This window comes from Pseudomonas cremoris (assembly GCF_014230465.1).
On record NZ_JAAXCY010000008.1, the window covers coordinates 227,209 to 284,195 of the forward strand.

Below are 56,987 nucleotides of genomic sequence, written 5' to 3' on the forward strand. Positions count from 1 at the left end.
ACCACACCGCCGGCAGCGCGGGCAAGGAAGACCTGCCTATCACCAACTACCAGATTCCGCTGTTCATCTATGCGCCCAAACTGATCGAAGCCCGGGAAACCGCGCAGTTGGCCAGCCAGATTGACCTTGCGCCGACGCTACTGGGCTTGATCAACCTGAGCTACGAATCGACGTTCTTCGGGCGCAACCTGCTGCAAGACAATCCATTGCCGCCGCGTGTGGTGGTGGGCAACTATCAGCACCTGGGTTTGTTTGACGGCAAGGATCTGGCGATTCTCAGCCCACGCCTGGGCTTGCGTCGCCACGACCAGGCCCTGGGTGAGAGCCAGGAGTTACGGGTGGGCAGTGATGATCCGTTGATTCAGCGGGCGATCACCTACTACCAGGCTGCCAGTTACGGGTTCAAGCAGCAGTTGTTGAGTTGGAAAGCGCCCAAGGACACACACCCACAACTGACCGAACGCTGATTGTAGTGAGCGGGCTTGTCCCGCGCTGGGGGGCGAAGCCGCCCTAATCCAATCACTGCATTCTTTCAGGCAAACCGAGTTGGCTGGGTTTAGGGCGGCTTCGCCCCCCAGCGCGGGACAAGCCCGCTCACTACAACCATAAAAAAGCCCCGCCTGCATCGCTGCAGGCGGGGCTTTTTCAGAGCGGGGTAAGGCTGGCTTACATCATGCCGCCCATGCCACCCATACCGCCCATGTCTGGCATACCACCACCGCCAGCACCTTCAGCCTTTGGCTTGTCAGCGATGGCTGCTTCGGTGGTCAGGACCAAGCCACCGATGGAGGAGGCTGCTTGCAGCGCCGAACGAGTCACCTTGGTAGGGTCCAGGATGCCCATTTCGATCATGTCGCCGTAGACGCCAGTCGCAGCGTTGTAACCGTAGTTACCTTTGCCGTTCTTGACTTCGTTGACCACAACGCTTGGCTCGTCGCCGGAGTTGGCAGCGATCTGACGCAGCGGCGCTTCAACAGCGCGACGCAGAACTGCGATACCAACGTCCTGATCGGCGTTGTCGCCTTTCAGGCCAGTCAGGGCTTCCAGAGCACGGATCAGCGCAACGCCACCGCCAGGTACCACGCCTTCTTCAACGGCTGCACGGGTTGCGTGCAGGGCGTCTTCAACGCGGGCTTTCTTCTCTTTCATTTCAACTTCGGAACCAGCGCCAACCTTGATCACTGCAACGCCGCCGGACAGTTTGGCCAGACGCTCTTGCAGTTTTTCACGGTCGTAGTCGGACGAAGTCTCGGCAACCTGGGCACGGATCTGGGAGATACGAGCCTGGATGTCCTGCTCAACGCCAGCACCGTCAACGATGATGGTGTTTTCTTTGGAGATGGTGACGCGCTTGGCGCTACCCAGGTTTTCCAGGGTGGCGCTTTCCAGGCTCAGGCCGATCTCTTCGGAGATAACGGTACCGCCGGTCAGAACAGCGATGTCCTGCAGCATTGCCTTGCGACGGTCGCCGAAGCCAGGAGCCTTGACGGCTGCGACTTTGACGATGCCACGCATGTTGTTCACAACCAGAGTCGCCAGGGCTTCGCCTTCAACGTCTTCGGAAACGATCAGCAGTGGGCGGCCAGCTTTGGCAACGGCTTCCAGTACTGGCAGCATTTCGCGGATGTTGGAGATCTTTTTGTCGACCAACAGGATCAGCGGGCTGTCCAGTTCGGCAACCATGGTTTCTGGCTTGTTGACGAAGTACGGGGACAGGTAGCCACGGTCGAACTGCATGCCTTCTACAACCGACAGTTCGTTTTCCAGGCCAGTGCCTTCTTCAACGGTGATCACGCCTTCTTTACCGACTTTTTCCATGGCTTCGGCAATGATGTCGCCGATGGAGCTGTCGGAGTTGGCGGAGATGGTGCCTACCTGAGCAATAGCCTTGGTGTCAGCGCATGGCTTGGACAGGTTTTTCAGCTCAGCGACGATGGCGATGGTTGCCTTGTCGATGCCGCGCTTCAAGTCCATTGGGTTCATGCCGGCAGCGACGGCTTTGTAGCCTTCGTTGACGATGGCTTGAGCCAGAACGGTCGCGGTGGTGGTGCCATCGCCTGCGTCATCGTTGGCACGGGAGGCAACGTCTTTGACCAGCTGCGCGCCCATGTTTTCGAAACGGTCTTCCAGTTCGATTTCTTTTGCTACGGAAACGCCGTCCTTGGTGATGGTCGGAGCGCCGAAGCTCTTCTCGATGATCACGTTACGGCCTTTCGGGCCCAGGGTCGCTTTTACAGCGTCAGCCAGGACGTTGACACCAACGAGCATTTTCTTGCGGGCGGAATCGCCGAATTTAACTTCTTTAGCAGCCATGATCGATATTCCTTAAATACTTTGTAGTAACGGGAAAATGAGCGGGGAAATCAGTCTTCCAGAACGGCGAGAATCTCGTTCTCAGCCATAACCAGCAGGTCTTCGCCGTCGACTTTCACAGTGTTGCTGCCGGAGTAAGGGCCGAATACAACCTTGTCACCGACTTTAACGGCCAGCGCACGTACATCACCGTTTTCCAGAGTCTTGCCTGGGCCTGCAGCGACGATCACACCGTGGTTGGCTTTTTCAGCAGCCGAACCTGGCAGGACGATACCGCCAGCGGTTTTCTTTTCTTCTTCGCTGCGACGGATTACGACGCGGTCGTGCAGAGGACGAAGCTTGCTCATTGTCGATCTCTCCTAATTGTGTTTTTCATCGGCCGGTGTCAATACCGGCAAGTTGTATTCCGGCTGTGCCGGTCGCGCCTCGCCAAGCAAGACGCTGAAGTCTGTCTGATGTCGCCACCAGAAACCTTGCGGTGACCGTTACATAAGGGCGCATAAGCTTATTACAAGGGGGCTCGACGGATTTTTTTTGCGTGTACCGATGGGCAAATGCAACACGGCACCCAAAGGTGCCGTGCCCGTGAAGCGGTTATTTGCTGTCGCGATGTTCGAATTCGCCTTCGATCACATCACCTTCACGCCCCAGCGGTTGGCGCGGAGCCGGGCCACCGCGCGGTTGCAGGTCGTCGGCGAACGCGCGTTGGCGAATCGCTGCCTCTTCAGCACGCTGGCGCATCTTGCCGGCCAGCAGCTTGCGGGTGAACGGCAGCAGCATGACCAGGCCGACCACATCGCTGATGAAACCCGGCAGGATCAGCAGGCCGCCCGCCAGGGCCATCATCAGGCCTTCGAGCATGGTCTGGGCCGGCAGCTCGCCGCGGTTCAGGCTTTCACGAGCACGCAGTGCCGTGGCCAGCCCGGCGACGCGCAGCACCAGCACGCCAAGCATCGAGCCAAGAATGATCAGCAACAGGGCCGGGAAAAACCCGATCGCACCGCTGACTTGAACGAATACGAACAGCTCCAACACCGGGAACAGCAGAAAGAGCAATAAAAAAGGGCGCATCAAATGGTTCCTCAACGCAAGAATGCCTTGCCAGTCCACCTTAGATGACGTCGCCGTTTCGTGAATTCAAGCGTTGGCAGGGGATTTTTTCGGCCAAACCTCAGCGTGGGCCAGTGAAACCAAGGCCTCACGCACTTGTGTCGGCGTGTTGCAGGACTCCGCAAAAGGCAACCAATGCAACGATTGGCCAATACGCAGGTGCATGCCTTCACTGTCGATGCCGGCCAGCTGTGCAGGCTCGGAGGTGGGCAAACCCGCGAGTTCGACGTAATGGGCTATGGCCTTGGTGTGATCGCTGTTCATGTGCTCGACCATGCTCAACTCGGCCTTGCCGGCGAACGGGTTCGCCAGCGTCAATTGGTCGACCCAGTGAATCGCACCAAACCCGCCGATATAACGGTGACGCACCGGCTTGAGTACCCAGAAGTCAAAATCGTGGGCCTTATGGTAGTTGGCCGAGTCGGGGAAGTAGCGGTAATAGCGCTCGGCGGCAGCCTCGATGGCAGCGCCCTCCTCCAGCTTTTCGGCTTCGGCCAGGTAAGTCAGGCGCCCGACCGCTTGCACGTCATCTGCCTCGCGCTCACCCACCAGCAGCGAGCACTTGGGGTCTTTCTGCAGGTTGTGGGTGTGTTGGGCAATGCGGCTGATCAGGATCAGCGGGCGACCCTGCTCATCCAGGCAGTAGGGCACAACCGAGCCAAACGGAAAGCCGGGCATGGCTTTGGACAATGTGGAGAGGGCCCCACGGTATTCCTTGAGCAACAGCTCTCGGGCGTTCTTGGCAACCTGTGTGCTCAACGTATGACTCCTCGGGTATTCAGCCGCCCACAGCATATGGGAATGGATCTCAACACAAGGTAATCAATATCGGCAGAGGTTGCCAAGCGGGTTTTGTTCGACCTTATTACCAGGCCACGCCAAAGCCTGCCGTGTAGCGGGTCTTGCTCAGGCTGCTCTCGGAATCGCCACTGATAATGTCGCGCTCGGCCTTGAGGTTAAGAGAGGCCCACTCAGTAACCTTGTAGCGCAGCCCCATTTCCGCATCCAACGAGTAATCGACCGGCCCGTCGATGGGGCGGCCCAGCTCGCCGTTGGTGAAGAACTCCACCGTCTTGCCCACCAGGTAGCGGTTGTAGTTCCACTTCATGGCGACCGAATAGAAGTTGTCTTTGCCGCCGTCGGCATATTCATAGTCGGTGCGGTTGACCAGCGAACCCAAGGAGAAAGCGCCCAGTTCATCGTCCCAGAACTGATAGCCCGGGCCGGTGCCCACGGTCCGCTGGCGAGACAGGTCTTCAACCTTGTCGCGCTTGTAGGTCAGACGCCCCTGCCAGAACCAATGCTCGGTGATAAACCGGTCCAGGTCGTATTCCAAGGCCCAGTTGTCGGTGGTGGTGACGTCATCCTGGAACTCGCGGTTGTACTCGCCTTGCCCGGTATGGCGCCACTGGCCGTGCCGTGCAGTGGTCTTGAAATCGATGTCGTAGTCGTTGGTGTCCTTCTCGGCGCGCTTGTAATCCAGCGCCAGGTCAACATTGCCTTTCCACACCAGGTCTTCAATCACCGGCTTGGGCTTGATGATCTGCTGGATGCTTGCTAACTCGACGGTCTTGGGCGCTTCGCCGTTGGCGAGGACGACCTTGCCGTCATCCGCGGCTTTCAGGGACTTGGCCTTCTCACCGGTATAGGCGTCCTGCTTGACCAGCAGCTCCTGGTCGCTTTCCAGGGTCTTCACCTGTTTCCAGTCGATGGGAATCGCGCCCGCGTAATCGGTCTGGATCAGCAACTTGCCGCCGTCAAAGACTTTGATCTTGCCGGTCAGACGGTCACCGTTCTTCAACCAGACGGTGTCGGCCAGCAAGGGCGTAGAGGCGCTGAAAACAGCAAGGCACAGCAGGGTTCTGGACAACATAAGCAGATTAGGGGCTCGGGCTTGGCGAAAAAACGGGCATTATCGTGTTAGATAACGTCTTAGCAAGGACTGACTCAAGGATTGGAGGTGAGTTCAATGCTCACCACCATGTTTACAGACGTTTCTTACAGAAGACCGACGATCTCAACGGATATCTCCACAGTGAATCAACCCGCCGAAACCCCGCAAAGCCCCGCCGAAATGCGCAGAACCGCGTTGTACCTGACCCTGGCGCAAGTGCCCGCAGGTTGTGTGGTGAGCTACGGTGAGCTGGCTCACCTGGCCGGGCTTGGGCGTGCGGCGCGCTGGGTGGGGCGCACCCTGAGCCAGTTGCCGGAGGACACCAAACTGCCTTGGCACCGCGTGCTAGGTGCCGGTGGTCGGATAAGTCTGCCGGTGGGCAGTGCTTCGGGGGATGAGCAACGTGCACGCCTGCGGGACGAGGGCATCACTGTCCGCAACAATCGCGTGGATATTCAGCGCCATGGCTGGCGCCCGGTAGAGCACAGCGGTTAGAGTGCGCGCTTTGTTTCCGCAAATCTGAGGCAGACTCCAGCCCATGCCCCGTAAAACCTGGCGCGCCGCGCTCGCCGCCTATGCCAGCCCCTCGACGTTGGTCCTGTTGTTGCTCGGCTTTGCCGCCGGCTTGCCTTACATGTTGGTGTTCTCGACGCTTTCGGTGTGGTTGCGTGAGGCCGGTGTGGCCCGCGAGACCATCGGCTATGCGAGCCTGATCGGCTTGGCGTATGCCTTCAAGTGGGTCTGGTCGCCGCTGCTCGACCAATGGCGCCTGCCACTGCTCGGCAAACTCGGGCGCCGTCGTTCCTGGCTAGTGCTTGCCCAATCGTTGGTGATCCTCGGATTGATCGGCATGGGGTTCTGCGACCCGCAAAAACACCTGTCCTGGCTGATCGCCATTGCCGTTATCGTTGCATTCGCGTCCGCGACCCAAGACATCGCGGTCGATGCCTATCGCCTGGAAATTGCCGACGACAGCCGCCAGGCCGCGCTGGCTGCCAGCTATATGTCGGGTTACCGCATTGCTGCGCTGCTCGCTACAGCAGGTGCATTGTTCTTTGCCGAGGGCTTCGGCTCCACCGGTTTCAACTATCAGCATTCGGCGTGGCTCGGCACCTACGTGCTGTTCGGCGTGCTGATGATTCCAGCTTTGCTGACCACCCTGTTCATGCGCGAACCCGATGTACCACTGCGCACGCAATTGCAGGCCGGTCGTTACAGTTTTGCGCATCAGCTGGTGTCAGTGTTTGTGCTGATCGTGTTGTTGGTGTCGGTTCCGGCCATGTTCACCCAGCTTTTCAATACTGATTTTGAGAGCGTCCTGTTCCACGGCATGAGCCTGTGGGACTTGCTGATGGACGACCGCGCGTTCCTGCGGGCCATCCTCTATATCACGCTGACCGCGCTGTGCCTGTCGGCCATGGGCCGCCGCGGCCTGGCGCCGGTGCTCACGCCGGTCAATGACTTTATCCTGCGCTACCGCTGGCAGGCGTTGCTGTTGCTCGGGCTGATTGCTACCTATCGCATGTCCGACACGGTGATGGGCGTGATGGCCAACGTGTTCTATATCGACCAGGGCTTCACCAAGGACCAGATCGCCGGGGTCAGCAAGATCTTCGGCCTGATCATGACCCTGCTCGGTGCCGGCATGGGCGGCCTGCTGATTGTGCGGTTCGGCATCCTGCCGATCCTGTTCATCGGTGGCGTAGCGTCGGCGGGCACCAACCTGTTGTTCGTGATGCTCGCCGATATGGGCCCGGATCTGCAGATGCTGATCTTCACGATCTCGCTGGACAACTTCAGCTCGGGCCTGGCCACGTCGGCGTTCGTGGCCTACTTGTCGAGCCTGACCAACCTCAAGTTTTCCGCCACCCAATATGCGTTGCTCAGCTCGATCATGCTGTTGCTACCGCGCCTGATCGGCGGGTATTCGGGGGTAATGGTCGAGAAGTTCGGTTACCACAACTTCTTCCTGATCACTTGCCTGCTGGGCGTGCCGACGCTGTTTCTGATTGCGTTGCATTGGTTTCAGGAAAATCGCCGGGCCAGGCTGAATCCGCCGGTAGAAGACTGACACCTATGCTTTTGTAGTGAGGGAGCTTGCTCCCGCTGGGATGCGAAGCAGCCCCGAAAGCCGGCTCCAGCTGCGCTGTCGAACGGGATCAAGCTCCCTCACTACAGACAGCCCTGTATTCTGATGCCTGTACGGCGGCAGCTTGCGCCCGTACAATCCCAAGTCATTTCAAGTCCAAGCAACCGACAACGGCCTACCATGCGTACCAGTCAATATTTGCTCGCCACACAGAAAGAAACGCCTTCCGACGCGGTTGTGATCAGCCATCAGCTGATGCTGCGCGCCGGCATGATCCGCAAACTGGCCTCCGGCCTGTACACCTGGCTGCCCATGGGCTTGAAGGTGATGCGCAAGGTCGAAGCCATCGTTCGCGAAGAAATGAACGCCGCCGGCTCTCTGGAAGTGTTGATGCCGAGCACCCAGCCGGCTGAACTGTGGCAGGAATCCGGACGTTGGGAAGAGTACGGCCCTGAGTTGCTGCGCTTCAAGGATCGTCACGGCCGCGACTTCTGCGCCGGCCCGACCCACGAAGAAGTGATCACCGACCTGATGCGCAACGAGCTGAGCAGCTACAAACAGCTGCCGCTGAACCTGTATCAGATCCAGACCAAATTCCGTGACGAAATCCGCCCACGCTTCGGTTTGATGCGCGGCCGCGAATTCATCATGAAGGACGCCTATTCGTTCCACGCTGACCAGGCGTCCCTGCAGGTCACCTACGACCGTATGCACCAGGCCTACTGCAACGTGTTCACCCGCCTGGGCCTCAAATTCCGTCCGGTTGAAGCGGACAACGGCTCCATCGGCGGTGCCGGCTCCCACGAGTTCCACGTACTGGCCGAGTCCGGCGAAGACGATATCGTGTTCAGCAACGGTTCCGACTACGCAGCGAACATCGAGAAAGCCGAAGCCGTGCCACGGGAAACCTCCCGCCCTGCACCGGCCGAAGAACTGCGCCTGGTAGACACCCCGGAAACCAAGACCATCGCGGCCCTGGTGGAGAAATTCAATCTGCCGATTGAAAAGACCATCAAGACCCTGATCGTTCGTGCCGAGGAAGAAGGCAAGCTGATCGCCCTGGTGATCCGTGGCGACCACGAACTCAACGAAATCAAGGCTGCCCAGCAACCTGGCGTGGCCAGCCCGCTGGTCATGGCCACCGATGCCGAACTGCGCGACGCCATTGGCGCTGGCGCCGGCTCCCTCGGCCCATTGAACCTGCCGCTGCCGATCATCATCGACCGTTCGGTCGAGCTGATGAGCGACTTCGGTATCGGTGCGAACATCGACGACAAGCACTACTTCGGCGTGAACTGGGAGCGCGACCTGCCGGTTCCAACTGTGGCCGACCTGCGTAACGTGGTCGCCGGTGACCCGAGCCCAGATGGCAAGGGCACGCTGGAAATCAAGCGTGGCATTGAAGTCGGGCATATCTTCCAGCTGGGCAATAAGTACAGCAAGGCGATGAAGTGCGAAGTGCTGGGCGAAAACGGTAAACCGATCACCCTGGACATGGGCTGCTACGGCATTGGTGTTTCCCGCGTAGTTGCCGCTGCCATCGAGCAGAACAACGACGAAAAAGGCATCATCTGGAGCGACACCCTGGCGCCGTTCCAGATCGCCCTGGTACCGCTGCGTTATGAAACCGAGCAAGTACGCGAAGCCACCGACAAACTGTATGCCGAACTCACGGCTGCCGGTTTTGAAGTGCTGCTGGATGACCGGGACAAGAAAACCAGCCCTGGCATCAAGTTCGCCGACATGGAACTGATTGGCATCCCTCACCGTATCGTGGTCAGTGACCGTGGCCTGGCCGATGGCAATCTGGAATACAAGAGCCGGACCGAAGCCGAAGCCCAACCGTTGCCGGTGGCTGACGTGCTGTCTTTCCTTCAGGCGCGTATTCGTCGCTGAAAACCAGATCAAGAGAAGTCATGTTCAAGCGAAACACCAGAGCCCTGGGGGGCGCCGCCTTGTGCGGCGCCCTGCTGGTCAGCGGCTGCGCCAACCAGATGTCGCAACGCAGTGAGCACGAGGAGCGGGTCGAGCGAAAGTTGCTCGACCACAGCCTGCAGATCGACGTAGGCGAACCCAAAGTGCTGGAACTGCCGCAACGCCGGGTTCGCATTCATGAGCAAAAGACCTTCGAGGTCACCGAATTCGAAGTTACCCGTCGTTACGACCGCTACACCCCCTACCAACCCTGGCGCAAACTCTACGAGATGCCTTTGGGTGCGGTAGCCCTGGTGGCGGGCGCAGGCGCCAACGTGGCGAATATCTTCGCCCTCGGCCACCTGCCTACCAGCATGACTCACGACTGGCTAACCTATGGCGTGGACGGCCTCAACCCGTTCATGAATGTGCAGTCCCACGGCCGTGCGCAACAGAACCTGGCGGGTATCGATGAAGTCCAGCGCGACAAGCGTGTGGAGTATTCGAGCCTGCCCTGGAGCGAGCGCCCGGTACAGGTCACCGCCGGCAAACAAGTCTTTGACCTGACCACCGACCGCAACGGCGTGCTGCGCCTGAACCTGTTGGACAGCCCGTTTTCCGAGCACGACTTGAACCGTGTCACGACCTTGAAGATCAGTGTGGAAGATGGCCAGGACGACGTGCATTCGGACTCGACCCTGGCCATCAGCAGCACCTTGCGCGGCAAGTTGCTGGAAGCCCACGGCCTGATCTATGACGATTTGGAAGATGACGAGGTGAACCAGTGGGTGCACCGGGTCAAACGCCTGTCTGAACTGGGCCTGGAAGAAGAAGCCAGTGAGCTGGAACAGAGCCTGATCGAACTGACCCGCAATGATCCCGAGTTGCAGCAGGAATTTTTGCAGGCGCTGACCAAGGATGCCGGACGGTTGGTGGCGGACCCTAGCGCTCGCTAGGACTTCAAGCCTGGTGTAGATCTAAATGTGGGAGTGGGTTTGTGTGGGAGCGGGCTTGCTCGCGAATGCGGTGGTTCAGTAACGAAATTAGTGACTGACACTCCGCTTTCGCGAGCAAGCCCGCTCCCACATTGGGTTCCCGGTTTCTACCAAGAGAACTCCAGCTGTTCATTGCCGGTACTGAGATCGAGCAACCTCACCCCAATCCCCAACAACCTTACCGGCTTACCGCCCCTATTGAACGCCTGCGTCAGCAGCTGTTGATAACTCTCCAGATCCCGCCCTGCCCCGGCCTGCTCTAAAGTCGTCTGGGTAAAATCATGGAACTTCACCTTAACGAACGGCTTACCCGCACGGTAACTGCTGTCGATGCGTGCCATGCGCCCGGCCAGGGTTTCCATCAATTCGGGGAGCTTCGCCAGGCAGCTTGAAAGGTCCGGCAAGTCCACGTCATAGGTATTTTCCACACTGATCGACTGCCGGCGGCTATCGTTCTGTACCGCACGGTCGTCAATGCCACGCGCCAGGCTCCACAACCGCTCGCCGAAACTGCCGAACTCACGCACCAGCGCCAGCTTGTCCCACTCACGCAGTTGCAAACAGTCTTCAATACCCAGGCGCGCCAGCTTATCGGCGGTGACCTTGCCCACCCCGTGAAGCTTGCTCACCCGCAACTGCGAGACAAAATCTTCGACCTGATCGGGGGTGATCACAAACAGGCCATTGGGCTTTTTCCAGTCGCTGGCGATCTTGGCCAGGAACTTGTTCGGCGCGACGCCGGCAGACACCGTGATATGCAACTGGTTGGACACGCGGCGGCGAATGTCCTGTGCGATACGTGTGGCGCTGCCACCAAAGTGCGGGCTGTCGGACACATCCAGATAGGCTTCATCCAGCGACAACGGCTCGATCAAGTCGGTGTAGTCGCGAAAGATCGTCTGGATTTCCTTCGATGCTTCTTTATAAGCCTCCATGCGCGGCTTGACGATGGTCAGGTCCGGACACAGCTTCAGAGCGTGCCGTGACGACATGGCCGAACGCACGCCATAGGCGCGCGCTTCGTAATTGCAGGTCGCGATCACCCCGCGCCGATCAGCCGAGCCCCCTACGGCCAGCGGCTTTTGCGCCAGGCTCGGGTCATCGCGCATCTCGATGGCGGCGTAGAAGCAATCACAGTCGACGTGGATGATTTTGCGTTGCGTCATATAAACAGAGGGTTGATTCAACGGATGACCAGTATCGCACTCACCCCTGTATATAGCACCAGTAGTTTGAATCTTCCTTTTGAGCGGTAGGAAGATTCCCAGGTGAATTTATTTTTTCAATCGAATCTGGCATCCCGATAGAGCTGAAACCCTCGGCCAGACTGGCCCCGAGGGGTCAAAAGCATCTTCTTGGAGAGCTAACCATTTGAACCACAAGCGCTTTTCTTCGATTCACAGGTTGACACACTCGCGTTCCTCTGTAGAATGCCGACACACAGACGCGGGATGGAGCAGTCTGGTAGCTCGTCGGGCTCATAACCCGAAGGTCGTCGGTTCAAATCCGGCTCCCGCAACCAAACATCAAAAAAGGCTACTCGAAAGAGTGGCCTTTTTTGTGCGCGCCTGTTTTAGCCTTGTATAAAAATTGTAAGACAAAAAAGCCCTTCACCATCACGGACTTACCGCGCATCGCGAGTACACGGCAACTATTTCACACTTATTTGACCCATCGCCCCATTAACGGTTGACACCTCGCCGTTGGGCTGTAGAATGCCGCCCACAGACGCGGGATGGAGCAGTCTGGTAGCTCGTCGGGCTCATAACCCGAAGGTCGTCGGTTCAAATCCGGCTCCCGCAACCAAACATCAAAAAAGGCTACTCGAAAGAGTGGCCTTTTTTGTATCCGGTGAAAAAGTTCTTCTGAAACAATGGCATGGCATATTTCATGAAACCCTACACGGTTTGTTGAGTCCATGTCTTTGCAAGCTATGCTCAATGCTCAAGCGCTACCCTCTACGACCAATGGCCGCAGTCGCCCCACCGGGTGATACGCGTTAATATTTGTAATTATTTTGTCCATAGGGATTGGTAACTTGGCTGGATACCTCCATCCTGTCGCGCACAATCCACGAGGTGATTGATGCGCGCCAACTCGTCTGAAACACAAGACACCGTCACAGCAGAACAACCGATCACTCCCACTCGTTTGCGTTGGCTGGATCTGTTGAGCAAATACCGGCAACCCATCGGGCTGGCCGTTACCCTGCTGCTGTTTGCAATCGCCCTGATCGCCTGCCGACACCTGCTGCTGGAACTGGACCTCTACGCGCTCCATGACTCGATTCTGGAAGTGCCCAAGCCAGCGTTGCTCGGTGCATTTGCCGCCGCCGTCGCGGGTTTCATCATTCTATTGGGCTATGAATTTTCCGGCGCCCGCTACGCCGGGGTAAAACTGCCTGCCAAGACCTTGGCCCTCGGTGGCTTCACCGCCTTTGCCATCGGCAATGCCATTGGCCTGTCGATGCTTTCGGGCGGTTCGGTGCGTTACCGTTTATATGCACGCCATGGTATCGGGGCCTCGGAAGTTGCCCACATGACCGTGTTCGCCAGCCTGGCCTTGGGCACTGCCCTGCCCCCACTGGCCGCATTGGCGACATTGAGCAACCTCCCAGCCGCCTCGACCTACCTGCATTTACCACAAGCGGTGCTTGGCGGCATCGCCGGCGCAGTCCTGCTGTTGTCGGCCGTATTGTGCATCGGCATTTATCGCCGTCGCCTGCCGGAACAACCTTACCCGGACAACCTGCTGGTCAAGGCTGGGCGCCGTACCTTGCGCCTGCCCGGGCGTCGCCTGACTTTCCTGCAGCTGATCATCACCGCACTGGACGTGGCCGCTGCCGCTACCGTCCTTTATATGCTGCTGCCGGAAGCACCGCCGTTCGGCCCGTTCTTGCTGGTGTACCTGCTGGCCCTGGCCGCTGGCGTGCTCAGCCATGTACCGGGCGGTGTGGGCGTGTTCGAAGCGATCCTGCTCGCAGCTTTCGCCGACAAACTCGGTGCCGCGCCCTTGGCCGCTGCCCTGCTGCTGTACCGCATGATCTACGTGGTGCTGCCACTGTTGATCGCCTGCGTATTCCTGTTGGTCAATGAAGCCCAGCGTCTGTTCCAGACCCAGCAGAGCCTGCGAGTGGCTTCGGGCCTGGCGGCACCGGTACTGGCCGTACTGGTTTTTTTGTCCGGCGTGGTCTTGCTGTTTTCCGGCGCGACGCCGGAAATCGACTCACGCCTGGAAAACATCGGCTTCCTGATTCCCCACCGCCTGATTGACGCCTCGCACTTTGGCGCCAGCCTCATCGGCGTGTTGTGCCTGTTGCTCGCCCAAGGTTTGCGTCGACGCCTGTCGGCGGCCTGGATGCTGACCATGGTGCTGCTGTTGACGGGCGCCCTGCTCTCGCTGCTCAAGGGTTTCGACTGGGAAGAAGCCAGTCTGATGACCATGACCGCCGTGCTGTTGGCGATCTTCCGCCGCTCGTTCTACCGCGCCAGCCGCCTGACCGAGTTGCCGTTCTCGCCGCTGTATCTAGTGGCCAGCGTCTGCGTGCTGGGGGCTTCGATCTGGCTGCTGCTGTTTGCCTACCAGGACGTACCGTATAGCCATCAACTGTGGTGGCAGTTCACGCTCGACGCCAACGCCCCGCGTGGCCTGCGCTCGCTGCTGGGTGCCGCCGTACTGCTGGTGATCGTGTCGCTGACCTGGCTACTGCGCACCGCGCGCCCGGTGATCCACCTGCCCACCCCGGATGAACTGGAACGTGCCACCAAGATCCTGATGGCCTCGTCGCAGCCCGACGGCGGCCTGGCGCTGACCGGTGACAAGGCGTTGCTGTTCCACCCCAACGATGAAGCCTTCCTGATGTACGCCCGTCGTGGACGCAGCCTGGTGGCCTTGTATGACCCGATCGGCCCGACCCAGCCGCGCGCCGAAATGATCTGGCAGTTCCGCGACCTGTGCGACATTCACCACGCGCGCCCGGTGTTCTACCAGGTGCGGGCGGAGAACCTGCCGTACTACATGGACATCGGCCTGACTGCGATCAAGCTGGGCGAAGAGGCCCGCGTCGACCTGAAACGCTTTGACCTGGAAGCCAAGGGCAAAGAGATGAAGGATTTGCGCTACACCTGGAACCGGGGCACCCGGGACGGCCTGTCCCTGGAGATCCACGAACCGGGCATGGCACCGATGGAGGAACTCAAAGTCATCTCCGACGCCTGGCTGACCGGCAAGAACGTGCGAGAAAAAGGCTTTTCCCTGGGACGCTTCAGCGACGACTACCTCAAGCACTTTCGCATGGCGATCATTCGCTTCGAAGGGCGCCCGGTGGCCTTCGCCAACCTGCTCGAGACTTACAACCACGACCTGGCCAGCCTCGACCTGATGCGCGCGCACCCGGACGCGCCCAAGCTGACCATGGAATTCATGATGGTCGGCCTGATTCAACATTATAAGAGTCACGGTTACGCCCGCTTCAGCCTCGGCATGGTGCCGTTGTCGGGCTTGCAACCACGACGCGGCGCTCCGCTGACCCAGCGCTTGGGCTCAATGGTGTTCCGTCGTGGTGAACAACTGTATAACTTCCAAGGTTTGCGCCGCTTCAAAGACAAGTTCCAGCCTGATTGGGAACCCCGTTACATGGCCGTGCCCGCAGGACTTGATCCGCTGGTGGCACTGGCCGATACCGCCGCCCTGATTGCGGGCGGCTTGACTGGATTGGTGAAACGCTGATGATTCGACGCTCCTGGCGGTATGTATTGGCCTTAGTAGTGCTGCTCGCCCTGATCGCAGGCGCTGGCTTTTGGTACTGGAACCGCCCTGCCCCGCAGCCGACCCTGGAGCAACTGCCCCAGGCCGATGGCTCGGTGATGACCCGTGTAACCCCGTCCAGCACACCGAAAGCCCGCGTAGCCGTGGCCGTGATGGCCGATGAAACCCTGACCGACAGCCAATTGATCGCCCTCAGCCAAGGCGGTACTGCGCAGATTGTTCAGGTAGTCCTGCCTAAAGATGACTGCAAGCTGCAAGAACAAGCATTGCAAAATGCGCTGGCCCAACTCAAAGGCCCGGCAACGCTGGTCAGCGGCATCGGCCCTGGCGCAGCCCTCGCCTGGCGCTGGTTGGCCACCCAGACCGACGACAAGGCCAACGCCATCTCCGTCGGTTTCGCGCTGGTACAGGAAGGCTGCAAGGACCCACTGCCGAAAACCTCCGCCCACGGTAGCTGGTTGGTCGCCTGGAACGATAACCCTGACGATGAAAGCGCCAGTTTCGTACGTGACACACCACGCGCCACCACCAGCATCAGTGACTACGACATTCACTACCCGCAAGTTCTGAACAACGAGTTGCGCAAGCAACTGGTGGGCTCGGACAACGGCGGCCTGGCCATTCCAGTAGTCGAAGTACCGGCGGGCCAAGCCAAGGACACTGTGACCCTGTTCCTCTCCGGTGACGGCGGCTGGCGTGACCTGGACCGCGACGTGGCTGGCGAAATGGCCAAGATCGGCTACCCGGTCGTGGGCATCGACACCCTGCGTTACTACTGGCAGCACAAGACCCCGGAGCAAAGCGCCAAAGACCTCACCGAACTGATGCAACACTACCGGCAAAAATGGGGCACCAAGCGCTTCGTACTGACCGGCTACTCGTTCGGTGCCGACGTACTGCCCGCCATCTACAACCGCCTGCCAGAGAACGAGCAGCAGCGTGTGGACGCGATCATCCTGCTGGCGTTCGCACGTACCGGCAGCTTTGAAATCGAAGTGGAAGGTTGGCTCGGCAACGCCGGTAAAGAAGCCGCCACCGGCCCGGAAATGGCCAAGCTGCCAGCGGACAAGGTCGTGTGCATCTACGGCGCGGAAGAAGTCGACGAGAGCGGCTGCACGGACAAGACTGCCGTAGGTGAGGCTGTGAAGTTGCCAGGTGGGCATCACTTCGATGAGAACTACCCAGCGCTGGCTCAGCGGTTGGTGGATATCATCGTGAAGCACCAGGCCAAGGACAAAGCCGAGTAATTCCCCGGCTGACCTCGGATGAAAAATGTGGGAGCGGGCTTGCTCGCGAATACGGAGTGTCAGTCAATGCTGCTGTGACTGATCCACCGCTTTCGCGAGCAAGCCCGCTCCCACATTTAGTTTGCGTTGTCGTCAAATAATCAGCGTGGTTCGATATGGGCAATCATCAGCTGTACCGTCTCATTCCCGCGAAACTCGTTCACATCCAGCTTGTAGGCCAGCTCCACCCACTTCACCGTCGGGTTCGGCCAGACCTCACGGTCAACGCCAAACGCGATGCCATCGAGCTTCACTGACCCGCATTCGGTCTTGAGCACCACCTTCAGGTGCCGCTCACCCACCACGCGCTGCTCCACCAACTGGAACACACCGTGAAACACCGGCTCAGGAAAGTGCTGCCCCCACGGACCGGCGTGACGCAGCGCGCGGGCCAATTCCAGATGAAACTCTTCCACCGCCAGGGTGCCATCGGACAACAAGCGCCCGGTCAGGTCTTCTTCGCGCAGTTGCCGACGCACTTCGGCATCGAAGGCTTCAGCGAACAGTGGGAAGTTTTCCTCGGGCAGTGTCAGCCCCGCCGCCATGGCGTGGCCGCCGTACTTGGCGATCAGGTTGGGATGCTGGCTCGCGACTACCGCCAGGGCATCACGGATGTGAAAACCCTGCACGGAGCGCCCTGAGCCCTTTAGCAGGCCATCACCGGCGTCGGCGAAGGCGATGGTCGGGCGGAAGTAACGCTCTTTCATGCGTGACGCCAGGATGCCGATCACGCCTTGGTGCCATTCCGGATCGAACAGGCATAACCCGTAGGGCATCGACTCCACCGGCAAATCCTTGAGCTGGGCGAGGGCCTCGCGCTGCATGCCTTGCTCGATGGATTTGCGATCCTGGTTCATGCCATCCAGTTGCGCAGCCATTTCCCGCGCCGCGGCGAAGTCGGTGGTGAGCAGGCATTCGATGCCCAGGCTCATGTCGTCCAGGCGACCAGCGGCATTGAGCCGTGGGCCGAGGATAAAGCCCAGGTCGGTTGAGGTGATGCGCGCCGCATCACGCTTGGCCACTTCGAGGATCGCCTTGATCCCAGGCCGCGCACGACCGGCTCGAATACGCTCCAGACCTTGATGCACCAGGATGCGATTGTTGGCATCCAGCGGCACCACGTCGGCGACGCTGCCCAACGCGACTAGATCCAGCAGCTCGCCAATGTTCGGCTGTGGCTTGCTCTCGTACCAGCCCAGGCTGCGCAGGCGTGCACGCAGGGCCATGAGCACGTAGAAGATCACACCTACACCGGCCAAGGCCTTACTCGGGAACTCGCAGCCTGGCTGGTTCGGATTGACGATGGCATCCGCCGCCGGCAATTCATCGCCCGGCAAGTGGTGATCGGTGACCAATACCTGCAGCCCCGCCGCTTTCGCCGCCGCCACCCCCTCTACGCTGGAGATGCCGTTATCCACGGTGATCAGCAACTGCGGCTTGCGCTGCAGGGCCACAGCGACGATTTCCGGGGTCAGACCATAGCCGTATTCGAAACGGTTGGGCACCAGGTAGTCGACATGGGCCGCACCGAGCAAACGCAGCCCCAGAGTGCCCACAGTGCTGGCGGTGGCGCCATCGGCATCAAAGTCACCCACGATCAGGATGCGCTGGCGCTGCTCCAGGGCCGTCACCAGCAGGTCCACCGCCGCGTCGATGCCCTTGAGCTGCTGATAGGGGATCAACCTCGCCAGGCTTTTATCCAACTCGGCTTGCGACTGCACCCCGCGAGCGGCGTAGAGACGAGTTAACAGCGGTGGCAATTCACCGAGGAACGGCAGAACGGCGGGCAACGGGCGGGGATCGATACGCATGGGACGCAGGTGAATTCTCTTCAATGCAACTGTAGGAGCGAGCTTGCTCGCGAAAATCGTTAACGATGACACGGGTTGCCTGGCTTAACGCGGCGCCCTCAGGTTTTTCGCGAGCAAGCTCGCTCCTACAGGGGTCAACCGCGTTCGCCGACCAGCCATTGCAACTGAACTTCATGCTGGCCACGGTCATCGGTGACGAAAATCGTGCCTTCACTGATCATCACGTCCCACTTGATCACGCGGGGCATGTCCTTGGCCAGGGTCTCAAGGACTTCCTGAGGCACGGCAGCGATGTGCACGTTTTTCAGGTTGGTTGCCACCGGCACCACCTTGCCTTCCCATACGCGCAGGCTGCCGTAGGCCAGCAGGCTGGTGCGTTCGGTACGGCGCGAGCACCAGGTCAGACGGTCGGCATCGGGCTGGCCGACTTCGATCCAATGCAATACCCGATCATCCAGGCTTTTTTCCCACAGGGCTGGCTCGTCTACATCTGACAGGCCACGCCCGAACGACAACTGCTCGTTGTACCAGAGGGCGTAGGCCAGCAGACGCACGGTCATGCGCTCTTCGGTTTCCGAAGGGTGGCGGGCGATGGTCTGTTTGACGCTCTCATACACCGAACGATCGAGGTCGGTGAGGTTGAGTTCGAATTTGTAGGTCGTGGACGGCTGGGCCATGAACGGACTTCTAGAGACAGGGAAAGGCGGCCAGTCTAACCGATGGCGAGGTCATTCAACGAATCCTGCTCTGCATCATCCTTATCACTGGGCCACTCGCCTATGTTAAAAGGCTTCACACCACCGCCCTGCGCAGACAAGGATCCTCATGTCGTTTAATGCCAAACCGCTTGCCGGCCTGAAAGTCATCGAACTCGGCACCCTGATCGCCGGACCGTTCGCCTCGCGTATCTGCGCCGAGTTCGGCGCCGAGGTGATCAAGGTCGAATCCCCCGACGGCGGCGACCCGTTGCGTAAATGGCGCAAGCTGTATGAAGGCACGTCACTGTGGTGGTTCGTGCAAGCGCGCAACAAGCAGTCGCTGACACTGAACCTCAAGCACCCGAACGGCCTGGCAATTCTCAAACAGTTGCTGGCAGACGCCGACATATTGATCGAAAACTTCCGCCCCGGCGTGCTCGAGAAACTCGGTTTAAGCTGGGAAACCCTGCACGCGCTCAACCCCAAGCTGGTGATGGTGCGTCTCTCGGGCTTTGGCCAGACCGGGCCGATGAAGGACCAACCAGGATTTGGCGCGGTAGGCGAATCCATGGGCGGCCTGCGCTACATCACCGGCTTCGAGGATCGCCCGCCGGTGCGCACCGGGATTTCCATCGGTGACTCCATTGCCGCCTTGTGGGCAGTGATTGGCGCATTGATGGCGCTGCGTCATCGCGAGGTCAACGGTGGTCTGGGCCAGGTAGTGGATGTGGCGTTGTATGAAGCGATCTTCGCCATGATGGAAAGCATGATCCCGGAGTTCGACGTGTTCGGTTTTATTCGCGAGCGCACCGGCAACATCATGCCCGGCATTACGCCGTCGTCGATCCACACCAGCCTTGATGGCAAGCACGTACAGATTGGTGCCAATGGCGATGCGATCTTCAAGCGTTTCATGGTGGCCATAGGTCGTGAAGACCTGGCTGACGATCCTGTCCTTGCCAGCAATGACGGGCGCGATAGCCGTCGTGACGAGCTGTACGGGGTGATTGACCGCTGGGTGAACTCACTGCCACTGGACCAGGTAGTCGAGGCCTTGAACAAGGCCGAGGTGCCGGCCAGCCGCATCTACAGTGCCGAGGACATGCTGGGCGATCCGCAATTTCTCGCCCGCGAGATGTTCCTCAAGGCCCAGCTTCCCGATGGCAAGGACTTCAAGATGCCAGGCATTGTGCCCAAGCTGTCGGACACCCCGGGCAGCTGCGAGTGGGTCGGTCCGCAGTTGGGCGAGCACAACAGCGTGGTGCTCAATGGGCTGGGTTATGACGCCGCCGCCATCGTCCGTCTGCGTGAGGAAGGCGCGATCTGATGACTCACCGGTGCAAACGCTGGCTTGTCCAGCTGTGCCTCAGCGCCGGAATAATCGGTAGCTGGCCTCTGCCTGCGCATGCAGAGGACACGCTGATCTGGTTGCTGCGCGATTTACCCCCGCTGACTATTTTTGAAGGGCCAGGCAAAGGCCAGGGCGCGCTGGACCAACTGTTGCCGATGCTGATCGAGCACTTACCGGAATATCGACACCAAGTGCTGCACGTCAACCGCGCGCGTGGCACGCAGATGCTGCGTGAACCTTCGTTCACCTGTGATCCGTCACTGCTGTGGACAGCGGAACGGGCGAAATACATTGTGTTTTCCAACCAGGCTTTTGTCGTCGTGAGTAACGGGGTCACAATCCGACGCGCTCAGCTTGAGGCTATGGCGCCGTTTATCGTCGAAGGCCAATTCGACCTGCAAGCCTTCCTCGAAGCACATAAAACACGCATGGGTGCCATCGCGGAACGCAGCTACGGGCCAGTCATCGATGAACGACTCAGGCATGCTGGGGCGCATAAACTGGCTCTTCATTACGGCAACGACGCCTTGGGTAGCCTTTTGCAGATGCAGCGGAGAGGACGACTAGAGGCGGTGTTGGGCTATTGGCCAGAGGTGCGCTACCACGCGATGCAGCAAGGCATTGGCGCCGACGACCTGAGTTTCTACCCCATCAAAGGTTCATTGCCCTACCAACGCACCCGTATCGGCTGCTCGGACACGCCTCAAGGGCGCGTGGCGATCGAGCGGATCAACCAGGTGCTGCGCGAGATCCCAATGGAGCAGGTACAGCAGTCCTACGCCGCATGGCTGGACCCTCAGATGCGTGAGCAATACCTGCAGGACAACCCGAGCTTCTTCCAGGACGTGCCTGAGCCGTGACAAATCGTAGGCAAAAAGAAACCCCGAGCAGTGGGGAGACAACTCGGGGTTAAACGTGGCCTACAAATAGAGACCAGTACAGCAAGGCACAAACACCGGAGCACAATGTTTGCTCTTGCTGTTACAAAATCTGACCGGCCATGCTGTAGGAAGTTTCCGTTAATAAACAATTCTTCATGCAACAGCAGCACTACGGGTCTGGGCAGCGTTGCGCAACGCTGCAATGACCGAGGGTTCCAGGCGCCCTTCGGCAATTTTGATATCACGCAGCAGGCAATCCACCACATCCACCAACACACGCTTGTCCATCAATTGCGCCCGGTCGACTTCACGCTCGACCACGATAGCGCCAGCAGGGTACTTCACCGTCACCAGGCACTCGTCCTGCGCGCCAGAGGTGGTCAGCGTAACCTGATAAGGGCTCAATGCTTCTTCGAGCAATAGGCTGATACTTTCCATCTCGATCACCACTCAATAGTTCGGAAACAATCGGTTCAACGGGAGCTGCATCTATCCTAAGTGACCTTTTGTGACGTAGGAAAGTTCGCTTTATCGTCTTTATGGGGCCGTCAGGGAGTGACGGATTCCAGCATGCGCTTGCAACATGACAGGCAAAAAACGGCTGCACATAACTGCTAACGCATTGGGTGGTTGTTTTGGGGGTTGCTGGCGGCTGAGACCGGGGGTGAATCCTATACTCGGTGAGCGCTGGTGACGCTGCTACGCGGAATAAAGCGCATGTCAAAAGGCCCTTATTGCGAAGGATGAATAAAATGCTGGAACACGACAAAGAACAGGCTGTGCTAGAGAAGATTCACGCTGACATCTCACGCATTTATGCCGAGCAACGCAAACTCAATGCAGAAGCTCACAAGATAACCCGTGAAAACTTCTGGTACCCCATGGGTGTCGCAATGGCCGTTGTTGCAACGATTGCTTCAATCACCGGAATGGCCATTAAGTTTTTTTTGTAAATCAGCTTGCACAGGGCCTGCCACAAACAAAAAACGCCGCTGACCCAAGGATGGGAAAGCGGCGTTTTTGTGTACGCGGCTTGCCTTACAACGGCTTGCCCCGGTTGCCATGCTGACTGACAAACGCCTGCACAGCCTTCAGGTCGTTGGCCAACACCGTGCAACGCTCTTCACGCTCAAACAGGTCAGCCAAGTGCACCGGCAGTTCCAGCGCCTTGCCAACGCCCGCTTTCTCCACCGCTTCCGGGAATTTTACCGGGTGGGCGGTGCCCAGGATCACCATCGGGATATCCAGGCTACGACGGCATTCGCGGGCGGCCTTCACACCGATAGCGGTGTGCGGGTCAAGCAGTTCGCCGGTCTGTGCGTAGACTTCGGCGATGGTCTCGCAGGTCTGCGCATCGTCCACGGCCAGGGAATCGAACAGCTTGCGGGTTTCGGTCCAGCGCTCTTCATCGACGCTGAAACCGCCACCGCTCTTGAAGGTGTCCATCAGGCCGGCAATCGCCGCACCGTTGCGACCGTGCATGTCGAACAGCAGGCGTTCGAAGTTCGACGAGACCATGATGTCCATGGACGGCGACAGGGTTGCGTGCAGGGTTTCCTTGACGTACCTGTTGCCGCTCATGAAGCGGTGCAGGATGTCGTTGCGGTTGGTGGCGACGATCAACTGGTTGATCGGCAGGCCCATGTTGCGTGCCAGGTAGCCGGCGAAGATGTCGCCGAAGTTGCCGGTCGGCACCGAGAACGACACCGAACGCGCCGGGCCGCCCAACTGCAGGGATGCATGGAAGTAATAGACGATCTGGGCCATGATCCGCGCCCAGTTGATCGAGTTCACCGCCACCAGGCGCGTACCCTTCAGGAAGCTCTGGTCAGCGAAGCTGTTCTTGACCATTTCCTGGCAGTCATCGAAGTTGCCTTCGATGGCGATGTTGTGGATGTTCTCGCCGAAGATGGTGGTCATCTGGCGACGCTGCACTTCCGACACACGCTTGTGCGGGTGCAGGATGAAGATGTCGACGTTTTCGCAGTGCTTGCAGCCTTCGATGGCGGCCGAACCGGTATCACCGGAAGTCGCGCCGATGATCACCACGCGCTCGCCACGCTTTTGCAGCACGTAGTCGAGCAGGCGACCCAGCAGTTGCAGGGCGAAATCCTTGAACGCCAGGGTCGGGCCGTGGAACAGCTCCAAGACCCATTCGTTGCCGTTCAGTTGGCGCAGTGGCGCGATAGCGTTGTGGGAAAACACGCCATACGTCTCTTCCAGAATCTTTTTGAAATCCGCATCTGGAATACTGCCGGTGACGAACGGGCGCATTACCCGGAACGCCAGCTCGTGGTAAGGCAGGCCGGCCCACGAAGCGATTTCTTCCTGGGTGAAGCGTGGCAGGTTTTCCGGCACGTACAGGCCGCCGTCAGTGGCAAGGCCTGCCAGCAAGACGTCTTCGAAATTCAGGGCCGGTGCCTGGCCGCGGGTGCTGATGTAACGCATGACTGGCTCCTCTAAAACATTCTCGAACAGAGGCCGCCGCACGCACGGGGCCCCTGCAACAAATCAGTTAGTTCAAGTGCTCGACGCGGATGCGCACCACTGGACCGACCACACCTTGCAGGGCTTCCAGGGCGGCGATGGCATCGTTCATGTGCTGTTCGAGCACGCGGTGGGTCAGCAGGATCATCGGCACTTGGCCGTTTTGCTCCTCGACTTCCTTCTGCATGATCGACTCTATGTTGATACCGCGCTCCGACAGGATACTGGCGACCTGGGCCAACACGCCTGGGTGGTCCTGGGCCTGGATGCGCAGGTAGTAGGCGCTTTCGCAGGCTTCGATCGGCAGGATCGGGTGGGCCGACAGCGAATCCGGCTGAAAAGCCAGGTGCGGTACACGGTTTTCCGGGTCGCTGGTCATGGCGCGAACCACGTCCACCAGGTCAGCGATCACCGACGAGGCCGTTGGCTCCATGCCGGCGCCAGCGCCGTAGAACAGGGTGGAGCCAGCGGCGTCACCGTTGACCATCACGGCGTTCATCACGCCATTGACGTTCGCGATCAGGCGGTCGGCCGGGATCAGCGTCGGGTGCACACGCAGCTCGATACCGGCTGGAGTGCTGCGCGCCACGCCGAGGTGCTTGATGCGGTAGCCCAGCGCTTCGGCGTAATTCACGTCGGCGGTGGTCAGCTTTGTGATGCCTTCGGTGTAGGCCTTGTCGAACTGCAGCGGGATACCAAAGGCGATGGACGCCAGGATGGTCAGCTTATGCGCAGCGTCGATGCCTTCCACGTCGAAGGTCGGATCGGCTTCGGCGTAACCCAGGGCCTGGGCTTCGGCCAGCACGTCTTCGAAGGTACGGCCCTTCTCACGCATTTCAGTGAGGATGAAGTTACCGGTGCCGTTGATGATGCCGGCCACCCAGTTGATGCGGTTGGCGGACAGGCCTTCACGAATCGCCTTGATCACCGGGATACCACCGGCAACAGCGGCTTCGAACGCCACGATCACGCCCTTTTCACGGGCTTTGGCGAAGATCTCGTTGCCGTGCACGGCAATCAGCGCCTTGTTGGCGGTGACCACGTGCTTGCCGTTCTCGATGGCCTTGAGCACCAGCTCGCGGGCCACGGTGTAGCCGCCCACCAGCTCGATAACGATATCGATCTCAGGGTTGGTGGCAACGTCGAAGACATCGTTGGTAATCGCAATACCGGTCGTTTGGAACTGAGGTTTTGGCGAACGCGTGGCAATTTGTGCCACTTCAATCCCACGCCCTGCACGGCGGGAAATTTCCTCAGCGTTACGCTGAAGTACGTTGAAGGTGCCGCCACCGACGGTCCCTAACCCACAGATGCCTACTTTGACCGGTTTCACTGAAGAACTCCCCATGAAACGGCCGACGCTAGGTCGGCCGTGGAAAACAGCCGCACGACTGCGGCTTGCAATTAACGACCCGTCGACGCGTCAACGGGCCTTGATCGTCGATGCTGGTTTATTTGGCACCGAGCGCCAGTTTGGCAACTTGTGGAGCCGGCTGGTAGCCCGGAATCACTTGGCCGTCAGCCAAAACGATGGCCGGTGTACCGTTCACGCCGATGGACTGGCCCAGGGCAAACTGCTTGGAAACCGGGTTGGCGCACTTGGCGGCCTTGATTTCCTTGCCATCGACCATCTTGTCCATGGCTGCTTTTTTATCGGCCGAGCACCATACCGCCTGCAACTGCTCGTCACCCGGCGAGCCCAGGCCTTGGCGCGGGAACGCTACGTAGCGCACTTCCACACCCAGCTTGTTCAGCGCAGGCACTTCGGCGTGCAGCTTGTGGCAGTACGGGCAGGTGGTGTCGGTGAACACGGTGATATGGGTCTTGGTCTCGCCGATGGCCGGGTAAACCACGGTCTCAGCTACCGGAATACCGTTGATCAACTTGGACACGCCCAGGCGCTCGGCTTTCTCGGTGAGGTTGACCGGCTTGCCGTCTTTGAGCTGGAACAGGTAGCCCTGGACGATGTACTGGCCATCGGCACTGGCGTACAGCACGCGACTGCCCTTGAGCTTGACTTCATACAGACCGGCCATCGGGCTTGCGCTGATGCTTTCGATTGGCGTGTCGAGTTGCAGGTTGGCCAGGCTCTTGCGGATGGTCTGCTCGGCAGCATCATCGGCGACAACAAAAGTGGAAACCAACGCAATGGCTGCGGCGGCGATAATCTGGGTCAAGCGCATGGGAACTCCTGAAGGCAGATGCAGGGACGGGAGCAGGAACACTGAACTGAAAACACAGGTTTGGGCCGTCCCCTTTGCTAACCGGCAAAGCCTACCACAGTTGGGCCGCAGGGCAGCCCGCAGCGGCTTAAATTGGCGTTATTCAACCGCGTGGATGGTGCTTGGCGTGCATATCCTGCAAGCGCGCGCGCGCGACATGGGTATAGATCTGGGTTGTGGATAAGTCGCTGTGGCCGAGCAGCATTTGCACGACGCGCAAATCCGCACCGTGGTTGAGCAAATGCGTGGCAAATGCGTGGCGCAACGTGTGAGGTGACAAGGTCTTGCCGATCCCGGCAACTTTGGCCTGATGCTTGATACGGTGCCAGAAGGTCTGACGGGTCATCTGCTCGCCGCGCAGGCTGGGGAACAACACATCGCTGGGGCGCCCGCCGAGCAGCTCATTGCGGGCATCCCGCATGTAGCGCTCGACCCACACAATCGACTCCTCACCCATTGGTACCAGCCGCTCCTTGCTGCCCTTGCCCATTACCCGCAGCACGCCCTGACGGAGGTTGACTTGCTCCAGGGTCAGGCTGATCAGCTCGGTTACGCGCAGACCGCAGGCATATAGCACTTCGAGCATCGCTCGGTCACGCTGGCCGATGGCTTCGCTCAGGTCAGGCGCGGCGAGCAAAGCATCGACGTCAGCTTCCGACAGGGATTTAGGCAACGGCCTGCCGAGTTGCGGCATGTCGACTTGCAGGGTGGGGTCAAGGGCGATCAGTTTTTCCCGCAGCAGGTAGCGATAAAAACCACGCACACCGGAGAGGAATCGCGCGGTAGAGCGCGGTTTGTAGCTCTGCTCCAGGCGCCAGGCCAGGTGATCGAGGATCAACTCGCGACCGGCGTTGATCAGTTCAAGGTTCTTTTCCTGCAGCCAGCCGTTGAACAGGGCCAGATCGCTGCGGTAGGCCTGGCGAGTGTTGTCCGATAGGCCTTTTTCCAGCCAGAGGGCGTCGAGGAAGCGGTCGATCAAGGGGTGGTCAATGGCGGGCATGAGGGCTCAGGCGGATTACTGGAGTGTCTGTCAGATCCTATCGCAGGCAAGCCAGCTCCCACAGGGGTTTTGTGTCAGGCCACTGATTCGTGACCGACATTGGTCAAATGTGGGAGCTGGCTTGCCTGCTATAGCCACGACTCGGTCTGAGGTCAGTCAACAAACCCAGGCAACACCGGTACCGGACGCTTATCGGCATCGATTGCCACAAAGCTGAACACCCCCTGGATCGCTCGTTCACGACCATCGGCACTCATGCTCTCGACGAACACTTCCACTTCAACCTTGAGGCTGGTGTTGCCCACCTTGATCACACGGCCGATCAGCTCAACGATGGAGCCTGCCGGGATCGCATGATTGAAGTCGATACGGTCCGTGGAGACGGTCACCAAGGGCAGACGACAAAACCGCGTGGCGGTGATGAACGAGACTTCGTCCATCCAGGCCAGGGCAGTGCCGCCGAACAGGGTGTTGTGGTGATTGGTGGTCGGCGGGAACACCGCCTTGGTCACATGGGTAACGGACAGGTCGGTGCGGCGCTGGATTTCTTCGAGGCGGGTGGTCATTCACAATTACCGGCAAATAGACAAATTTCAGGCACAAAAAAGCAGCCCGTAGGCTGCTTTTTTCTGCATCGGGAAGCTGGACTTAAGCCAGTTTTTCCTTGATGCGAGCTGCTTTACCGGACAGATCACGCAGGTAGTACAGCTTGGCTTTACGTACGTCACCGCGACGCTTAACGGCCATGCTGTCGATTTGCGGGCTGTAGGTCTGGAAAGTACGCTCTACGCCAACACCGTTGGAGATTTTACGAACAGTGAAAGCACTGTTCACACCACGGTTACGCTTGGCGATTACCACGCCTTCGAACGCTTGCAGACGCGAACGGTCGCCTTCCTTCACTTTCACCTGAACGACAATGGTGTCGCCCGGGGCAAAGGTAGGGATCTCTTTGGTCATCTGCTCTGCTTCGAGTGCAAGGATGATTTTGTTAGTCATGCTGTGCTCCTAAGGTAAGTCAATGGACCTACCATCGATACGTTGTTAACTATCGTCCCGCGCGAGGATGTATTCCTCGAGCAGCTTCTTCTCTTCTCCAGAAAGCGAGCGGCTTTCCAGAAGATCGGCGCGTCGTTCATAGGTCCGACCAAGGGACTGCTGTAAACGCCAACGCCGGATGTGTGCGTGATTGCCACTTAGCAATACGTCGGGAACACGCTGATCCGCATACACCTCCGGTCGGGTGTAATGCGGGCAATCCAGCAAACCATCCGTGAAGGAATCTTCCTCCGCGGAGTCCGCATGCCCTAAAGCTCCAGGCAGCAGTCGTGTAACCGCATCTATCAGGACCATCGCCGGCAGCTCGCCGCCAGACAGGACATAGTCCCCAATCGACCACTCTTCATCGACATGAGCATCAATAAAACGCTCGTCAATGCCTTCATAGCGACCGGCAATCAGGATTAATGCTTCCTCATTCGCCATGTCGCGTACCGCAGCCTGTTTCAGCTGACGGCCTTGAGGGGACAGGTAAATTACCTTCGCCTTCTCCCCGGCGGCGGCCTTGGCCTGGGCCAACGCGTCTTCCAGGGGCTTGATCTTCATCACCATGCCCGGGCCACCGCCAAATGGGCGATCGTCCACAGTGTGATGTCGATCCGTCGTGTAGTCTCGCGGGTTCCAACAGGTGAGCTGTAAAAGCCCCTGCTTCACCGCCCGACTGGTGATGCCGTACTCGCTGATGGCGGAAAACATCTCGGGAAACAAACTGATCACTTCAATGCGCAAATTAGCCACGCTTAGAAGTCCGCGTCCCATTCCACCTTCATCTCGCCCGCCGCCAGATCGACTGCCAACACACATTGCCCGGTATAGGGCAGCAAGCGTTCGCGATCATCCAGGCTGCCAGCGCAAGGCTTGACCACCATTACATCATTGGCGCCGGTTTCCAGAAGATGATCGATTTTCCCGAGCAATTGCCCCAGTTGATCAATAACCTTCAGACCTTCCAGCTGGTACCAGTAGTACTCGCCGTCGGTCAATTCAGGGAACAGGTTGCGCGGCACGCAGATCTCATAACCGGCCAGAAGACGAGCTTCTTCACGATCATCAAGACCCTTGAGCTTTGCGACCAGGAACTTGTCGCTCCCGCGTCCACTGACCAGCTCGACCTGTTTCACACTACCTTCGCGCTTAAGCGTCCAGGTTTTGTACTGCAACAGGTTTTCAGTCGGATCAGTAAAGGAATACACCTTCACTTCGCCGCGAACGCCATGAACAGAGTAAATCTTGCCGATAACGATCAAATCATCAGCAACAGCTGGCGTCGCGTTCATATTGCTCAGGCTGCGGCCTTAGCCGAGTCCTTCAACAGCTGAGCAACACGCTCAGATGGTTGTGCACCAACGCTCAGCCAGTAGGCTACGCGCTCTTGGTTCACGGACAGACGAACTTCTTGACCACGAGCGATCGGGTTGAAGAAGCCAACTTGTTCCTTGTGAGAGCCGTCACGTGGGTTGCGGCTGTCAGTTACGGTCAAGTGGTAAAACGGGCGCTTTTTGGAGCCGCCAAGGGCAAGACGGATTGTTAGCATGTGAACATCGTTCCTGTAGTCGGTGCTGCAAATCTAAATGCACAGCGGGCATAGGTGCCCGAAAGGCCGCATATTCTAAGGAATATCCGGACTTTTGCAAATGTCTTTTTCTGGCGCCTATCAGCGTGCCATTCAGATCTGCTATAGAGCCGTCGATTAAAACGGCGAGTCAGCCCCCGCCAACGGCGGGTTTGCTGGAGATCCCACATCCCTGTGGGTCGGAGCAAGAGCGGGCTCTTGCTCGAATTCTTTACATTTTCGGCATGCCGCCGCCGGGCAACATACCGCCCATGCCGCGCATCATCTTGGCCATACCGCCCTTGGCGGAGAATTTCTTCATCATCTTCTGCATCTGCTTGTGTTGCTTGATCAAGCGACCGATGTCCTGCACCTGGGTGCCGGAGCCCATGGCGATCCGACGCTTGCGCGAACCGCTGATCAGCTCAGGGTCGCGGCGCTCGGCCGGGGTCATGGAGTTGATGATGGCTTCCATCTGCTTGAACTGTTTCTCTGCCGCGCCCTGGGCATTGCCCATTTGCGCCAGGTTCACACCGCCGATGTTCGGCAGCTTGTCCATCAAGCCGCCAAGGCCGCCCATGTTCTTCATTTGCTGCAGCTGGTCGCGGAAGTCTTCGAGGTCGAAGCCCTTGCCCTTCTTCAGCTTCTTGGCCAGTTTGTCGGCCTTGTCCTTGTCGAGCGTGGCTTCGGCCTGTTCGATCAGGCTGAGCACGTCACCCATGCCAAGGATGCGCGAGGCGATACGCTCTGGGTGGAACGGTTCGAGCGCTTCGCTCTTCTCGCCCATACCAATGAACTTGATCGGCTTGCCGGTGATGGCACGTACCGACAGCGCGGCACCGCCACGGGCGTCGCCGTCGACCTTGGTCAGGATCACGCCGGTCAGCGGCAGCGCGTCGCCGAAGGCCTTGGCGGTGTTGGCCGCATCCTGGCCTGTCATGGCGTCGACCACAAACAGCGTCTCGACCGGGTTGATCGCGGCATGCAGCGCCTTGATCTCGCCCATCATCTCTTCGTCGATGTGCAGGCGACCGGCGGTATCGACGATAACCACGTCGATGAATTTGAGCTTCGCTTCTTTAATAGCAGCGTTGGCGATGTCGACCGGCTTCTGGCTCAGGTCGGACGGGAAGAAGGTCACGCCCACTTCGCCCGCCAGCATTTCCAGCTGCTTGATAGCCGCCGGACGGTAGACGTCAGCCGACACCACCATCACGGACTTCTTCTTGCGTTCTTTAAGGAAGCGCGCCAGCTTGCCGGCGGTGGTGGTTTTACCCGCACCCTGCAGACCCGCCATCAGCACGACGGCTGGCGGTACGGCGCTGAGGTTCAGGTCTTCGTTGGCCGCACCCATGAGGCTTTCGAGCTCGGCCTGGACGACCTTCACGAACGCCTGGCCCGGGGTCAGGCTGCGGGACACTTCGGTGCCCACCGCGCGCTCTTTGACCGAGTTGACGAAGTCCTTCACCACCGGCAAGGCCACGTCGGCTTCCAGCAACGCCATGCGCACTTCGCGCAGGGTGTCTTTAATATTGTCCTCGGTCAGCTTGGCCTTGCCGGTAACATGGCGCAGCGTCTGCGAGAGACGGTCAGTCAAGTTTTCAAACATGCGCGATCCTTTCAGGCCCTAATTCAGCGAAGTGCAGTGTTAGACCGAGGTAATGGCGGCCCAGGCTGTGGTAAATCGCTGTTAAAAACAGCGCTCGGCGAGCCTGCGGCGTGGGCAGGTCGCGGATTATAGCGAAGACTGCCGCCATGCACACCCGCTGTCTGGCTTGAGAGTCTTTCGTGTTACGCGGGGGTATGCCAAACTCAGCGCCTTTCGGGCTTGCCTAACAGGATTTATGCTCCCTTTGTCACCCAGTTTGCTACCCAGCCTCGCCGCCGCCATTTTGTATGCCGCTGCGACTCTCTATCAGGGCACTCGTCTGGCCCAAGGCACCAAGGCGGACAAACGCCTGCTGGTCGGCGTGGGTGTCCTTGCCTTGCTGGCCCACGCTGCCAGCCTGTTTACCCATTTGATGACGCCGGTCGGCCTGGGCCTGGATTTTTTCAGCGCCGCCAGCCTGATCGCCGCTGCCGTGATCGCCCTGACGCTGATTGCGTGCTATCGCATCCCGGTGGAGAACCTGCTGGTCCTGCTATTCCCCCTGGGGCTGCTGACGGTGTTGCTGGCGCAATTCGCGCCCACCGGCACAGTGCAGGTGATCGATGAAGAGCCAGGCATTCTCGCCCACATTCTGTTGTCGATTCTGGCCTACGGCATGTTCACCATCGCGGTGTTCCAGGCGCTGCTCCTGCTCTTGCAAGACCACCAGCTCAAGCACAAGCACCCGTCCGGGCTGATCAAGAACTTTCCGCCGCTGCAAACCATGGAAAGCCTGCTGTTCGGTTTCTTGTGGGCGGGCTGGACGCTGCTGTCGCTGTCGCTGATCTCTGGCTGGCTGTTCGTCGAAAACCTGTTCGCCCAGCACCTGGTGCACAAGACCCTACTGGCGTGCCTGGCCTGGGTGGTGTTCAGCGTGCTGCTGTGGGGCCGTAACCGGCTCGGCTGGCGTGGCCACAAGGCGATCCGCTGGACCCTGGCGGGTTTCTGCCTGCTGATGCTGGCCTATTTCGGCAGCAAGCTGGTTCGCGAATACATCCTGCATATCTGACGGGCAGCTACCATGGACAACTTGCCCTTAGGGCCGATGCTCGCCGTGATTGCCTTGCTGGTGTTATGGGCCGCGCTGTTTACCGCCATCGAGGCTGCCCAGCAACACCTGCTGGCACTGCGCCCGGGTACACGTCAGGGCGATAAAGCCGCCGCCCGCCTGAGTTTTCCACGCAACAGCCTGATCCTGTGCAACAGCCTGTGCCGTGCCGCCGTGGTGATCCTCTGCACCCTGCTGGCGATCTACGCCTGGGCGCAAAACGGCCCCTGGCTCGGCTGGCTGATCTCCTGTGCGATCCTGCTGATACTGGCCGACTACCTGCCCCGCGCCCTCGCCGTTCGCCATCCGCAAGCGGTGCTTGGCTTTGGCAACACGCTGTTGGGCGTGCCGCTGAAAATCCTCTATCCCTTCGCCTGGCTGCTCAATGGCATCGCCTTGCTGCTGTTGCGCCCATTCGCGCGCAAGGCCGGCGTGGTCAAGAAAAGCGACGAACCGCTGCCCGATCACGATGATGACCCGGAGCCCGAAGCCGACGAAAGCCGCACACCCGGCATGCCGGGGATCCACGCCTTGGACAACATCACCGTCAATGACATCCTGGTGCCCCGCAGCGAAGTAGACGGCATCAACCTGGACGACTCGGTCGAAGAAATCATTGAACAGCTGCGCACCTCGCAGCGTACGCGCCTGCCGGTGTTCCACAGCGACATCAACCAGGTAGAAGCGGTGCTCAACACCCGGCAGATCCAGCACCTGCTGCCGGACGCCAGCTTGACCAAAGAGGCGTTGCTCGCCGCTTGCCACGAACCCTACTTTGTCCCGGAAAGCACGCCCCTGCAGCTGCAATTGCTGAACTTCCACAAGCAACAGCGTCGCCTGGGCATGGTGGTGGATGAATACGGCGAGGTGCTGGGCATTGTCACCCTGGAAGACATCCTCGAAGAAATCGTCGGCGAGTTCGAAAGCGAACAGAATGTCGACAACCCGCACATCGAACCCCAGCCGGATGGCCGCTACATCATCGACGGCGCCGCCTCGATCCGCGAATTGAACAAGAGCCTGGGCTGGCACCTGCCCAGCGATGGCCCCAAGACCCTCAATGGCTTGGTGACCGAAGCGCTGGAGACGATTCCCGACTGCGCGGTGTGCCTGAAGATTGGCCGCTATCGCCTGGAAATCCTCGAGACCGAGGACAATCGGGTGAGCAAGGTATTGATCTGGCATACCAGCCGGATGCCCGTAGCCGCTTGATCCTCTGATGCAACGCGATAGAAATGTGGGAGCGGCTTGCTCGCGAAAGCGGTGGATCAGAAAAAATTGCCATCTGACACACCGCTTTCGCGAGCAAGCCCGCTCCCACATTTGATTTGCGGTGCATCAGTCCCTCTTGTTGTATTTCAAAACCCCTTCCTATAATCCCTGCGGCTTACCAGAGCCCCGCCCGACCGCGTGCTACCCGCACCAAACGCGTCCAGGCACCGCTTTACCGTGTCTGACCGGTGTTCGCTCCCATCCCGAGCCACCCCGCGCACAACCCTGATCCATGGGTGTTCGACCAATAATAATCCGCGTCCAAACGCGCAATAGACCGTCAGGGATACCGCCATGAGCACCACCTATAACGAGGCGGCGACCGCTGCCCCGACCAACTCGACCGCACGGGTTGCGACAGCGAGCATCGTCGGCACCGCCATCGAGTTCTACGACTTCTATATCTACGCCACGGCCGCCGCGCTAGTGATCGGCCCAGTGTTCTTTCCGCAGACGTCCGGCACCGCGCAGATGCTCGCGTCGTTCCTGACCTTCGGTATCGCCTTTATCGCCCGCCCACTGGGTTCAGCGCTGTTCGGCCACTTTGGCGACCGCATCGGGCGCAAATCCACGCTGGTGGCCTCGTTGCTGTTGATGGGCGTGTGCACCACGCTGATCGGCTTGCTGCCGGGTTATGACAGCATCGGGGCCTGGGCGCCGATCCTGCTGTGTGTGCTGCGTTTCGGTCAGGGCCTTGGCTTGGGCGGGGAATGGGGTGGCGCGGCGTTGCTGGCGACCGAAAATGCGCCGAAAGGCAAACGTGCCTGGTTCGGCATGTTCCCGCAATTGGGCCCGTCGATTGGTTTCCTGGCGGCCAACGGCTTGTTCCTGATCCTGGCCATGAGCTTGAGCGACGAGCAGTTCCGCAGTTGGGGCTGGCGCATTCCGTTCATCCTGAGCGCTGCGCTGGTGATGGTCGGCTTGTATGCGCGGCTCAAGCTTCATGAAACCCCAGTGTTTGCCAATGCCGTCGCCAAGGAAGCCCCGGTCAAAGTGCCGCTGGTGGAACTGTTCAGCCAACACTGGTTGCCGGTGCTGCTGGGCGCTGCATCGATGGTGGTGTGTTATGCGCTGTTCTACATCACCACCGCATTTTCCCTGAGCTACGGTGTTTCAACCCTGGGCTACAGCCGCGAAACCTTCCTCGGCCTGCTGTGTTTTGCGGTGTTGTTCATGGGCCTGGCGACGCCCTTGGCAGCCTTGGCCAGTGATCGCTTCGGGCGCAAGCCGGTGCTGATCGTTGGCGCGGTCCTGGCAATCCTGTCGGGCTTCACCATGGAGCCCCTGCTGACCCACGGTTCGACCTGGGCCGTAGCGCTATTCCTGGCGCTGGAGCTGTTCCTGATGGGTGTGACCTTCGCCCCGATGGGCGCGATGCTGCCGGAATTGTTCCCGACCCGCGTGCGTTATACCGGCGCGTCGGCGGCGTATAACCTGGGCGGGATCGTGGGGGCCTCGGCGGCACCGTTCTTCGCGACCAAACTGGTGGCGATGGGCGGGCTGAGTTATGTCGGCGGGTATGTGTCGGCGGCAGCGTTGCTCAGCTTGATTGCTGTGCTGTGCCTGAAAGAGACGCGGGATAATGATTTGAACAAGGTCGCCTGATAGATCGCCTTCGCGAGCAAGCCCGCTCCCACACTTGACCGAGTTCCAGCATGAGAATGCGGTCAAGTGTGGGAGCGGGCTTGCTCGCGAAGGGCGCGACTCGATTACAGCTCTACTACAACAGCCTTGGAAGCACGGGTCGCTTTAGCCCGAGCCGCTTCAATCGACTCATCCCGCGCCAATGCCACGCCCATCCGACGCTGACCATTCACTTCCGGCTTGCCAAACAGGCGCAGCGCCGTGTCCGGTTCGCTCAAGGCTGCGCCCAGGTTGGCGAATGCGGTCTGGGTGGACTGCCCTTCCACCAGGATTACCGCCGAGGCCGAAGGCCCGAACTGACGGATCAATGGGATTGGCAGACCGAGAATAGCGCGAGCATGCAGTGCAAACTGCGACAGGTCCTGGGAAATCAGGGTCACCAAGCCGGTGTCATGCGGGCGCGGCGACACTTCGCTGAACCACACCTGATCACCCTTGATGAACAACTCCACGCCAAACAAGCCACGGCCACCCAAGGCTTCAGTGACTGCTTTGGCGACGCGCTCCGATTCCGCCAGCGCGATCGGGCTCATGGCCTGTGGCTGCCAGGATTCCTGGTAATCGCCCTTCTCCTGACGATGACCCACCGGCGCACAGAACGTAGTGCCACCAATGTGGCGCACGGTCAGCAGGGTGATTTCGTAGTCGAAGTCGATAAACCCTTCGATGATCACACGACCTTTGCCGGCACGGCCGCCTTCTTGGGCGTACTCCCAGGCTTTCTGTACATCGTCAGCGCTGCGCAGCAGGCTCTGGCCCTTGCCCGACGAACTCATCACTGGCTTGACCACGCACGGGAAGCCCAGGTCTTGCACGGCCTTGCTGTAGTCTTCGAACGTATCGGCGAAGTGGTACGGCGAGGTTGGCAGGTCCAGCTCTTCGGCGGCCAGGCGGCGGATGCCTTCGCGGTTCATGGTCAGCGAGGTGGCACGCGCGGTCGGGATCACGGTGAAGCCTTCGGCTTCCAGTTCCACCAGGGTGGCGGTGGCGATGGCTTCGATTTCCGGCACGATGAAGTGCGGCTTCTCGGCTTCGATCACCGCACGCAGGGCGGCGCCGTCGAGCATGTTGATCACGTGGCTACGGTGCGCAACCTGCATGGCAGGGGCGTTGGCGTAGCGATCCACGGCAATCACTTCAACGCCCAGGCGTTGCAGTTCGATTACCACTTCCTTGCCCAGCTCACCGCAGCCACACAGCAAAACGCGGGTCGCGGTTGGCGACAATGGAGTTCCGATTCGGGTCATCTCAGGTCCTCAGGGGAGCGGATCGTTTGGAGAAAGGCCGGCATTTTACATGAACTGTAAAAATTGGCCTCAGTTGGCGACGGCCCGCCGGCGAATGCGCCAGGCCATGATCAGCCACACCGCCGTGACCCCGGCGAATTTCGACGCCAGCGCAGTGCCTACCACAGCCGGGGTGAGCGCGCCGATCAAGCCGAAAAAGATAAAGGTATCCAGGGGAATGCTCAGCGCCGAACTTATCCACAGGCGGTCGTGGAGTGGGCGCTTGGTGATGCTGAACACCAGCCAGTCGATGCATTCGGATACCGCGAACGCCGTGGCGCTGGCCAGGGCGATGGCCGGGTCGGACGTTACGTACGACAACACCAGCGCCGCGAGCATGGCGACGATTGCGCCGTGACCGAAACGGGTTTGCACCATGTCACGCAGGATGAACACCAGGCCACCCCAGGCGGACCAGATCACATCCAGGTGCGGGGCGGTGGAGAAGGCGAAGTTGATCAGCACGACGCTGCTGATGTAGGCGATCAGGAAGAGCATGGGAAAGTGGACCTGTGGATTATGCCGCACAGGGTACTTCACAATTGGAAATATGTCGTCTGGGAGGGCCTCTTCGCGAGCAAGCCCGCTCCCACATTTGAACCATATTCCTACACAACAAACGCGGTCGAATGTGGGAGCGGGCTTGCTCGCGAAAGCGGCCTATCAGGCGCCCGATCTCCCAGGAATCATCCACACCAACCCACTCGCCTTCGCCCGCTCATGGCACAACCCCAGCACCACCCGGCGTTCGGCGTTGTCCATCCGACTCCAGCGCGTGATCTCATCCACCGTTCGCTGGCAGCCGGTACAGATATCGTCATCATCCAACGCGCAAATACTCACGCACGGCGATGCAACGGGGCGCTCGATGGGGTTCATTCTTCCTGCTCTGCCAAATCACGCGCATAGCGCTGCGAGTTATGCACATAGTGCGCAGCGCTGGCTTCCAGCATACGTTTTTGCGCCTCGGTCAATTCACGCACGACCTTGCCCGGCGAGCCCATCACCAGCGAACCGTCAGGGATTTCCTTGCCCTCGCCGATCAGCGAGTTGGCGCCAATGATGCAATGCTTGCCGATTTTTGCGCCGTTGAGGATGACGGCGTTAATGCCGATAAGGCTGTAATCATCGACGGTGCAACCATGCAACATGGCGTTATGACCGATGGTCACGCCGGTGCCCAGGGTCAGCGGGTAGCCCATGTCGGTGTGCATCACGCTGCCGTCCTGCACGTTGCTGTTCTTGCCGATCAGGATCAGTTCGTTGTCGCCACGCAACACCGCGTTGAACCAGACGTTGGCGCCCTCCTCCAACTTGACCTTGCCCACCAGCGTGGCATTGGGGGCTACCCAGCTGTGTGGGTGCGTCTCGACGCGGGCGTCGCCCAGGCGATATTTCATGGTTTTTCCTCACGGCGTTGCCATTCAAGCGATGGCTTAGATATTGATGAAGCTTTTCGGTGGCTGGTGCAGGCTGATCTGGGCGTCGTCATAGAGCAGGTTGATCAATTCGACGATCATGATCGCCGTCAGCCCCCAGATCTTGTATTCACCGAACCGATAACTGGGCACGTACCAACTGCGGCCTTGGTAATCGATTCTGTGGGTATGTTCGCGTGGGTCCTGCCGGAAGAAGTCCAGGGGCACGCTGAAAACGGCGGCAATCTCGGCATCGTTGGCCAGGTACTCGACATAGTCGGGGATTACGCCAACATACGGCGTGACCCGAATGCCATGCAGGGAGATCAACGGGCTCAGCGGGCCGATGACTTCCACCAGGCCGGGAGGCAGGCCGATCTCTTCTTCGGCTTCGCGCAAAGCGGTAAAAATCAGGTCCGGGTCTTCGGGATCGCGGCGCCCGCCGGGAAAGGCCACTTCGCCCCCGTGGGTCGACAGGCCGCTGGCGCGCAGGGTCAGGATCAGCTCAGGTTCGTCACTGCGGGTGATCGGCACCAGCACCGCAGCCTCGGGGAAACGCCCGTCGGTCTCAAGCGTGTGGGGGGTGTGATTGCTTACCCGGCGAAGTAGCTCGTCCAGCATGAGTCATCTCGGTCTGTTGGCTACCTTGCATCATGCACCAAAGCGTGCGCACGCCCAACCCCAAAACCCCTCAGGTGTCGCTAAACGACAACTTGCAGGGCCCTGCCCGCCAAGCCAAGATAGACGCACTTTCCAGGAACCCCAGCATGAACTTCTGCAGCCAGTGCGGTAAACCGGTTACCCAGCGTATCCCCGAAGGCGACGGCCGCCTGCGCTTTGTGTGTGATCACTGCTCGACCATTCATTATCAAAACCCCAACATCGTTGCCGGCACCGTCCCGGTGTGGGGCGACAAAGTACTGCTGTGCCGCCGCGCCATCGAGCCACGCCTGGGTTACTGGACCTTGCCCGCGGGCTTCATGGAGAACGGCGAGACTGTCGAACAGGCCGCCGCCCGCGAAACCCTCGAAGAAGCCTGCGCCCGCGTGCGCAACTTGAGCATCTACACCCTGATCGATGTGCCGCACATCAACCAGGTGCACATTTTCTACCGCGCCGAGTTGGTCGACCTGGACTTCGCTGCCGGCCCAGAAAGCCTGGAAGTGCAGTTGTTCGATGAAGCCGACGTCCCTTGGTCCGAGCTGGCTTTCCGCACGGTCGGGCGTACCTTAGAATGCTTTTTTGCCGACCGTCGGCAACAAGTGTTTCCGGTGCGCAGCGAAGCCGTTTCCCCCATGGGCAAGCCCACCCAATAAAAACCCGGCACAAAGGGATACCGTTTTAATGCGTTGGTTGCTTGCTCTTATCTGCCTGTCGTTCGCTACCCTGTCTTGCGCCTCTACAGTCGAAACCATCGGCGGCAAGCCGATCGAGAAAATCCTGGTGCTCAAGTCCGCCCGTCAGTTGCAACTGATCAACGACGGCAAACCGCTCAAGACCTATCGGATTTCCCTGGGTAAAAACCCCAAGGGTGCCAAGCTGATCGAAGGCGACCGCCGCACCCCGGAAGGTTTCTATTGGATCGACTGGCGCAAGACCAGCGACCGCTTCAACCTGTCCATGCACATTTCCTACCCCAACATCAGCGACGCCGCCCGCGCCCGCCGCGAAGGGGTAAGCCCCGGCAGCATGATCATGATCCACGGCACCCCCGACACCGAGGAATACCCGGAGCAGTGGTTTCACACCCTGGACTGGACCGACGGCTGCATCGGCATGCGCAACGTGGATATGCGTGAAGTCTGGAACCTGGTCAAAGACGGCACCATGGTCGAGATTCGGCCGTAATCGTCGACCGTTCGTAAAATAATTCAAAAATATTTCCCCGCCCCCGACTACGCCCGCCGGTGAATACCAGTTCACCCCCGCGGGCTGCGCCGTTCTGCGCGCGATAAAGACCTCTCTAATACCACTTGATACCCAACCTTGTTGCAGGCCCAGCAAACCGTTGATCACCGCGTTTTGGCTGCATTGACATGGTATTTAAGTGGTATTAATTTCCGGCCAATACCGGGCGACAACACTCCAATAACCGCATCGGAAACCTGACAGATGAATTCCATCCTGGCCCTGCGCCCCGACGACAAACAATCCACGCCGCTGTACCTGCAACTGGCGCGCAAACTGGAAGCGGCGATCCATGCCGGCCAGTGGACGTCCGAACAGGCGCTGCCGTCGGAACGTGTGCTCAGCGAGCAACTGGGCATCTCACGGGTGACCGCCCGCAAAGCGCTGGAAGTGTTGTTTGCCCAAGGCCTGATCCGCCGTAACCAGGGCTCCGGCACCTTTATTACGCCGCGCCTGGAACAGCCGCTGTCACGCCTGTCGGGCTTCAGCGAAATGTTGCGGCTCAAGGGCTTTGTGCCCAGCTCCCAGTGGCTGGAACGCGACATCACCCCGCCGACCCACGAAGAACTGATCCGCCTGGGCCTGTCGCCCACCGACAAAGTCGCGCGCCTCAAGCGTTTGCGTAAGGCCGATGACACGGTGATGGCAATCGAAATGACCGCCATGCCCGCGTCCGTACTGCCCCATCCGCAAGCCATCGGCAATTCGCTGTACGAATACCTGGAAGGCATCGGCAAACCCATCGTGCGTGCCCTGCAACATATCCAGGCGATCAACGCCTCGGACGAGTTCGCCAAGCTGGTGGGCATCGCCCCCGGCACCGCCATGTTGCTGATGACCCGGGTTGGCTACACCGCCGACAACACACCGATTGAAATCACCGACACCTACTGCCGCAACGACTACTACGACTTCGTCGCAGAGCTGCGCCGCTACGACTTTGCCGCTGAATTGCGGCCTTAGAGAACTGCCCATGTCCGAAGACAATATCCTCACGCCCCACGGCTGGATTCGCGGCCGCCTGGTGCACGAACACGGCAAGGTGATCGCCATCGAAGGCGCTCCGTGCGACCCGGCCGACAATGACCTGCCTTACCTGCTGCCGGGCTTTATCGACCTGCACGTACACGGTGGTGGCGGCGCAGACATCATGGAGGGCGCCAGCGCGTTCGGGACCATCACCCGCACCCACGTGCGCTTTGGTACGACCTCCTTGCTGGCCACCACCATGACCGCGCCCGTGGAGGAAATTTCCAGCGTGCTCGGCCAACTCGGCACCTTCTGCGAAACACGTCCAACCGGCAGCGCCCGGGTACTCGGCGTGCACCTGGAAGGCCCCTACATCAACCCAGGCAAACTCGGCGCCCAGCCCAACTTCGCCCACACCGCGTTGATGGCAGAAGTGGAAAGTTACCTGCGCCTGGCGCCGATCCGTGTGATCACCATCGCCCCGGAAATCGCCGGCCATGACGCCCTGATCCGCGCCCTCAGCGAACGCGGCGTGCGCATGCAGATCGGCCACACCCTGGGCAGCTACGAAGAAGGCGTCGCCGCCCTCGCCGCCGGAGCCACCAGTTTTACCCATTTGTACAACGCCATGAGCCCGCTGCATCACCGTGAGCCCGGCATCGTCGGCGCCGCGCTGGCCCACGCCCAGTACGCCGAATTGATCCCCGACTTGCTGCACGTACACCCAGGTGCCATGCGTGTGGCGCTGCGCTCGATCCCGTGCCTGTATTGCGTCACCGATTCCACCGCCGCCGCCGGCATGCCCGATGGCGAGTACAAGCTGGGCAGCCACACCGTGACCAAATGCCTGGGCGGCGTGCGCCTGGCCGACGGCACGTTGGCTGGCAGCACGCTGACCATGGACCAGGCGCTACGCAACCTGGTGAAGATCGGCTTGCCCATCAGCGAAGCCTCACAACGCCTGTCGCAATTTCCGGCGGACTACCTGGGTCTGGAAGAACGCGGCCGCCTGCAACCCGGCAGCTTTGCCGACTGCGTGCGCCTGGACCGCTCCCTGACACTCACCGACGTAATGGTCGAAGGAGAAACCATTGACTTCAAAAATGCTTGAAGAGGCCCTGGCCTCCTGCGACGCCGTCGCCGCCCAACTGCAGCGCCTGGAACCGGCGCTGGAAGAGATCGCCGGACGCCTGCGCCGCCAGCCACCGCAAGTGGCCATGACCATCGCCCGTGGCAGCTCGGACCATGCCGCCAGTTACTTCGCGTATGTGGCGATGCAGCACGTGGGCATCCCGGTGGCGTCATTGCCGATGTCGGTGGTGACCTTGTTGCAAGCGCCGTTGAAGGTTAGCGGCCAGGTGGCATTCGGGTTTTCCCAGTCGGGCCAGAGCCCGGACCTGGTCAACAGCCTGCGCCTGCTGCGCAAACGCGGCGCCCTGAGCATCTCGCTGGTCAACGCCGAAGAGTCGCCACTGGAAGCCGCCTGCGAATTCCATGTGCCGCTGTGCGCCGGGCCGGAACACAGCGTGGCCGCGACCAAAAGCTTTATCGCCACCCTCAGCGCCAGCGCGTTGTTGATCGGTCACTGGAACCAGGAAACCGACTTGCTGCAAGCCTGCCGTGCCCTGCCTGACGACCTGCGGGCTGCGGCCCAGCAAGATTGGAGCATGGCGATCGAAGCCCTTCGCGGCTGCCAGCAATTGATGGTGATCGGCCGTGGCGCAGGTTTTGCCATCGCCCAGGAAGCCGCGCTCAAACTCAAGGAAACCTCGGCGATCCAGGCCGAAGCCTTCAGCAGCGCCGAAGTGCGCCACGGGCCGATGGCGCTGATTGGCGACAACTACCCGCTGCTGGTCTTCGCCCCCCGCGGTGCCGAACAAGCCGGCCTGCTCAGCCTGGCCGCAGATATGCGCCAACGCGGTGCCCGTGTGTTGCTGGCCGCGCCAGACGATATCGCCGAGCGCGACCTGACCCTGAGCCGCGCCGAACACCCGACCCTGGACCCGATCCTGGCGATCCAAAGTTTTTACGTCATGGCTGCAGGCCTGGCCGTTGCCCGGGGCATGGACCCGGACCAGCCGCGCCACCTGAGCAAAGTCACCCGCACTCACTGAGTCGGTTGCCGCGTTTTCCTGATGAGTACCGTGCCCATGTCCAACAACAATAATGAATTGACCCTAAGCGCCCCCCTAAGTGGACCGGTGCTGGTCCTGAGCAACGTTCCCGATGAGGTGTTCGCCAGCGGCACCCTCGGCGAGGGCATTGCCATCGACCCGCTGAACGACTGCCTGCATGCGCCGTGTGACGGGGTGATTATCCACGTTGCTCGCACCGGGCATGCGTTGACGATTCGTGCCGATAACGGGGCCGAAGTACTTATGCACGTGGGCATCGACACCGTGGAGTTGAATGGCGAAGGGTTTGCCTTACTGGTGAAGGAAGGTGCGCGGGTCAGCGAAGGGCAAGCGCTGGTGCAATTTGACCTGGATCGGATTGCGCGCCAGTGCAAGAGCCTGGTCAGCTTGATCATTCTTACCAACGGCGAGCGTTTTGAGCTGCGACCGATTGCGGGCAAGTCGATCAACGTCGGTGAACCCTTGCTGCAGGTGCTGGCCCGTTCGACCGCGTCGGCTCAGTCTTCTGTGGATAACTCGGTCGCCGAAGCCAGTGCCAGCGTGCGCATCACCCATCGCGGCGGTTTGCATGCACGTCCGGCCGCACTGATCCGCAAGACGGCGCAGGATTTCAGCAGCCAGGCGCAGTTGCACTATGGCGATAAATCCGCCTCGTGCGACAGCCTGATGGGTCTGATGGGGTTGGGTATTGGCGAGGGCGACGAGGTACGTGTGACGTGCCGCGGCAAGGATTGCGAAGCCGCATTGCAGGCGTTGATCAACGCCTTGTCAGTCGCCACTAAACAAGAGCACCACACACCCATCCTCACTACTCCCCGCCACACGAGTCACGAAGCCGATGTACTGCAAGGCGTATGCGCAGCGCCTGGCCTGGTCTGTGGGCCGCTGTTTCGGCTGAGCGGCATCGAGTTGCCGCAAGACACCGGCAAGCATGCACCCGACGAACAACTGCAAAGGCTGGACGTGGCACTGGAGCAGGTGCGCAGTGAAATTCGCAGCACCCTTACCCACGCCCGTCAGCGCAAGAACGTCGAAGAAGAAGACATCTTCACCGCCCACCTTGCCCTGCTGGAGGACCCGACGCTGCTCGACGCGGCTGCCCGTGCAATTGAACAAGGCAACGCCGCCACACATGCCTGGCGCGATGCGATCCAGGCCCAATGCGCCGTGCTGCTGGCCCTCGGCAAGCCGCTGTTTGCGGAGCGCGCCAACGACCTGCGCGACCTGCAACAACGCGTGCTGCGTGCGCTACTGGGTGAGGCCTGGCACTTTGAATTGCCGGCGGGTGCGATTGTCAGCGCCCATGAGCTGACCCCGTCGGACCTACTGCAATTGAGCGCGCAACACGCCGTTGGCATCTGCATGGCCGAAGGCGGCGCGACGTCTCACGTGGCAATCCTCGCCCGCGGCAAGGGCTTGCCGTGTGTGGTGGCGCTGGGCGCCGAAGTACTCGACGTGCCGCAAGGCCAGCGCGTGGTATTGGATGCCGCCAACGGTCGCCTGGAACTGGCCCCCAGCGAAGCGCGCCACGCCGAGGTGCACCAGATTCGCGATGCGCAAACACTGCGCCGCCAACAGCAACAGGTGCAGGCCCAATTACCCGCCAGCACCCGCGACGGCCTCACCATTGAGGTGGCTGCCAACGTTGCCTCCAGCGCCGAAGCCCAGGTGGCGTTTGAAAACGGCGCCGATGGCGTCGGCCTGCTGCGCACCGAGTTCCTGTTTGTCGACCGTCATACCGCGCCAGACGAACAGGAACAACGCCAGGCCTATCAAGCCGTGCTGGATGCCATGGGCGACAAGTCGGTGATCATCCGCACCATCGATGTAGGCGGCGACAAGCAGCTCGACTACCTGCCACTGCCCGTCGAGGCCAACCCGGTGCTGGGCTTGCGCGGCATTCGCATGGCTCAGGTACGGCCTGAGTTGCTCGACCAACAACTGCGTGCCCTGCTGCAAGTCAGCCCGCTGGGGCGCTGCCGCATCCTGCTGCCGATGGTCACTGAGGTGGATGAATTGCTGCAAATCCGCCAGCGCCTGGATCAATTGTGCGCGGAGCTGGAACTGACCCAACGCCCCGAACTGGGCGTGATGATCGAAGTCCCCGCGGCTGCGCTACTTGCCGAGCAATTGGCCAAGCATGCCGACTTCCTGTCCATCGGCACCAACGACCTGTCCCAGTACACCTTGGCCATGGACCGCGACCACGCCGGCCTCGCGGCTCGGGTCGATGCCATGCACCCCGCACTGCTGCGGCTGATTGCACTGACCTGCGCCGGCGCAGCCAAGCATGGCCGATGGGTCGGTGTCTGCGGCGCGCTCGCCTCCGATCCGCTGGCTACGCCGGTGCTGGTGGGCCTGGGCGTCAGCGAGCTGTCGGTCAGCCCGCCGCAAATTGGAGAAATCAAGCACCGCGTCCGTCACCTGGATGCGGCGCACTGCCGGCAACTGAGCCAAGGCCTGCTCGATCTGAGCAGTGCCAAGGCCGTTCGCCAAGCCTGTCAACACCACTGGCCGCTGAGCTGACAACAACAAGAAAAAAGGAGACTCGCCATGTACCAACACTTTATCGAAGGCCTGCAACGCCTCGGGCGTGCGCTGATGCTGCCGATTGCGATCCTGCCCATCGCCGGCCTGTTGCTGCGCCTGGGCGACACCGATCTTTTGAACATTGCGGTGATGCACGATGCTGGGCAGGCGATCTTCGCCAACCTGGCGCTGATCTTCGCCATCGGCATCGCCGTGGGGTTTGCCCGCGACAACAACGGCACGGCAGGGCTGGCCGGTGCGATCGGTTACCTGGTGATGATCTCTACCCTCAAGGTGATGGACACGACTATCAACATGGGCATGCTCGCCGGTATCGCCAGCGGCCTGATGGCGGGCGGGCTGTATAACCGCTTCAAGGACATCAAGCTGCCGGAGTACTTGGCGTTTTTTGGTGGGCGACGGTTTGTGCCGATTGTCACCGGGTTCAGCGCGGTCGGGCTGGGGGTGATTTTTGGTTTGATCTGGCCGCCGATCCAGCACGGCATCAACAGCTTTGGTGTGTTGCTGATGGAAAGCGGCAGCCTGGGTGCATTTGTGTTTGGTGTGTTCAACCGCCTGCTGATTGTTACCGGGCTGCACCATATCCTCAACAACATGGCGTGGTTTGTGTTCGGTAGCTTTACCGATCCTGTTACCGGCGCCGTAGTGACCGGCGACCTGACCCGCTACTTTGCCGGCGACCCCAAAGGCGGCCAGTTCATGACCGGTATGTTCCCGGTGATGCTGTTCGGCCTGCCTGCCGCGTGTTTAGCGATGTACCGCAATGCACTGCCGGAACGACGCAAGGTGATGGGCGGGATTTTCCTCTCCATGGCGCTGACCTCGTTTTTGACCGGGGTGACTGAGCCGATTGAGTTCGCCTTCATGTTTCTCGCGCCGTTCCTGTACCTGATCCATGCGGTGCTGACGGGCCTGTCGATGGCTGTCACCAATATGCTGAACATCCACCTCGGGTTTACCTTCTCCGGCGGGTTTATCGACATGGTGTTGGGTTGGGGCAAGTCTACCAATGGCTGGCTGGTGTTCCCGGTTGGGTTGGCGTATGCGGTGGTCTATTACAGCGTGTTCAACTACTGCATTCGCCGGTTCAACTTGAAGACGCCAGGGCGTGAAGATATTCAGGTGGTGCAGGCTGAGGTGATGACCGATAACCAACGCGCCAGTGCGTATATCCGGGCGCTGGGTGGGGCTTCGAACCTATTGAGTGTCGGTGCCTGTACTACTCGCCTGCGGTTGGACATGGTTGATCGCAACAAGGCAGTGGATGCAGATTTGAAAGCGCTGGGCGCAATGGCCGTCGTACGGCCGGGTAATGGCGGGAGTTTGCAGGTGGTGGTCGGGCCGATGGCCGATAGCATTGCCGATGAAATTCGACTGGCGATGCCTTCGTTTGTTGCCAGCGCGCCGGTCGCCGTTACGCCTGTGGATAAGCCGGTTGCGGTGAATGTGCAGGAAGCCGAGAAATGGCTGAACGCCCTGGGTGGCCGGGCCAATGTGCGGCAGTTGGAAGCGGTGGCGATCACCCGGTTGCGGGTGGAATTGGGGGATGACTCGGTGTTGTCCGAAGCTCAGCTTGTAGCACTTGGATGTCAGGGTGTCACCCAGCTCGACAGCGGGGTTTGGCATCTGTTGATTGGTGACAAGGCTTCTGGGTTGGGTGAGGCGTTGGAGCAGTTGGTCAGTGGTCGGCAGGTTGGGGCTGGGGCTTAAATCCTGAGTGCCTGGACTGTCCCTTTCGCGAGCAAGCCCGCTCCCACATTTTGAACTGTGAATACATTCAAAATGTGGGAGCGGGCTTGCTCGCGAATGGCTTTAATTGGCGCCGGAAGTGTCGAGACCAGGCACCTCATTCAAATCCAACACCCGATCCACCATCAACTGGATGCCTTCAAGCATCCGGTGAATGCCCACTGAGCGCCGTCGATTTCAAACGCCAGATGCCCCATCAGCGCCTGCACTGAGGCAATATCCTGGGCGGCGTTGGCGAGCAAGGTCTCGCCGTCGAGACTGGGGCGGACGGTGAAGATTTGGTCGGTGGGTAGAGAGTTGGAGGGGGGATTTGGACTGTCTTTGATCATGGTGAACCTCTGGTGTGAAGTAAGAACTACCAGCATCACTTGCAGATGATGGGTGGCAGCTATGTGCGGGCCTGCAAGACCGAGAGTCACCAGCAAGTCTCGGTAGACCCGAAGGTCTCCCGCACACAGCCGCCATAAATGGCGACCATGAAAAAGCGCCGCAATTATAAAGGCGCTTGTGACTAACTGGTGAGGTTTCGGCGGGCTTGCAGTCCCGATCACTGAATTGGCAGCGACTGGCCAAGGTTAGTGAGACGAGTTCCGAGGGACAACCTGAAAGACATGTCGGAAATCTCCGAGAGTTGAAGATTTTGCAGACAAGAAAAACCCGGCCGAGGCCGGGCTCTTTAATCGCTACCTACAGCTAGGCGGATGTCCCACGCTGTTGTGCCTCGTAATGGCGGGTCTGAAATGGCATTAACGCCTGTACCTTCAAACCCAGCCCCTCACTCAGCCCCCAAGACGCAGCCAACTCATCACGTCGATTGCGCAGCGCAACAGTGCCCAGTGATTTCACAACTTGCTTGGAAGCAGAAGCCGAAAACAGCTCAAGCGCTTTCTGTGCCTCTAGAACCCGACTATCCGTTACACACGAAAACCGCGTGAAGCGTTCAAGTAGATAACCCGCGCGACGCACCTCCAACTCACTGGCGTGGCCATCCAGAAATTCCTTCACTTCACCCACTAGGTTCACATCCGAGTACCACACTGCTTTCGCGGCACTCACAAGCGCATCGTCATCAGCCTGATTCAGCGGATTTTTAACCAACGCATTCAGGGCGGACGAGAGGACCGGACCGTTAAAAGGCTTCGCCATCTGTAGTCTCCAGATAATCGTGCAGGATATTGGTCAGGATGGATTTGGGCGGTTCCTTGTTGCCAACATACATATCAATCGCCTGCATTGCCAGCCGACGGAGCTCAGTGGTCACAATGAAACCCGCCCTGAGCAACGCCATGATATCGCTCACATCCTGATCCGTGGCTCTACCCAGCTTTGAAATAGCGATATCGATAGGTGCAGCTATGTGCAGGTGCAGTGCGGACTCAACAGGAAATTCTTCCAATGGGATGCTTCGCTCCCAATAGTCCTCGTGAAGTGGACCAAAGCCGGTGTTGTACTGAAGATCATAGTTCAGCTCCATGACGCGACCGGTTCGCTCATCGAAAAATTGTTCAGGAAACTCCGCCAACAGGGTTTGAAGACGCAGCTTGTTTTGCAAACCCGAGGAGTAAATTTCCGCATCTACGTCGGTGGAAATACGATGGTGCGTATATAGGTGAACAGCGCAGCCGCCGAAGACAATCACCTTTACAGCTCCCGGCTCGGCCCCCTCAAGCGTTAATTCTTCTTCGATGGACTTAAACATCGAAACCAACGCTTGCCCTAGTGAAGTACTTGTATTGAGGCGCGGAACGACGGTATCTAATAACTCCATCATTGAATATCAAACCCGAATGCAATATTGCTGGACGGGCCTTGAATTCAAATCCCGATCACTGAACCGACAGCGACCGAAGAAGGCTATTGAGGCAGGTTCCGAGGGACAACCTGAAAGACTTGTCAGAAAGATCTGAAGCGCCTGAGCGGTCGCCATCGGGGGCAAGCCCTCTCCCACATTTTGAATGCATTCACAAATCAAAGTGTGGGAGGTGCGGTGCGACGATTCGACTTGCCCCCGATGAGGCCCTCATATGCAACAAAAAACCCGCTGACCAAACTGGCCCAGCGGGTTTCTTGTTTTTGCAGTTAACGAATCAAAAATCCGCCAACTGCCACACTTCATACGCCGGTGTCTCGTACGGATGGCTCTGCTTCAACGCAGCCACTACAGCCACGATCAACGCATCTGCCACCACCAACTCGACCTTCCATTCCTCAACCACTTCGACTTGGCCAACTTGCCCAATGAACGGCTGGCTGCCGTCCAACGCGCGAAATTGGCCTTGGCCCAGCACTTGCCAGGCGCAGCTGTCGTAGTCGCCAATGCGCCCGCCGCCGGCAGCGAAGACGGCGGTTTTCACCGTCTCCACGTCGCTTGCGGGCACAAAGAAGGCGAGCTTGTACACCGTCTTAGTTCACCCACACGCGAGCGTTGCGGAACATGCGCATCCAGGCGCCGTCTTCGTTCCACTCTTCCGGACGCCACGAGTTTTGCACGGCGCGGAATACACGCTCCGGGTGCGGCATCATGATGGTGACGCGACCGTCGCGGCTGGTGAGGCCGGTGATCCCGCGCGGCGAGCCGTTCGGGTTGGCCGGGTAGCTTTCGGTGACCTTGCCGTGGTTGTCGACGAAACGCATGGCCACGCAACCGGACAGGTCGGCTTCCAGCAGGGCTTCTTCGCTTTCGAACTCGGCATGGCCTTCGCCGTGGGCGATGGCGATTGGCATGCGCGAACCGGCCATGCCTTGCAGGAAGATCGAGTTGGACTCTTGCACCTGCACCATGGCGACACGGGCTTCGAACTGCTCGGAACGGTTGCGCACAAAGTGCGGCCAGAACTCGCTGCCCGGGATCAGTTCGCTGAGGTTGGACATCATCTGGCAACCGTTGCACACACCCAGGGTGAAGCTGTCGTTGCGCTCGAAGAAGCCTTGGAACGCGTCGCGGGCACGGCTGTTGAACAAGGCCGACTTGGCCCAGCCTTCACCGGCACCCAGCACGTCACCGTAGGAGAAACCGCCGCAGGCCACCAGGCCTTTGAACTCGTTGAGATCAACGCGACCGGCGAGTATGTCGCTCATGTGCACGTCGATCGCATTGAAGCCGGCGCGGTCGAACGCAGCCGCCATTTCCACCTGGCCGTTGACGCCCTGCTCACGCAGTACGGCCACTTGTGGGCGAATGCCTTTCTTGATGTAAGGCGCGGCGATGTCCTGGTTGACGTCGAAGCTGAGCTTGGTGCTCAGGCCCGGGTTGTCTTCTTCCAGGATTACGTCGAATTCCTGCTCGGCGCAGTCGGCGTTGTCGCGCAGGCGTTGGATCTGGTAGCTGGTCTCAGCCCACTGGCGTTGCAGCAGACGGCGCTGGCCGGCAAACACAGTATCGCCATTGAACGAGATGTTGATCTCGCCATTGTTGATTGGCTGGCCGATCACCGCCACGCAGTCGTCCAGGCCGGCGGCGCTGAACTGGGCGAGTACGTCGGGAGTAGCGTCCTGGCGAACCTGGATCACAGCGCCCAACTCCTCGTTGAACAGGATGCCGTTAATTTCGGATGCGTCCTCGGCAACGCTGTCGAGCACGATGTTCAGCCCGCAGTGGCCGGCGAAGGCCATTTCCACGACGCTGGTCAGCAAGCCGCCATCGGAACGGTCGTGGTAGGACAGCAAGTGACCGTCGGCATTGAGGCCCTGGATCACGGCGAAGAAGGCCTTAAGGTCTTCGGCGTCGTCGACGTCCGGTGCCTGGCTGCCGAGCTTGCCATGGGTTTGCGCGAGGATGGACGCGCCCATGCGGTTCTGGCCACGGCCCAGGTCGATCAGGATCAGATCGGTGGTGCCCTTGTCCATGCGCAGTTGCGGGGTCAGGGTCTGGCGCACGTCGGTGACGGGTGCGAAACCGGTGACGATCAGTGACAGCGGCGAGGTGACGCTCTTGTCGGTGCCTTCATCGTTCCAACGGGTGGCCATGGACATGGAGTCCTTGCCCACCGGAATGGTGATGCCCAGCTCAGGGCACAGCTCCATGCCGACAGCCTTGACGGTGTCGTACAGACGAGCGTCTTCACCCGGGTGACCGGCAGCCGACATCCAGTTGGCCGACAGTTTGATGTCGGACAGCTTGCCAATGCGCGATGCAGAGATGTTGGTGATCGTCTCACCAATGGCCATGCGGCCCGACGCTGGAGCATCCAGCAGGGCCAGCGGCGTGCGCTCGCCCATGGCCATGGCTTCACCGGTGTAGACGTCGAAGCTGGTGGCGGTGACGGCAACGTCGGCCACCGGAACCTGCCACGGGCCGACCATTTGGTCACGGGCCACGAGGCCGGTGATGGTGCGGTCGCCGATGGTGATCAGGAAGCTTTTGCTGGCCACGGCTGGGTGGTGCAGCACGCGCTCGATGCTGTCGGCCAGTTCCAGTTTGCTTGGGTCAAAATCATCGCCCAATTCAGCTTCACGCACAGCCGAACGGTGCATGCGCGGGGCTTTGCCCAGCAGCACTTCCAGCGGCATGTCCACCGGGCTGTTGCCGAAGTGGCTGTCGGTGACAGTCAGCTGTGGCTCGGCAGTGGCTTCGCCGACCACGGCAAATGGGCAGCGCTCACGTTCGCAGATGGCCTGGAAGCGTGCGAAGTCTTCAGCGCCGACTGCCAGTACATAGCGTTCCTGGGATTCGTTGCTCCAGATTTCGTGCGGGGCCATGCCCGGCTCGTCGTTTGGAATGTTGCGCAATTCGAAACGACCACCACGCTCACCATCGTTGACCAGTTCCGGGAAGGCGTTGGACAAACCACCTGCGCCGACGTCGTGGATGAAGCTGATCGGGTTTTTGTCACCCAACTGCCAGCAACGGTCGATGACTTCCTGGCAGCGACGCTCCATCTCTGGGTTTTCGCGCTGTACGGAAGCGAAGTCCAGGTCGGCCGAGCTGGTGCCGGTGGCCATGGAGGAAGCGGCGCCGCCGCCCAGGCCGATCAACATCGCCGGGCCGCCGAGCACGATCAGCTTGGAACCGACCAGGATCTCGCCTTTCTTGACGTGTTCTTCACGGATGTTGCCCATGCCGCCGGCCAGCATGATTGGCTTGTGGTAGCCGCGTACTTCATCGCCACGTGGCGTGGTGATGGATTGTTCGAAGGTACGGAAGTAACCAGTGAGGGCCGGACGACCAAATTCGTTGTTGAACGCGGCGCCGCCTAGCGGGCCTTCGATCATGATGTCCAGCGCGGTGACGATGCGCTCAGGTTTGCCGTACGGCACTTCCCACGGCTGTTCAAAGCCTGGGATCTGCAGGTTGGATACGGTGAAACCCGTGAGGCCCGCCTTTGGCTTGGCGCCACGACCGGTGGCGCCTTCATCGCGGATCTCGCCACCGGAACCTGTGGCTGCGCCCGGGAACGGGGCAATCGCGGTTGGGTGGTTGTGGGTCTCGACCTTCATAAGGATGTGCACCGGCTCCTGCACCGCGCCGTACTGGCGGGTTTCAGGGTCCGGGAAGAAGCGGCCAGCGACAGAGCCGACAATGACCGAGGCGTTGTCCTTATAAGCCGACAGAACGCCTTCGCTGTGCATCACGTAGGTGTTCTTGATCATGCCGAACAGGCTTTTTTCCTGGCTTTCGCCGTCGATGTCCCAACTGGCGTTGAAGATCTTGTGACGGCAGTGCTCGGAGTTGGCCTGGGCGAACATCATCAGTTCGATGTCGTGGGGGTTGCGCTTCAAGCCATTGAAGGCGTTGACCAGGTAGTCGATCTCGTCTTCGGCCAGGGCCAGGCCCAGCTCGGTGTTGGCCTTCTCGAGGGCGGCGCGGCCACCGCCGAGCACGTCAATCGCGGTGAGCGGCTTGGGCTCGGCGTGGCTGAACAGGCCGGCAGCCTGTTCCAGCTGGCTGACGATGATCTGGGTCATGCGGTCGTGCAGGCTGCTAGCGATCAGCTCGGCCTCAGCGTCGCTGAACTGGCCCGCTACGTAGAAAGCGATGCCGCGCTCTAGGCGCTGGATTTTTTCCAGGCCGCAGTTGCGGGCGATATCGCTGGCTTTACTCGACCAAGGCGAGATGGTGCCGAACCGTGGCAGAACCAGGAACAAGCGGCCAGTCGGCTCTTGAACGGGAACGCTAGGACCGTACTTCAGAAGGCGTGCCAGCACTTGCTGTTCGTCGGCGGTCAATACGCCGGTAACATCGGCGAAGTGAGCAAATTCAGCGTACAGGCCTGTAACCGCTGGAACCTTCTGGCTCAGTTGCTCAAGGAGTTTGCTGTGGCGAAAGGCAGAAAGGGCAGGAGCGCCGCGCAGGATCAACATCTTCGGGACAGCCTCGGGAAGGGGGTGTGCTTTGAGGCCGTGCATTCTAGCGTAAACCGCCGCCAACGGCACCCGAAACGGTACCGCTGGCTGCTGCCGAACGTCAGTTGGCTGGATTCCACCCCTTTAAGGCACTGCAGCCAGGCATTCGCAGCAGTTATTTTAACCGTCACAATCCCCCGCCAAGCCCCGTTTCTGCGGGCTGCAGCGAAGTTTCTCCAGCGCTAGCAGACAAGTCCCCCTCTGTCGAGATATGGCGCCGTGGGCCGTTTGCGTATACTGCGCAGATGTTCTCCCCTACTGCTTTGCGCCCGCGATATGCCAAATGGCTGATCGCAACCGGACTCTTCCTGATGCTCAGCGCCTGTGTTGATAAACCCAGCACGCTCGAGCGAATCAAGGAGGATGGCGTATTGCGGGTGATCACCCGGAACAGCCCGGCGACTTATTTCCAGGACCGCAACGGTGAAACCGGTTTCGAGTACGAACTGGTCAAGCGCTTTGCCGACGACCTGGGTGTAAAGCTGGAGATCGAGACCGCTGACAACCTCGATGACCTGTTCGCTCAATTGGGCAAGCCCAACGGCCCGGTCCTGGCCGCTGCAGGCCTGGTCAGCAGCGAGCCGCGTGAACAGCAGGTGCGTTTCTCCCACCCTTATCTTGAAGTGACCCCGCAGGTCATCTACCGCAACGGCCAGTCCCGCCCGACGAACGCGGCGGACCTGGTGGGCAAGAAGATCATGGTGCTCAAGGGCAGCACCCACGCAGAGCAATTGGCGGAGCTTAAAAAGCAGAATCCTGCGATCGAATACGAAGAATCCGACGCCGTAGAAGTGGTCGACTTGCTGCGCATGGTGGACGAAGGGCAGATCGACCTGACCCTGGTGGACTCCAACGAAGTGGCGATGAACCAGGTGTACTTCCCCAACGTGCGGGTGGCCTTCGACCTGGGCAATGCCAGCAACCAGAGCTGGGCCGTGGCGGCCGGTGAAGACAACAGCCTGCTTAACGAAATCAACAGCTACCTGGACAAGGTCGAGAAGAACGGCACCCTGCAGCGGCTCAAAGACCGCTACTACGGGCACGTCGATGTACTGGGTTATGTCGGCGCCTACACCTTCGCCCAGCATCTGCAACAGCGTTTGCCCAAGTACGAGAAGCACTTTCGGACCTACGCCAAGGAAGAAAAGGTCGACTGGCGCCTGCTGGCCGCCATCGGCTATCAGGAATCACTGTGGCAACCCGCCGTCACCTCCAAGACCGGCGTACGCGGCTTGATGATGCTGACCCAGAACACCGCGCAGGCCATGGGCGTGTCCAACCGCCTGGACGCCAAGCAAAGCATCATGGGTGGCGCCAAGTACTTGGCCAAGATCAAGGATGAACTGGACGACAGCATCGCCGAGCCAGATCGCACCTGGTTCGCCCTCGCCGCCTACAACGTCGGCACCGGCCATCTGGACGATGCGCGCACGCTGGCCAAGCGCGAAGGCTTGAACCCGAACAAGTGGCTGGACGTGAAGAAGATGCTGCCGCGCCTGTCGCAGAAGCAGTGGTACAGCAAGACCCGCTACGGTTATGCGCGTGGTGGGGAGCCGGTGCACTTTGTGGCGAACATTCGGCGCTACTACGACATTCTTACCTGGGTAACCCAGCCGCAGCTGGAAGGTAACCAGGTGGTCGAAGGCAACCTGCATGTGCCGGGTGTGAACAAGACCAAGCCGCCGGAAGATAATCCTCAATTGTAAGAACACCACAAAACCAATGTGGGAGCGGGCTTGCTCGCGAAGGCGGCGTATCAGTCATCGTAAGTGTTGACTGAACTACCGCATTCGCGAGCAAGCCCGCTCCCACATTTAGAACGCTATTGGGTTTAGAGGCCGGTGAGCAGATGCACGATCCCCCCCGCCAGCACCATCACCGCTGGCACACCCGCCATCTTCAGTGCCCCAGCATCCATCTTCGCCACATCCTGCAACTGCACCCGCACCCGCGTGAGCGCCACGCGTTGCAGTGACTTGAGATTATCCGCCCCACCCAACGCACTGAGTACCTCAGCCGACAGCAAACTCTGCGTCGGCGTCGCTACCGCCTCCGCTATCAAATCCGGGGTCAGGGCTTTCCAGAAAGCCTGCTGCAATTTCTCGAACATGCTCAAAGCTCCACGACAGATGAAGTTTCAACGGTAGCCGCGTGGTACAGGCGCAGGGCCTCGCGGACCTGGGCGGCTTCTTCCAGGCCCAGCACCTGGCGGGCAATGATCTGGCAGTCAGCCAAGTCCAACTCGCGCACAGTGGCCTTGATGGTCGGGATCAACGGCACGCTGACCGACAACTCATCCACCCCCAAACCAATCAACATCGGCACCGCCAGTGCTTCGGACGCCAGTGCCCCGCACACGCCGACCCACTTGCCGTGGGCATGGGCTGCCTTGACCGTGGTGGCGATCAGGCGTAGCACCGCCGGGTGAAAACTGTCGGCCTGGCTGGCCAGACGCGGGTGGTCGCGGTCCATGGCCAGGGTGTATTGGGTCAGGTCGTTGGTGCCGATGGAAAAGAAGTCGACATGAGGTGCGAAAACATCTGCCATCAGCGCCGCCGACGGTACCTCGATCATGATCCCAAGCTTCGGCAATTCAGTGAGCCCGAGTGCCAACGCTTCCTCTTCCAGAATCTGGCGTGCCACGTGCAACTCGGACAGCAGGCTGACCATCGGCAACATGATATGCAACCGCGCAAACCCGGCACTGGCGAGGATCGCGCGGAACTGTTCACGTAATAACTCAGGGCGAGCCAGGCACAGGCGAATGCCGCGCAGGCCCAGAAATGGATTGGTCTCCGCCTCCATCGGCACATAGGCCAACGGTTTGTCGCCGCCGACATCCAGGGTGCGCACCACCAGGTTGCGCTCGGTGCCCAGCGCGCGGGCGATAGCGGTATAGGTGCTGGCCTGCTCTTCGGGGCTGGGCGCACGATTGCGGTCCAGATAGAGGAACTCCGACCGCAGCAGGCCGACACCTTCGCCGCCCAGGGTCAGGGAGTGCTCGACCTCCTGCAACGAGGCGACGTTAGCCGTGATTTCAACGTGATGGCCATCGCGTGTAGTCGCCGGTAAAAACGCCTGTGCCACGTCGCGCTGACGTCGCTGTATCTGCTGCTTGCGCGCCGCTTCCAGTTGCTCGATCTCGGCCAGGTTCGGCTCCAAGTGCAGCTCGCCCTTATCGGCGTCGAGCAAGACCTGCTTGCCGTTGACCAGCGCCAGCACTTGGGACGGCACACCGCAAATGGCCGGCAAGCCCAGGGCACGGGCGAGGATGGCGACGTGGCTGGTCGCGCCGCCGCCGACCGTGACAAAACCCAGCACCTTGCGTGTATCCAGGCTGGCCGTTTGCGAGGGTGTCAGTTGCTCGGCGATCAGGATCGCGCGGTCGGGCAAATCCCAGGCGCTGTCCTCAATACCGAGGATCAGTTTCAACACACGCTGGCCGACATCCGCCAGGTCCGCTGCGCGCTCGGCGATCAGCGCATTGCCCAGCCCCTGGAAAAGTTTGACGGTGGCGGCTGTGGCGCGGCTCCAGGCAAAGGCGGCGCTCTTGCCCTCAGCCAATAATTTGTGGGCGTGCTCCAGCAAT

Annotated in this window: 51 protein-coding genes, 2 tRNA genes and 1 pseudogene (2 of these 54 only partly in view); 23 read left to right on the forward strand and 31 right to left on the reverse strand. The window is 60.0% G+C overall.

Going from position 1 to position 56,987, the window contains the following annotated elements; genetic code table 11:
* Positions 1-467, forward strand: partial view of an LTA synthase family protein gene (locus HF257_RS21010; protein WP_185708122.1) — the final stretch only. The gene continues 1,483 nt to the left of window position 1, outside the view; 467 of the gene's 1,950 nt are visible here — the last part of the coding sequence; its start codon lies beyond the left edge, outside the window; its stop codon occupies positions 465-467.
* Between the two features lie 199 nt (positions 468-666).
* Here the strand turns inward: HF257_RS21010 and groL are convergent, their stop codons facing one another.
* The 5 genes from groL to HF257_RS21035 all read right to left on the reverse strand — a co-directional run bounded on the left by groL (position 667) and on the right by HF257_RS21035 (position 5,296).
* Positions 667-2,313 (reverse strand): chaperonin GroEL, encoded by a 1,647-nt coding sequence (gene groL / locus HF257_RS21015; protein WP_185708123.1) that lies wholly within the window; start codon positions 2,311-2,313, stop codon positions 667-669.
* Positions 2,314-2,363: 50 nt separating this feature from the next.
* Positions 2,364-2,660, reverse strand: a complete 297-nt coding sequence (locus HF257_RS21020; RefSeq protein ID WP_003175874.1) for a co-chaperone GroES — start codon at positions 2,658-2,660, stop codon at positions 2,364-2,366.
* Positions 2,661-2,907: 247 nt separating this feature from the next.
* Positions 2,908-3,384, reverse strand: a complete 477-nt coding sequence (locus HF257_RS21025; protein WP_024077215.1) for an FxsA family protein — start codon at positions 3,382-3,384, stop codon at positions 2,908-2,910.
* A gap of 66 nt (positions 3,385-3,450) precedes the next feature.
* A complete protein-coding gene (locus HF257_RS21030) occupies positions 3,451-4,182 on the reverse strand; it encodes a HugZ family pyridoxamine 5'-phosphate oxidase (RefSeq protein ID WP_185708124.1) in 732 nt (243 codons plus the stop codon).
* Between the two features lie 106 nt (positions 4,183-4,288).
* On the reverse strand, positions 4,289-5,296 hold the full coding sequence (locus HF257_RS21035) for a DUF481 domain-containing protein (RefSeq protein WP_185708125.1): 1,008 nt from the start codon (positions 5,294-5,296) through the stop codon (positions 4,289-4,291).
* 201 nt (positions 5,297-5,497) lie between these two features.
* Between HF257_RS21035 and HF257_RS21040 the strand changes: the two genes are divergently transcribed.
* The 4 genes from HF257_RS21040 (at position 5,498) to HF257_RS21055 (ending at position 10,276) form a co-directional block, all read left to right on the forward strand.
* Positions 5,498-5,812 carry an MGMT family protein gene (locus HF257_RS21040; protein WP_376750112.1) on the forward strand — a complete coding sequence of 105 codons (315 nt, stop codon included), beginning with the start codon at positions 5,498-5,500 and terminating at the stop codon, positions 5,810-5,812.
* A 43-nt stretch (positions 5,813-5,855) separates the two neighbouring features.
* Positions 5,856-7,388: an AmpG family muropeptide MFS transporter gene (locus tag HF257_RS21045; protein WP_185708126.1), complete on the forward strand. Its 1,533-nt coding sequence runs from the start codon at positions 5,856-5,858 to the stop codon at positions 7,386-7,388.
* Positions 7,389-7,586: 198 nt separating this feature from the next.
* Entirely contained in the window at positions 7,587-9,302 is a 1,716-nt protein-coding gene (locus tag HF257_RS21050; RefSeq protein ID WP_185708127.1) for a proline--tRNA ligase, read from the forward strand.
* Positions 9,303-9,322: 20 nt separating this feature from the next.
* Positions 9,323-10,276: a hypothetical protein gene (locus tag HF257_RS21055; protein WP_185708128.1), complete on the forward strand. Its 954-nt coding sequence runs from the start codon at positions 9,323-9,325 to the stop codon at positions 10,274-10,276.
* 146 nt (positions 10,277-10,422) lie between these two features.
* Here HF257_RS21055 and dinB read toward each other — a convergent pair whose 3' ends face one another.
* Positions 10,423-11,481, reverse strand: a complete 1,059-nt coding sequence (dinB, locus tag HF257_RS21060; RefSeq protein ID WP_185708129.1) for a DNA polymerase IV — start codon at positions 11,479-11,481, stop codon at positions 10,423-10,425.
* Between the two features lie 279 nt (positions 11,482-11,760).
* Between dinB and HF257_RS21065 the strand changes: the two genes are divergently transcribed.
* The 4 genes from HF257_RS21065 (at position 11,761) to HF257_RS21080 (ending at position 16,329) form a co-directional block, all read left to right on the forward strand.
* Positions 11,761-11,837, forward strand: a tRNA-Met gene (locus HF257_RS21065).
* Positions 11,838-12,044: 207 nt separating this feature from the next.
* A tRNA-Met gene (locus HF257_RS21070) sits at positions 12,045-12,121 on the forward strand.
* A 279-nt stretch (positions 12,122-12,400) separates the two neighbouring features.
* Positions 12,401-15,043 (forward strand): bifunctional lysylphosphatidylglycerol flippase/synthetase MprF, encoded by a 2,643-nt coding sequence (gene mprF, locus HF257_RS21075; RefSeq protein WP_185708130.1) that lies wholly within the window; start codon positions 12,401-12,403, stop codon positions 15,041-15,043.
* Complete coding sequence (locus HF257_RS21080; protein ID WP_185708131.1) at positions 15,043-16,329, forward strand: virulence factor family protein; 1,287 nt, start codon at positions 15,043-15,045, stop codon at positions 16,327-16,329. The genes mprF and HF257_RS21080 overlap by 1 nt, the downstream gene beginning before the upstream one ends.
* A gap of 140 nt (positions 16,330-16,469) precedes the next feature.
* Here the strand turns inward: HF257_RS21080 and recJ are convergent, their stop codons facing one another.
* Positions 16,470-18,179 (reverse strand): single-stranded-DNA-specific exonuclease RecJ, encoded by a 1,710-nt coding sequence (gene recJ / locus HF257_RS21085; RefSeq protein ID WP_185708132.1) that lies wholly within the window; start codon positions 18,177-18,179, stop codon positions 16,470-16,472.
* A 134-nt stretch (positions 18,180-18,313) separates the two neighbouring features.
* Positions 18,314-18,856 carry a YaeQ family protein gene (locus HF257_RS21090; protein ID WP_185708133.1) on the reverse strand — a complete coding sequence of 181 codons (543 nt, stop codon included), beginning with the start codon at positions 18,854-18,856 and terminating at the stop codon, positions 18,314-18,316.
* Positions 18,857-19,004: 148 nt separating this feature from the next.
* Between HF257_RS21090 and HF257_RS21095 the strand changes: the two genes are divergently transcribed.
* Positions 19,005-20,204, forward strand: a complete 1,200-nt coding sequence (locus tag HF257_RS21095) for a CaiB/BaiF CoA transferase family protein (protein WP_185708134.1) — start codon at positions 19,005-19,007, stop codon at positions 20,202-20,204.
* Positions 20,204-21,088, forward strand: a complete 885-nt coding sequence (locus HF257_RS21100; protein WP_185708135.1) for a TIGR02285 family protein — start codon at positions 20,204-20,206, stop codon at positions 21,086-21,088. Before HF257_RS21095 ends, HF257_RS21100 begins: the two co-directional genes overlap by 1 nt.
* 174 nt (positions 21,089-21,262) lie before the next feature.
* On the opposite strand, the gene HF257_RS21105 is transcribed toward HF257_RS21100, so the two are convergent.
* Positions 21,263-21,547 carry a DUF3509 domain-containing protein gene (locus HF257_RS21105; RefSeq protein ID WP_185708136.1) on the reverse strand — a complete coding sequence of 95 codons (285 nt, stop codon included), beginning with the start codon at positions 21,545-21,547 and terminating at the stop codon, positions 21,263-21,265.
* Between the two features lie 314 nt (positions 21,548-21,861).
* Here HF257_RS21105 and HF257_RS21110 point away from each other — a divergent pair, with 314 nt between their 5' ends.
* Entirely contained in the window at positions 21,862-22,062 is a 201-nt protein-coding gene (locus tag HF257_RS21110; RefSeq protein WP_185708137.1) for a hypothetical protein, read from the forward strand.
* Between the two features lie 85 nt (positions 22,063-22,147).
* Here the strand turns inward: HF257_RS21110 and thrC are convergent, their stop codons facing one another.
* From thrC to ffh, 10 genes are all read right to left on the reverse strand, one after another.
* Positions 22,148-23,557 (reverse strand): threonine synthase, encoded by a 1,410-nt coding sequence (gene thrC, locus HF257_RS21115; RefSeq protein WP_185708138.1) that lies wholly within the window; start codon positions 23,555-23,557, stop codon positions 22,148-22,150.
* Between the two features lie 67 nt (positions 23,558-23,624).
* A complete protein-coding gene (locus HF257_RS21120; protein WP_185708139.1) occupies positions 23,625-24,929 on the reverse strand; it encodes a homoserine dehydrogenase in 1,305 nt (434 codons plus the stop codon).
* 118 nt (positions 24,930-25,047) lie between these two features.
* Complete coding sequence (locus tag HF257_RS21125; protein ID WP_017736772.1) at positions 25,048-25,779, reverse strand: thioredoxin fold domain-containing protein; 732 nt, start codon at positions 25,777-25,779, stop codon at positions 25,048-25,050.
* A gap of 142 nt (positions 25,780-25,921) precedes the next feature.
* Positions 25,922-26,818, reverse strand: coding sequence for a site-specific tyrosine recombinase XerD (gene xerD, locus HF257_RS21130; RefSeq protein WP_185708140.1), 897 nt, complete (start codon positions 26,816-26,818; stop codon positions 25,922-25,924).
* A 152-nt stretch (positions 26,819-26,970) separates the two neighbouring features.
* On the reverse strand, positions 26,971-27,384 hold the full coding sequence (locus HF257_RS21135) for an acyl-CoA thioesterase (protein WP_017736774.1): 414 nt from the start codon (positions 27,382-27,384) through the stop codon (positions 26,971-26,973).
* An 82-nt stretch (positions 27,385-27,466) separates the two neighbouring features.
* Positions 27,467-27,817 (reverse strand): 50S ribosomal protein L19, encoded by a 351-nt coding sequence (gene rplS, locus HF257_RS21140; protein WP_003175895.1) that lies wholly within the window; start codon positions 27,815-27,817, stop codon positions 27,467-27,469.
* Positions 27,818-27,862: 45 nt separating this feature from the next.
* Entirely contained in the window at positions 27,863-28,636 is a 774-nt protein-coding gene (gene trmD / locus HF257_RS21145) for a tRNA (guanosine(37)-N1)-methyltransferase TrmD (protein WP_185708141.1), read from the reverse strand.
* On the reverse strand, positions 28,618-29,154 hold the full coding sequence (rimM, locus tag HF257_RS21150) for a ribosome maturation factor RimM (RefSeq protein WP_056858695.1): 537 nt from the start codon (positions 29,152-29,154) through the stop codon (positions 28,618-28,620). Before rimM ends, trmD begins: the two co-directional genes overlap by 19 nt.
* A 5-nt stretch (positions 29,155-29,159) precedes the next feature.
* Complete coding sequence (gene rpsP, locus HF257_RS21155; RefSeq protein WP_025854836.1) at positions 29,160-29,411, reverse strand: 30S ribosomal protein S16; 252 nt, start codon at positions 29,409-29,411, stop codon at positions 29,160-29,162.
* Positions 29,412-29,661: 250 nt separating this feature from the next.
* On the reverse strand, positions 29,662-31,038 hold the full coding sequence (gene ffh, locus HF257_RS21160) for a signal recognition particle protein (RefSeq protein ID WP_017736777.1): 1,377 nt from the start codon (positions 31,036-31,038) through the stop codon (positions 29,662-29,664).
* A gap of 235 nt (positions 31,039-31,273) precedes the next feature.
* Here ffh and HF257_RS21165 point away from each other — a divergent pair, with 235 nt between their 5' ends.
* From HF257_RS21165 to HF257_RS21175, 3 genes are all read left to right on the forward strand, one after another.
* Complete coding sequence (locus HF257_RS21165) at positions 31,274-32,086, forward strand: cytochrome C assembly family protein (RefSeq protein WP_376750110.1); 813 nt, start codon at positions 31,274-31,276, stop codon at positions 32,084-32,086.
* Positions 32,087-32,098: 12 nt separating this feature from the next.
* Positions 32,099-33,337: a transporter associated domain-containing protein gene (locus tag HF257_RS21170; RefSeq protein WP_185708143.1), complete on the forward strand. Its 1,239-nt coding sequence runs from the start codon at positions 32,099-32,101 to the stop codon at positions 33,335-33,337.
* A gap of 354 nt (positions 33,338-33,691) precedes the next feature.
* Positions 33,692-35,002, forward strand: coding sequence for an MFS transporter (locus HF257_RS21175; protein ID WP_185708144.1), 1,311 nt, complete (start codon positions 33,692-33,694; stop codon positions 35,000-35,002).
* A gap of 104 nt (positions 35,003-35,106) precedes the next feature.
* On the opposite strand, the gene purT is transcribed toward HF257_RS21175, so the two are convergent.
* The 5 genes from purT to HF257_RS21200 all read right to left on the reverse strand — a co-directional run bounded on the left by purT (position 35,107) and on the right by HF257_RS21200 (position 38,366).
* Complete coding sequence (purT, locus tag HF257_RS21180) at positions 35,107-36,288, reverse strand: formate-dependent phosphoribosylglycinamide formyltransferase (protein WP_185708145.1); 1,182 nt, start codon at positions 36,286-36,288, stop codon at positions 35,107-35,109.
* A 69-nt stretch (positions 36,289-36,357) separates the two neighbouring features.
* The gene (locus HF257_RS21185; RefSeq protein ID WP_185708146.1) at positions 36,358-36,825 is read right to left on the reverse strand and encodes a VUT family protein; all 468 of its coding nucleotides are present in this window, start codon (positions 36,823-36,825) and stop codon (positions 36,358-36,360) included.
* A gap of 165 nt (positions 36,826-36,990) precedes the next feature.
* Positions 36,991-37,206 (reverse strand): DUF1289 domain-containing protein, encoded by a 216-nt coding sequence (locus HF257_RS21190; protein WP_185708147.1) that lies wholly within the window; start codon positions 37,204-37,206, stop codon positions 36,991-36,993.
* Positions 37,203-37,727, reverse strand: a complete 525-nt coding sequence (locus tag HF257_RS21195; RefSeq protein WP_185708148.1) for a gamma carbonic anhydrase family protein — start codon at positions 37,725-37,727, stop codon at positions 37,203-37,205. The genes HF257_RS21190 and HF257_RS21195 overlap by 4 nt, the downstream gene beginning before the upstream one ends.
* A gap of 36 nt (positions 37,728-37,763) precedes the next feature.
* On the reverse strand, positions 37,764-38,366 hold the full coding sequence (locus tag HF257_RS21200) for a CoA pyrophosphatase (protein WP_033898592.1): 603 nt from the start codon (positions 38,364-38,366) through the stop codon (positions 37,764-37,766).
* Positions 38,367-38,512: 146 nt separating this feature from the next.
* Here HF257_RS21200 and HF257_RS21205 point away from each other — a divergent pair, with 146 nt between their 5' ends.
* The 7 genes from HF257_RS21205 (at position 38,513) to nagE (ending at position 47,017) form a co-directional block, all read left to right on the forward strand.
* The gene (locus tag HF257_RS21205) at positions 38,513-39,061 is read left to right on the forward strand and encodes an NUDIX hydrolase (protein ID WP_185708149.1); all 549 of its coding nucleotides are present in this window, start codon (positions 38,513-38,515) and stop codon (positions 39,059-39,061) included.
* A gap of 28 nt (positions 39,062-39,089) precedes the next feature.
* Positions 39,090-39,593 (forward strand): L,D-transpeptidase family protein, encoded by a 504-nt coding sequence (locus tag HF257_RS21210; protein ID WP_185708150.1) that lies wholly within the window; start codon positions 39,090-39,092, stop codon positions 39,591-39,593.
* A gap of 264 nt (positions 39,594-39,857) precedes the next feature.
* Positions 39,858-40,616: a GntR family transcriptional regulator gene (locus HF257_RS21215; RefSeq protein WP_185708151.1), complete on the forward strand. Its 759-nt coding sequence runs from the start codon at positions 39,858-39,860 to the stop codon at positions 40,614-40,616.
* 10 nt (positions 40,617-40,626) lie between these two features.
* Complete coding sequence (nagA, locus tag HF257_RS21220; RefSeq protein WP_185708152.1) at positions 40,627-41,733, forward strand: N-acetylglucosamine-6-phosphate deacetylase; 1,107 nt, start codon at positions 40,627-40,629, stop codon at positions 41,731-41,733.
* On the forward strand, positions 41,726-42,736 hold the full coding sequence (locus HF257_RS21225; RefSeq protein ID WP_185708215.1) for an SIS domain-containing protein: 1,011 nt from the start codon (positions 41,726-41,728) through the stop codon (positions 42,734-42,736). The genes nagA and HF257_RS21225 overlap by 8 nt, the downstream gene beginning before the upstream one ends.
* 36 nt (positions 42,737-42,772) lie before the next feature.
* Positions 42,773-45,283: a phosphoenolpyruvate--protein phosphotransferase gene (gene ptsP, locus HF257_RS21230; RefSeq protein WP_185708153.1), complete on the forward strand. Its 2,511-nt coding sequence runs from the start codon at positions 42,773-42,775 to the stop codon at positions 45,281-45,283.
* Between the two features lie 27 nt (positions 45,284-45,310).
* The gene (nagE, locus tag HF257_RS21235) at positions 45,311-47,017 is read left to right on the forward strand and encodes an N-acetylglucosamine-specific PTS transporter subunit IIBC (protein WP_185708154.1); all 1,707 of its coding nucleotides are present in this window, start codon (positions 45,311-45,313) and stop codon (positions 47,015-47,017) included.
* A 102-nt stretch (positions 47,018-47,119) separates the two neighbouring features.
* Here the strand turns inward: nagE and HF257_RS21240 are convergent.
* The 5 genes and pseudogenes from HF257_RS21240 to purL form a co-directional block, all read right to left on the reverse strand.
* Positions 47,120-47,385 (reverse strand): annotated as a pseudogene (locus HF257_RS21240) (DUF6124 family protein).
* A gap of 364 nt (positions 47,386-47,749) precedes the next feature.
* Complete coding sequence (locus HF257_RS21245) at positions 47,750-48,202, reverse strand: hypothetical protein (protein WP_185708155.1); 453 nt, start codon at positions 48,200-48,202, stop codon at positions 47,750-47,752.
* Positions 48,186-48,827, reverse strand: coding sequence for a DUF6036 family nucleotidyltransferase (locus HF257_RS21250; RefSeq protein WP_233081400.1), 642 nt, complete (start codon positions 48,825-48,827; stop codon positions 48,186-48,188). Before HF257_RS21250 ends, HF257_RS21245 begins: the two co-directional genes overlap by 17 nt.
* A 316-nt stretch (positions 48,828-49,143) precedes the next feature.
* A complete protein-coding gene (locus HF257_RS21255; RefSeq protein WP_185708156.1) occupies positions 49,144-49,455 on the reverse strand; it encodes an NGG1p interacting factor NIF3 in 312 nt (103 codons plus the stop codon).
* A gap of 4 nt (positions 49,456-49,459) precedes the next feature.
* Complete coding sequence (gene purL / locus HF257_RS21260; RefSeq protein ID WP_185708157.1) at positions 49,460-53,356, reverse strand: phosphoribosylformylglycinamidine synthase; 3,897 nt, start codon at positions 53,354-53,356, stop codon at positions 49,460-49,462.
* 287 nt (positions 53,357-53,643) lie between these two features.
* Here purL and mltF point away from each other — a divergent pair, with 287 nt between their 5' ends.
* A complete protein-coding gene (mltF, locus tag HF257_RS21265; RefSeq protein WP_185708158.1) occupies positions 53,644-55,104 on the forward strand; it encodes a membrane-bound lytic murein transglycosylase MltF in 1,461 nt (486 codons plus the stop codon).
* Positions 55,105-55,229: 125 nt separating this feature from the next.
* On the opposite strand, the gene HF257_RS21270 is transcribed toward mltF, so the two are convergent.
* Both HF257_RS21270 and ptsP (HF257_RS21275) read right to left on the reverse strand, forming a co-directional pair.
* The gene (locus HF257_RS21270) at positions 55,230-55,508 is read right to left on the reverse strand and encodes a PTS transporter subunit EIIB (RefSeq protein ID WP_185708159.1); all 279 of its coding nucleotides are present in this window, start codon (positions 55,506-55,508) and stop codon (positions 55,230-55,232) included.
* A gap of 2 nt (positions 55,509-55,510) precedes the next feature.
* On the reverse strand, positions 55,511-56,987 hold the 3' portion of the coding sequence (gene ptsP / locus HF257_RS21275; protein ID WP_185708160.1) for a phosphoenolpyruvate--protein phosphotransferase. The gene runs 1,040 nt beyond the window's last position; only the last 1,477 of its 2,517 coding nucleotides appear in the window; its start codon lies beyond the right edge, outside the window; it ends in the stop codon at positions 55,511-55,513.

What these genes read in the sequence shown, in the direction of transcription:
- HF257_RS21105 (WP_185708136.1), bottom strand. Translation starts at nt 21,547, where the DNA reads ATGGAAAGTATCAGCCTATTGCTCGAAGAAGCATTGAGCCCTTATCAG.
- ptsP (WP_185708153.1), top strand. Translation starts at nt 42,773, where the DNA reads ATGTCCAACAACAATAATGAATTGACCCTAAGCGCCCCCCTAAGTGGA.
- thrC (WP_185708138.1), bottom strand. Translation starts at nt 23,557, where the DNA reads ATGCGTTACATCAGCACCCGCGGCCAGGCACCGGCCCTGAATTTCGAA.
- trmD (WP_185708141.1), bottom strand. Translation starts at nt 28,636, where the DNA reads ATGGGACGCGGACTTCTAAGCGTGGCTAATTTGCGCATTGAAGTGATC.
- HF257_RS21170 (WP_185708143.1), top strand. Translation starts at nt 32,099, where the DNA reads ATGGACAACTTGCCCTTAGGGCCGATGCTCGCCGTGATTGCCTTGCTG.
- xerD (WP_185708140.1), bottom strand. Translation starts at nt 26,818, where the DNA reads ATGCCCGCCATTGACCACCCCTTGATCGACCGCTTCCTCGACGCCCTC.
- rplS (WP_003175895.1), bottom strand. Translation starts at nt 27,817, where the DNA reads ATGACTAACAAAATCATCCTTGCACTCGAAGCAGAGCAGATGACCAAA.
- dinB (WP_185708129.1), bottom strand. Translation starts at nt 11,481, where the DNA reads ATGACGCAACGCAAAATCATCCACGTCGACTGTGATTGCTTCTACGCC.
- nagA (WP_185708152.1), top strand. Translation starts at nt 40,627, where the DNA reads ATGTCCGAAGACAATATCCTCACGCCCCACGGCTGGATTCGCGGCCGC.
- HF257_RS21095 (WP_185708134.1), top strand. Translation starts at nt 19,005, where the DNA reads ATGTCGTTTAATGCCAAACCGCTTGCCGGCCTGAAAGTCATCGAACTC.
- HF257_RS21035 (WP_185708125.1), bottom strand. Translation starts at nt 5,296, where the DNA reads ATGTTGTCCAGAACCCTGCTGTGCCTTGCTGTTTTCAGCGCCTCTACG.
- HF257_RS21135 (WP_017736774.1), bottom strand. Translation starts at nt 27,384, where the DNA reads ATGACCACCCGCCTCGAAGAAATCCAGCGCCGCACCGACCTGTCCGTT.
- HF257_RS21185 (WP_185708146.1), bottom strand. Translation starts at nt 36,825, where the DNA reads ATGCTCTTCCTGATCGCCTACATCAGCAGCGTCGTGCTGATCAACTTC.
- HF257_RS21050 (WP_185708127.1), top strand. Translation starts at nt 7,587, where the DNA reads ATGCGTACCAGTCAATATTTGCTCGCCACACAGAAAGAAACGCCTTCC.
- HF257_RS21100 (WP_185708135.1), top strand. Translation starts at nt 20,204, where the DNA reads ATGACTCACCGGTGCAAACGCTGGCTTGTCCAGCTGTGCCTCAGCGCC.
- nagE (WP_185708154.1), top strand. Translation starts at nt 45,311, where the DNA reads ATGTACCAACACTTTATCGAAGGCCTGCAACGCCTCGGGCGTGCGCTG.
- HF257_RS21210 (WP_185708150.1), top strand. Translation starts at nt 39,090, where the DNA reads ATGCGTTGGTTGCTTGCTCTTATCTGCCTGTCGTTCGCTACCCTGTCT.
- HF257_RS21205 (WP_185708149.1), top strand. Translation starts at nt 38,513, where the DNA reads ATGAACTTCTGCAGCCAGTGCGGTAAACCGGTTACCCAGCGTATCCCC.
- HF257_RS21195 (WP_185708148.1), bottom strand. Translation starts at nt 37,727, where the DNA reads ATGAAATATCGCCTGGGCGACGCCCGCGTCGAGACGCACCCACACAGC.
- HF257_RS21215 (WP_185708151.1), top strand. Translation starts at nt 39,858, where the DNA reads ATGAATTCCATCCTGGCCCTGCGCCCCGACGACAAACAATCCACGCCG.
- mprF (WP_185708130.1), top strand. Translation starts at nt 12,401, where the DNA reads ATGCGCGCCAACTCGTCTGAAACACAAGACACCGTCACAGCAGAACAA.
- HF257_RS21125 (WP_017736772.1), bottom strand. Translation starts at nt 25,779, where the DNA reads ATGCGCTTGACCCAGATTATCGCCGCCGCAGCCATTGCGTTGGTTTCC.
- HF257_RS21080 (WP_185708131.1), top strand. Translation starts at nt 15,043, where the DNA reads ATGATTCGACGCTCCTGGCGGTATGTATTGGCCTTAGTAGTGCTGCTC.
- HF257_RS21250 (WP_233081400.1), bottom strand. Translation starts at nt 48,827, where the DNA reads ATGATGGAGTTATTAGATACCGTCGTTCCGCGCCTCAATACAAGTACT.
- HF257_RS21200 (WP_033898592.1), bottom strand. Translation starts at nt 38,366, where the DNA reads ATGCTGGACGAGCTACTTCGCCGGGTAAGCAATCACACCCCCCACACG.
- HF257_RS21165 (WP_376750110.1), top strand. Translation starts at nt 31,274, where the DNA reads ATGCTCCCTTTGTCACCCAGTTTGCTACCCAGCCTCGCCGCCGCCATT.
- HF257_RS21090 (WP_185708133.1), bottom strand. Translation starts at nt 18,856, where the DNA reads ATGGCCCAGCCGTCCACGACCTACAAATTCGAACTCAACCTCACCGAC.
- recJ (WP_185708132.1), bottom strand. Translation starts at nt 18,179, where the DNA reads ATGCGTATCGATCCCCGCCCGTTGCCCGCCGTTCTGCCGTTCCTCGGT.
- groL (WP_185708123.1), bottom strand. Translation starts at nt 2,313, where the DNA reads ATGGCTGCTAAAGAAGTTAAATTCGGCGATTCCGCCCGCAAGAAAATG.
- HF257_RS21190 (WP_185708147.1), bottom strand. Translation starts at nt 37,206, where the DNA reads ATGAACCCCATCGAGCGCCCCGTTGCATCGCCGTGCGTGAGTATTTGC.
- HF257_RS21040 (WP_376750112.1), top strand. Translation starts at nt 5,498, where the DNA reads ATGCGCAGAACCGCGTTGTACCTGACCCTGGCGCAAGTGCCCGCAGGT.
- HF257_RS21025 (WP_024077215.1), bottom strand. Translation starts at nt 3,384, where the DNA reads ATGCGCCCTTTTTTATTGCTCTTTCTGCTGTTCCCGGTGTTGGAGCTG.
- rimM (WP_056858695.1), bottom strand. Translation starts at nt 29,154, where the DNA reads ATGAACGCGACGCCAGCTGTTGCTGATGATTTGATCGTTATCGGCAAG.
- HF257_RS21270 (WP_185708159.1), bottom strand. Translation starts at nt 55,508, where the DNA reads ATGTTCGAGAAATTGCAGCAGGCTTTCTGGAAAGCCCTGACCCCGGAT.
- HF257_RS21020 (WP_003175874.1), bottom strand. Translation starts at nt 2,660, where the DNA reads ATGAGCAAGCTTCGTCCTCTGCACGACCGCGTCGTAATCCGTCGCAGC.
- HF257_RS21245 (WP_185708155.1), bottom strand. Translation starts at nt 48,202, where the DNA reads ATGGCGAAGCCTTTTAACGGTCCGGTCCTCTCGTCCGCCCTGAATGCG.
- purT (WP_185708145.1), bottom strand. Translation starts at nt 36,288, where the DNA reads ATGACCCGAATCGGAACTCCATTGTCGCCAACCGCGACCCGCGTTTTG.
- HF257_RS21175 (WP_185708144.1), top strand. Translation starts at nt 33,692, where the DNA reads ATGAGCACCACCTATAACGAGGCGGCGACCGCTGCCCCGACCAACTCG.
- rpsP (WP_025854836.1), bottom strand. Translation starts at nt 29,411, where the DNA reads ATGCTAACAATCCGTCTTGCCCTTGGCGGCTCCAAAAAGCGCCCGTTT.
- ffh (WP_017736777.1), bottom strand. Translation starts at nt 31,038, where the DNA reads ATGTTTGAAAACTTGACTGACCGTCTCTCGCAGACGCTGCGCCATGTT.
- HF257_RS21225 (WP_185708215.1), top strand. Translation starts at nt 41,726, where the DNA reads ATGCTTGAAGAGGCCCTGGCCTCCTGCGACGCCGTCGCCGCCCAACTG.
- HF257_RS21045 (WP_185708126.1), top strand. Translation starts at nt 5,856, where the DNA reads ATGCCCCGTAAAACCTGGCGCGCCGCGCTCGCCGCCTATGCCAGCCCC.
- HF257_RS21055 (WP_185708128.1), top strand. Translation starts at nt 9,323, where the DNA reads ATGTTCAAGCGAAACACCAGAGCCCTGGGGGGCGCCGCCTTGTGCGGC.
- HF257_RS21110 (WP_185708137.1), top strand. Translation starts at nt 21,862, where the DNA reads ATGCTGGAACACGACAAAGAACAGGCTGTGCTAGAGAAGATTCACGCT.
- mltF (WP_185708158.1), top strand. Translation starts at nt 53,644, where the DNA reads ATGTTCTCCCCTACTGCTTTGCGCCCGCGATATGCCAAATGGCTGATC.
- purL (WP_185708157.1), bottom strand. Translation starts at nt 53,356, where the DNA reads ATGTTGATCCTGCGCGGCGCTCCTGCCCTTTCTGCCTTTCGCCACAGC.